Below are 56,153 nucleotides of genomic sequence, written 5' to 3' on the forward strand. Positions count from 1 at the left end.
CGCGCTTGCGCAGCCGGCCAATATCGGGCGGGCCAAACGCATCGAGGACGCGCGCGGGCGCTATGTGGAATACGCCAAAACCACCTTGCCCAAGGGCAAATTGTTTTCCGGGATGAAGGTGGTGGTCGATTGCGCAAATGGCGCGGCCTACAGCGTTGCGCCGCAAGTGTTGTGGGAATTGGGCGCAGAGGTGGTCGAGATCGGGGTGCACCCCGACGGCAAGAATATCAACCTTGACTGCGGCTCCACCCATCCGCGTGTCTGTGCCGCCAAGGTGCTGGAAACCGGCGCCGATCTGGGGATCACGCTGGATGGCGATGCCGACCGGTTGATCCTGATCGACGAGCGCGGCCAGATCGCTGATGGCGACCAGATCATGGCGCTTTTTGCGGACCGCTGGGCGCAGGAACAACGCCTGCTGGACGGTGTTCTGGTTGCTACCGTGATGAGCAATCTGGGGCTGGAGCGCTTTCTGGAAGGGCGCGGCCTGCGGCTGGAGCGCACTTCTGTCGGCGACCGCTACGTCGTGGAACGGATGCGTCAGGGCGGCTGGAACCTTGGCGGCGAGCAGTCGGGCCATATTGTCATGACCGATTACGCCACCACCGGCGACGGGCTGATCGCGGCGCTGCAATTCATGGCGTTTCTGGCCGAAAGCGGCAAGCCCGCGTCCTTGTTGACCCGCAGCTTCGAGCCTGTGCCCCAATTGCTGCGCAACCTGCGTTACGGCCCCGGTGTGGACCTGTTGGCAGAGGCCAAGGTCGTGGCCGCCATAGATGCCGGGCGCGACCGTCTGGCCGGGCAGGGGCGTTTGCTGATCCGCAAGTCGGGAACCGAACCCTTGGTCCGTGTCATGGCCGAATGCGAGGATGAAGGTCTGATGGTGCAGGTCGTGGGCGACATTATTACAGAGATGGAATCTGTCGCCTAAAGGCTGATCCGCGCCACCCGCAGGTTTTGCAAATACCCGTCGACCACATCCCGCAAATGCGCGGCAACAGGCCGCGCGCGCGGGTAATGCGGCGCGGCGCGGTCGTCCAGAACAGGGGCCCATCCGGTGGTCGTGTCGAAAAATCGCGCGACCCCGTCCAGCCCGAATTCCAGCGCGAACCCTTCGACCACCACGTCCAGATAGCTCAGCTTGATCGGGGCGTCATGGCTGGCGGGGTGTCCGTCTTGCGGGGCGATGGCGTATATCTGCGCGGGCCGCACCGGCCCTTGCGCAAAGGCCCCCGCGCCAAGCGCATGGCGCTGGTAGCCGGTTTCGCGGATATCCAGCGCCGCCCAATCATTGCCCGGCACCCGTGCCACCAGCCCGTCGATCTGCGCGCCCGCATCAGGCACCACGCTCAAAAACGGTCGCCCCAACCCCCGCGCCATGCGCCATTCGCGACGCCAGCCGCGAATCGTGACCTTGTCCGCATCGGGGTAGCTATGGGTATGGCGGTTGACCAACGACCCGTAACCAAAGAAAAAAGCATCTTCCATGCCGCATATGTGTGCCAAGTGTCGGCCCAAGGCAAGGGGCTGCGAAAAAGCTTGCAAACCCGACATGCAATCCGCTACCAAACCCATGCAGACACGGGAGACGTTGGACCCGCGCCAAGGCCGAAGGAGCAACCGCCCCGGTAAACTCTCAGGCAAAAGGACCGGTCTGCAAGAACACTCTGGAGAGTGGTGCCTCGCGCACCCGCCGACGGGATAACGATCTCAGGCGCAAGGACAGAGGGGGTGGGCGCGCGTGTCGCGCAAACCTAGAAAGGGGCCGGAATGCCTGAGAATTTGCGCCTGACGCCATTGTACGACCTGCATGTCGCGCTTGGCGCCAAGATGGTTCCCTTCGCGGGCTATTCCATGCCTGTGCAATACCCGATGGGCGTGATGGGCGAGCATACCCACACGCGCAGCCATGCCGGCTTGTTCGATGTCAGCCATATGGGGCAGGTCATCTTGCGCGGGCCGAGTGGCGCGCTTGCCTTGGAACGGCTGGTGCCGGTCGATGTGGCAGGGCTGGCTGAGGGGCGGCAACGCTACGCCATGTTCACCAATGACAAGGGCGGCATTCTGGACGACCTGATGGTCGCCAATCGCGGCGATCACCTGTTTCTGGTGGTCAATGCTGCGTGCAAGGCCGCCGATCTGGCGCATCTGCGCGCCCATCTGCCAGAGCTGGAGGTGCGCGAGATCACCGACCGCGCGCTTCTGGCGCTGCAAGGGCCGGGGGCAGAGGCTGTGCTGAATGCCTTGGTGCCCGGTGTCGCCGCGATGCGCTTCATGGATGTGGCGACGTTCGACTGGCAGGGCCACGCGCTCTGGATCTCTCGGTCAGGCTACACGGGCGAGGACGGGTATGAGATTTCTGTGCCCGACACGCAGGCCGAGCCCTTGGCCCGCGCACTTTTGGACCAGCCCGATGTCGCCCCGATCGGTCTAGGCGCGCGCGACAGTTTGCGGCTGGAAGCGGGCCTGTGCCTGTATGGGCATGACATAGACGAACACACCTCGCCGGTCATGGCGGGCCTGTCCTGGGCCATCCAGAAAGCCCGTCGTGCGGGTGGTGCACGCGAAGGCGGTTTTCCCGGTGCCGACCGTGTCTTGCAGGAACTGGCAGACGGGCCCTTGGCCCGCCGCGTTGGCCTGCGCCCAGAGGGCCGCGCACCCATGCGCGAGGGCACCGTGCTATGGGATGCGGCCGAAGGGGGACGAAATATCGGCGCAGTCACCTCTGGCGGGTTCGGTCCCAGCATTGGCGCGCCCATCGCCATGGGGTATGTTCCGGCTACCAGTGCCGAACCCGGCACCCGCCTTTGGGGCGAGGTGCGGGGCAAGCGTTTGCCGGTCATGATCTGTGACCTTCCGTTTCGAACATCCACCTACAAGCGCTGAGGAGCGTTTCCCATGAAATACACCGAAGAACATGAATGGCTGCGCGTCGAGGGCGATAGCGTGGTCGTGGGCATTACCGAACACGCCGCCGAACAACTGGGCGATGTGGTGTTCGTGGAACTGCCAGAGGTCGAGGCCGTGGTCGCCAAAGGCGACGAGGTCTGCGTGATCGAATCGGTCAAGGCGGCCAGCGACATCCTTGCCCCCGTCGATGGCGAGATCACAGAAGTAAACGACGCCCTCACCGACAATCCCGGTCTGGTCAACGAAGACCCGCAGGGCGATGCGTGGTTCTTCAAGATGAAGCTTGATGATCTGGCTGTGCTCGACGATCTGATGACCGAGGATGAATACAAGGAATTCCTTGGCTAGTTTTCCCAACCCAGAGGCCATACCCGCATGACCTATACCCCCACCGACTATGACCCTTACGACTTTGCCAACCGCCGCCATATCGGGCCAACCCCCGAAGAGATGGCGGCGATGTTGCAGGCGGTGGGGTGTGATACTCTGGAGCAGTTGATCGACCAGACCATCCCTGATGATCTGCGTCAGCCAGACCCTCTGACATGGCCCGCCCTGTCAGAGGGCGAATTGCTGGACCGGATGCGCGCGGTGGGGGCCAAGAACACGGTTATGACCAGCCTGATCGGGCAGGGCTATTACGGCACCGTCACGCCGCCCGCGATCCTGCGCAATATTTTTGAAAACCCTGCTTGGTATACTGCCTACACGCCCTACCAGCCAGAGATTGCGCAAGGGCGGCTGGAAGCGCTGTTGAACTTCCAGACCATGGTGTCGGACCTGACGGGGTTGCCGGTTGCGAATGCGTCGCTCCTGGACGAATCCACAGCCTGCGCCGAAGCGATGGTGATGGCGCAGCGCGTTGCGAAATCAAAGGCAATGGCGTTTTTCGTCGATGAAAATTGCCACCCGCAGAATATTGCCGTGGTACAGACCCGCGCCGCGCCGCTGGGCATAGACGTGATCGTCGGCGCGCCAGAGGATTGCCCGGCCGACAGCGTCTTTGCCGCCCTGTTCCAGTATCCCGGAACCCATGGCGACCTGCGCGATTTCCGCCCGCAGATCGAAACCTTGCACGCAAACAAGGCGCTGGCCATTCTGGCGACTGACCTGTTGGCGCTGACCATGATCGTTGAACCCGGCGAACTTGGCGCAGATATCGCCGTGGGCAGCGCGCAGCGGTTCGGCGTGCCAATGGGCTATGGCGGGCCGCATGCGGCGTTCATCTCCTGTCGCGACGCCTATAAACGCTCCATGCCGGGGCGGATTGTGGGCGTCAGTGTCGATGCGCGCGGCAATCAAGCCTACAGGCTGTCGCTGCAAACCCGCGAACAGCATATCCGGCGCGAGAAAGCGACCTCGAACGTCTGCACGGCGCAGGCGCTTCTGGCGGTCATGGCGTCGATGTATGCGGTGTTCCACGGCCCCCAAGGGTTGCGCGCGATTGCAGAGCGGGTGCATGGGCTGACGGAGCGTCTTTACCGCGCGCTGCGCGCGGCGGGTGCGCAGGTCGTGGTCAAGGATTTCTTCGACACGATCACGGTAGAGGTTGGCGTGGGGCAGGCGGGCATTCTGGCCGCTGCGCGCGCAGAGGGACTGAACCTGCGCAAAGTTGGCAGCACCCATGTCGGAATCTCTCTGGATGAAACCAGCGACGAGCGGGTGGTCATGCGGGTGCTGCGCGCCTTTGGCATTGATGGCGTGCCGCCGCATCGCGGGGCGCTTGGCTTTGCCGATACATTCCTGCGCCAGTCAGATTACCTGACGCACCCGATCTTCCACATGAACCGCGCCGAAACCGAGATGATGCGTTATATGCGCCGTCTGGCCGACCGCGATCTGGCGCTGGACCGCGCTATGATCCCGCTGGGGTCTTGCACGATGAAGCTGAACGCGGCGGCGGAAATGATCCCGCTGTCATGGCCTGAATTTTCCAGCCTGCACCCGTTCTGCCCGCCCGATCAGGCGCAGGGCTATGCCGAAGCGATTTTCGACCTGAAGGCGAAATTGTGCGAGATTACCGGCTATGACGATATGTCGATGCAGCCCAATTCCGGCGCGCAGGGCGAATATGCGGGCCTGCTGACCATTCAAGCATATCACCGCGCGCGCGGGCAGGGCGACCGCGACATCTGCCTTATCCCGATGTCGGCACATGGCACCAACCCCGCCAGCGCGCAGATGTGCGGCATGCAGGTGGTCGTTGTGAAATCTGCCCCGAATGGCGATGTCGATCTGGATGATTTCCGCGAGAAGGCCGCCAAGGCAGGCGACCGTCTGGCGGCTTGCATGATCACCTACCCGTCCACGCATGGCGTGTTCGAGGAAACCGTGCGCGAGGTGTGCAAGATCACGCATGACTACGGCGGGCAGGTCTATATTGACGGGGCGAACCTGAACGCAATGGTGGGGCTTGTGAAACCGGGCGAGGTTGGTGGCGATGTCAGCCACCTGAACCTGCACAAGACCTTCGCCATCCCGCATGGCGGCGGCGGTCCCGGCATGGGGCCGATCGGGGTGAAAGCGCATCTGGCGCCCTTCCTGCCCGGCCATCCGCAAACCGGTGGGGCAGAGGGGCCGGTTTCGGGCGCGCCCTACGGGTCTGCATCCATCTTGCTGATTTCATGGGCTTACTGCCTGATGATGGGCGGGCCGGGGCTGACACAAGCCACCCGTGTCGCCATCCTCAACGCCAATTACATCGCCGCGCGCCTGCGTGGGGCCTATGATATCCTGTTCATGGGCAACAAGGGCCGGATCGCGCATGAGTGCATTCTGGACACGCGGCCTTTTGCCGATGTGGGCGTGACGGTCGATGACATTGCCAAGCGGCTGATCGACAACGGCTTTCATGCGCCGACGATGAGCTGGCCTGTTTCGGGCACGCTAATGGTGGAACCGACGGAATCGGAAACCAAGGCAGAGATCGACCGTTTCATTACAGCGCTTCTGGCGATCCGCGATGAAATCCGTGCGATCGAGGCGGGCGAGACTACTTCCGATGCCAGCCCGCTGCGCCATGCGCCCCACACGGTCGAGGATCTGATCGCCGATTGGGACCGGGCCTATACCCGCGAACAGGGCTGCTTCCCGCCCGCCAGCTTCCGGGGCGACAAATACTGGCCGCCCGTGGGCCGCGTGGACAACGTGTTCGGTGACCGCAACCTTGTCTGCACCTGCCCACCCGTGGAAAGCTACGCGCAAGCGGCGGAATAGCGTCCCGATCCCGCCCGGCAGATGCCCCATTCTTGCCGGAATGTCATGCGACCCATCGTGCCAAGTGAAATTGGTTCGGTGGTTAACATGTTCTTTCTTTATCGCGGTGAACGGTTCGGCGTTGGCATCATTCTTGCTGTCAGCGCGACCTTGGCGGTGCTTGTGGCCCAAGGGCAAACGCAAATCGTCTGGGACGCGTTCATCAATCAGTTCGTGTTCTACGGCATCATCATGGTGTCGGGGCTGCTACTCCGTTGCCGGGGCTGGTTGCCGCGCACATCTCTGACGCTGGTCGCGGTCGGGTTCTTCCCGATATTCTCATCCGTGACGGCCCTGACCGGCCACATGATGTTCCCGTTGCAACGCCCATTGGTTGATGAGACGCTTTTCGCGATTGACCATGCGCTTGGCTATGACTGGGTTGCCGCCGTCACTTGGCTTGCTGACTATCCGCAGCTTTCGACAATCATGAAATACGTCTATCTCAGTGCGCTGCCGCAATTGCTGATCCTGCTGATCGTGTTGGGTGTGCAGGGCCGCGTGATTGCGCTGCACCGGATGGTCGTGACGGGCATGGTTGCGGGCTGCCTGATAACACTGTTCTGGTCGATCTGGCCGTCCTTCGGCCCCTCTGCCTATCTGGACGTGCCCGACGAAGTGATCGCCCGCGCGGGCCTTCTGGTCACGCCAGACTACGGTGCGCAATTGATGGACCTTGCCCGCAACGGGATGGAGCGGATCGAGAAGCACCAGTTGCTGGGCACGATGGCCTTTCCGTCCTTCCATATCCTGATGGCAACGCTGGCGCTTTTCTTTGCTCGCGGCACATGGTTGTTCTGGCCCTACGTGATGGCCAATTCGCTGATGATACCCGCGACGCTGACCCACGGCGGACACCATCTGATCGACATGCCAGGCGGGGTGCTGCTGTTCGTATGCTCCTATGCCATATCGCGCCAGATGCTGCCGCAAACCGCACAGGCCGGCTGCGCCACGACCCCGGATTACCCAACGACTGCGACTGCTTAGGTCAGCCTGCACGACCGGACATCGATACTAGAGCACGCTTGCGCTTTATCGGCTTTGGCGGCACTACTGCTGTGGTGTAACGATTGTGTTATCGATTCTAGGAGTATTCGAAATGGGGCTTTGGTCCTTTGCAAAATCCGCAGGTAAAAAACTCTTTGGCGCAAGCGCCGCAGAGGCCGCGACACCCGATCCCGACACGCTGAAAGCCGAACTCGCCGATCTTGGGCTGGATGCCACGGGTGTCGAGATCAAGGTCGAGGGTGAAAAGGTCGTGGTCGAGGGCAATGCCGTCAGTGCCGAGATGAAAGAGAAGATCATCCTGGCCGTTGGCAATGTCGAAGGCGTGGCAGAGGTCGAATCTGCGACCGAAGAAGAGGGTCCCGATCCCGTTTTTCACACCGTGGTCCGTGGCGATACATTGTCAGCCATCGCGAAAACGACCCTTGGCAGCGCCAACCGTTACCCCGAGATATTCGAGGCGAACCGCCCCATGCTGACCCACCCGGATAAAATCTATCCCGGTCAGGTTTTGCGGATACCGCAATAAAATCAAAGGCCCGGCGCGCGACGTCGGGCCTTATTCCATGCTGTAGGGCAGGATATGGCGGTGGTCATGATCCACCCGCAGCCGCCGCTCCAGCGGGGGCACGCTGCGTTGGTGGCAATCCTCGCGCTCGCAAATGCGACACGAAATGCCGATCGGATCAAAGCCGCCCGCGCGGTCCATCCCGTCGGCATAGACCAGCCCATCGGCGTGGTCGATTTCGCAGCCCAAGCCCAAAGCATAGCGCCGCACTGGCGCATGGAACGAGCCGCCGCCCTTGGCAATGGCAATCGACAGGCAGAAATACTGCACGCCGTCAGGGGTTTCGGCCAGTTGGCGCAAAAACCGGCCCGGCGTTTCAAAGGCGCGGTGGACGTTCCATAGGGGGCAGGCCCCGCCGAAACGTGCGAATTGCAGCCGCGTGGCCGAGTGACGTTTGGTGATGGTGCCGGCTTGGTCCACCCGGACGAAGAAAAATGGCACGCCCTTGGCCCCCGGTCGTTGCAGAGTGGACAACCTGTGCGCCACCTGCTCCAGCGATGCGCCGAACTGGTCGGCCAGCGTTTCCAGATCGTGGCGGCAGGTTTGCGCGGCGGACAGAAACCGCCGGTAAGGCAGCAGCGCCGCGCCCGCAAAGTAATTGGCCAGCCCGATCTTGGCGATGGCGCGGGACTCGTCCGACTGGAAGCGCGCAAGGTCCAGCGTGGCCTCTAGCAGGTCACTTTGGTTCACAAGCGCGACCTGATGCAACAGTTGAAACGCTTGGGTGGCGTGGCTGGCCTTGGCCGAGATTTCCAGAATGCCGCTGGCCGCATCGAAGCGGCGCAGCGGCGCGCCACGGGATATTTTAACGGTGATCTTGTGGCGAGCCAGCGTGGTGGTCGCGTGTTCCAGTATGTCGGGCGCGGCCCCGGCTTGGGCCGCGAAATGTTCGGCGGCGCGGTCGACGGCATCTATGTAATTGTCGCAATAATGGAAGAAGTCGCGGACCTCTTCCCAAGGGCTAAGACGCAGGGTGCTGTCTTCGCGCCCCAATGCTTCGTCCAGCGCGCCAAGCTGTTCCTGCGCCTGACGGTAGGCGCGGTGCAGGTCCAGAAACGCGCGCGCAAAGCTGGATGCGTTCGCACCGACCAGCCGCAAATCGGGCAAGGGCGGCGTGGCATTGGCGAATAGCGGGTCGGCCAGCGCCTCGCGCAGGTCCGACACAAGCCGCTCGCTGTCGCCTGCCGACAGCTCTGTCACATCCAGCCCGAATTCGCGCGCCAATGCCAGAACGACAGAGGTCGAAAGCGGGCGATTGTTGTTTTCCATTTGGTTCAGATAGGGCAGGGACACGCCCAGCTTGGCGGCAAAATCTTTTTGCGTCAGCCCGATCTGGGTGCGAATCTCGCGCAGCTTGGCACCCGCGTAAAGTTTCTGTTGCGCCATTGGGCACCCTTTGCAAATCTAGGCAAGATGTTTGCAAAGGTGGCTTGGCCGCGTCAAGCACCAACCGCGCGGGCGCGGGCCATGACATACAGAATGCTGGCCATCGCCAGTGCGGTGGTGATGAACAGCATCACGATCAACGGCTCTGCCCCGCTGCCCGGTGTCAGCAACGCGCCCGCCAAGGCCGACAGCGCAGCACCAGCGCCGATCATGATCGCGCCGCCGATCCCGCTGGCGGACCCTGCCAGATGCGGTCGGACCGACATCATACCGGATGTGGCCGAGGGCAGGATCATCCCGTTGCCCAGACCCACAAAGATAAAACAGCCGAAAAACACGAACGGGCTGTGCAGACCGCTGAAATACAGCAAGCTGAGAAGCGCCATGCCGCCGAAATTGATGACTGCGCCGATCAGGATCATCCGGTCGATCCCGATCCGCGCGGCATAGCGGCCAGAGGCGAAGTTCCCCGCAGCATATCCCAACGCCGGTGCCCCGAAGAACAGCCCCAACGTGGCGGGCGACATGCCATAGACCTGCGCCCCGACAAACGGCGCGCCGCCCAGATAGGCGAAAAACGCGCCAGAGGCCAAGGACGATGTCGCGCAATACCCCCAGAACCGGCGCGAGCGCATCAGTTCCGGCATTTCTGCGAATTGCGCGCGAAAGCTGCCGCCAGACCCTTGGCGGGTTTCGCCCATGTCGCGCCAGCTTAGCGCCAGCACAGCCACGCCCGCCACCAGCATCAGCGCAAAGCTGCCGCGCCAGCCGAATGCCTCGTCCAGCAACCCGCCAAGGGCGGGGGCCAGCATTGGCACCACCGCCATGCCCATCGTGACATACCCGATGCGAGAGGCGGCATCCCCTTCGCCCAGCACATCGCGAATGGCGGTGCGTGACAGCACTATTCCGGTCACGACTGCGGCCTGCGCCATGCGAAACAGCAGAAATACCAACACATTTTGCGCCAGAAGCGTGCCAAGCGTGGCCAGAACAAATATCCAAAGCGCCGCCAGCATAACGGGGCGCCGCCCGTAGCGGTCGGACAAGGCGCCGATAAACACCTGCAAAACCGCGTTCACCGCCAGATAGAGCGAGACAGACAGCTGCACCACGGCATAATCTGTCTGGAAATAGGCGGCCATGCTGGGCAGCGATGGCAAGAACACGTTCATCGCCAGCGCCGCAACAGCAGATTGGGCGACCAGCGTGGCCACATGGGGCGGGGTGGTTTTGTCCAGAAATCTAGACTGCGCGCTTGGCATGGATCACCTGCGTTGGTGTTGAACAAGTTCAGTAAGCGCGAATTGCCCGAAGTTCAAGCGCGCGATGGTTGCGCTGACATTTGCAAATTAGCGCCGCAATTTGCAGACGGATTTGCAAATTATCAAAACTGTCCTTTTCAACCCTGTTTTGCGCAAGTATGTTGCGCCAAACCGATCTGCCGCCAAGGAGGGGGAGCGCATGAAGGACATCCTGCAACAGTTAGAGGCGCAGCGCCAAGAGGCCCGCTTGGGCGGTGGCGAAAAGCGCATCGCGGCGCAGCATTCCAAGGGCAAGCTGACCGCGCGCGAGCGGATCGAGCTGTTGCTGGACGAGGGTAGTTTCGAAGAATTCGACATGTTTGTCGCGCATCGCTGTGTGGATTTCGGCATGCAAGACAGCCGCCCCATGGGTGACGGGGTCGTGACCGGCTGGGGCACGATCAACGGGCGTGTGGTCTATGTGTTCAGTCAGGATTTTACCGTCATGGGCGGGTCGGTGTCGGAAACCCATGCCGCCAAGATTTGCAAGGTCATGGATATGGCCATCCAGAATGGCGCGCCGGTGATCGGGTTGAACGACTCTGGCGGCGCGCGCATTCAGGAAGGCGTGGCCAGCCTTGCGGCCTATGGCGACGTGTTCCAGCGCAACATCACCGCATCGGGCGTGGTGCCGCAGATCAGCGTTATCATGGGGCCCTGCGCGGGCGGCGCGGTGTATTCGCCTGCCATGACCGATTTCATCTTCATGGTCAAAGACAGCTCCTACATGTTCGTGACCGGCCCCGACGTGGTCAAGACCGTGACGAACGAACATGTCACCGCCGAGGAACTGGGCGGCGCGCTGACGCATACGCGCAAATCCTCGGTGGCCGATGCCGCGTTTGAAAATGACGTCGAGGCGCTGATCGAAGTGCGCCGCTTGGTCGACCTGCTGCCGCTGAACAACCGCGAAAAGCCGCCCGTGCGACCTTTCTTCGATGACCCCGCACGGCTGGAACCAAGCCTTGACACGTTGATCCCCGACAACCCCAACACGCCCTACGATATGAAGGAGTTGATCCTGAAACTGGCGGATGAGGGGGATTTCTACGAATTGCAGGAGGAATTCGCCAAGAACATCATTACCGGATTCATCCGTCTGGAAGGGCGGACCGTGGGTGTGGTGGCGAACCAGCCGATGGTTCTGGCGGGCTGTCTGGACATCGACAGCTCTCGCAAGGGCGCGCGTTTTGTGCGGTTCTGCGACGCGTTCGAAATCCCGATCCTGACACTGGTCGATGTGCCGGGCTTCTTGCCGGGCACGGGGCAGGAATACGCGGGCGTCATCAAGCACGGTGCCAAGCTGCTATATGCCTACGGCGAGGCGACGGTGCCCAAGGTGACTGTGATCACCCGCAAAGCTTATGGCGGCGCTTATGTGGTCATGGCGTCCAAGCATCTGCGGTCGGATTTCAACTACGCCTGGCCCACCGCAGAAATTGCCGTTATGGGCGCAAAAGGCGCGGTCGAGATCCTTTATCGGTCCGAGCTAGGCGATGCCGACAAGACCGCCGCGCATATTGCCGAGTATGAAGAACGCTTCGCAAACCCTTTTGTGGCTGCAGAAAAAGGCTTCATCGACGAGGTGATCATGCCGCAATCCACGCGCAAGCGGGTGGCACGCGCCTTTGCATCCTTGCGCAACAAATCCGACAAGATGCCGTGGAAAAAACACGACAACATCCCGCTGTAGCGCCGGTTCGGAGGAGAATGTGATGCTGTTGCCCTTGGCCTGTCTTGCCTTTGTCTCTGGTGGTGCGCCCGAGCAATGGCTGCGCCTGCCCTCTGGGGCAAGCGCCATCCCGCTGGACCTTATCGTGGAGGAGGGGGTCCAGCGGGTGCGGATGATTGGTCAGGGGCTGGCGCAGGATGTGGCGGGCTACCAGAGCGATCCGCAAACGCTGTTCGGGGATATGAAAGACATCTGCACACGCCATATCGCCACGACACCCGCGCCCGATGGCAGCAGCGTGATCGTCACGCTTATGGATCGCGAAGTGCCGTTCGGGCTGTCCGATCCAGAGGCCATTCAGTATTTCGAAGCCTTCACAATTCGGGCTGGCGCATGCGAGTTGGACGATGCCGAGTTCCTGCACTGATATGACCTTGACCCCAAGCATTGATGCAGTTGCGCCACAAACGCCCGTGAGCGTTGAATTTTCGTGGCCAGCGAATCGGTTTCACGGTATGGTGGCAGCGTGTGACCCGGTCTTTGGGAACGCACAGCAACACGCGTGGCCGCGCCATAACAAGAAACCGCGCCATGCAATCATGAGCAGGAGAAATTCATGTCGAAACTCGTTTTTGCCGCCGGCATGGTGGCAGTTGTATCCTTGGGCGCTTGCGCAAAGCACTCCGGCCACACCGAAACCGTCTATGCCGAGCCGATCCCGGCCCCGGTCTATGTCGAGCCGGTCGCGACCAAGAAGTACTGATCTACCGTCAGCCAAGACTTATCCGAAGCGGGCCGTAGTTTCCGCTTCGGGTGTTCTATCCGCCCCGCGCCTGCCTGCATCTTTTGCAAGCGGGCTAGTAGGCGTTGAAAAATCACGGTGGCCAAACGCCGTGCCATCGTCTACCGTTCCTGAGAGGGGCCGCTGCCGCGCCCTCGAACACATTGCACCGGGGGGGATTATCCCGGTCGATATTCAGGATAGGAGATGCGCATGTCTAAAATTGCAATCTTGGCCGTCTTTGGCACCACGCTCGTCTTGGGCGCGTGTTCGAAGCACTATGCTGCACCAGAGCCTGTTCCGGCTCCGGTCATGGCGGAACCCGTTTCGCCCAAGAAATACTGAGTTTCAAACTCTCGCACCACCGGCGCAGTTAGTGCCGGTGGTTTGCCTGTCCTCCGCTCATAGAAAGGGGACAGCATGCTGAAGCATCGTGGCTTTCCGGGCCGACTTCCCAGCACAGATTTCCAGTTCACCATCCGCCGTGCGAACCCCAAAGGGGTGACGCCGCTGACCAAACGTCAGCGCTATGCCGACCGTCGTACGCCCGACAAGCGTGCTGATGAGGGGTTTCTGGGGGCGCTGATCGCGCATTTCGGCGACCAACCTTTCGAGCGTGGCAATCTGGACGCAGGCCGCCTGTCATGGCTGTTCGGCCGCGAGGTCGTGCCCGCCGAAGACCCGTTCGACCCGGCCAGCTATGACGCGCTGCTGCGCGTCGATATGCGCGCGGCCAAAGCCAGTTTCCCGCAGCTTTTCGACGGCTCGTCCGAATTCGCCTTCGACACATGGGAGGAGTGATCCGCATGTGCCGCCCCCAGTTTCAACCCACGGAGTCCGCATGTTCAAAAAGATCCTGATCGCCAACCGGGGCGAGATCGCCTGCCGCGTCATCAAGACCGCCCGCAAGATGGGGATCACGACGGTTGCGGTCTATTCCGACGCGGACCGCCACGCGCTACATGTGCAAATGGCCGACGAGGCGATCCATATCGGCCCCGCGCCCGCCAATCAGTCCTATATCGTGATCGAGCGTGTTATGGACGCCATCCGCCAATCCGGGGCCGAAGCGGTGCATCCGGGCTACGGGTTCTTGTCCGAGAACATGAAATTTGCGGAAGCGCTGGCCGCTGAGGGCGTTGCTTTCATCGGCCCGCCCGCGAACGCGATCGAGGCGATGGGCGATAAGATCACCTCCAAGAAACTGGCGCAGGAAGCAGGCGTCAGCACCGTGCCCGGCTATATGGGCCTGATCGCAGATGCGGAAGAGGCGGTGAAAATCTCGAACGAGGTCGGCTATCCCGTCATGATCAAGGCCAGCGCCGGCGGCGGTGGAAAAGGCATGCGGATTGCCTGGAACGACGAGGAAGCGCGCGAGGGCTTCCAGTCGTCAAAGAACGAAGCCGCCTCCAGCTTCGGCGATGATCGTATCTTTATCGAGAAATTCGTCACCCAACCGCGCCATATCGAAATTCAGGTTCTTGCCGACAGCCACGGCAACACGGTCTACCTGCATGAGCGCGAATGCTCGATTCAGCGCCGCAACCAGAAGGTGATTGAAGAAGCGCCGTCGCCGTTCCTTGACGCGGACACGCGCCGCGCAATGGGCGAGCAAGCCTGCGCGCTGGCGTCTGCTGTGGGCTATACCAGCGCGGGCACGGTGGAATTCATCGTTGATGGTGACCGCAATTTCTATTTCCTCGAGATGAACACGCGCCTTCAGGTGGAACACCCCGTGACCGAACTGATCACCGGGGTCGATCTGGTCGAACAGATGATCCGTGTGGCCGCAGGCGAAAAGCTGCCCTTCGTGCAATCCGACCTGAAAATCAACGGCTGGGCCATCGAGTCGCGGCTTTATGCCGAAGACCCGTATCGCAACTTCCTGCCCTCGATCGGCCGTCTGACCCGCTACCGTCCGCCGGCCGAGGTGGTCGAACCCACCCGCGCGGTGCGCAATGATACCGGCGTCTATGAGGGCGGCGAGATCAGCATGTATTACGACCCGATGATCGCCAAGCTGTGCACATGGGCGCCCACGCGCGAGGCCGCCGTGCAGGAAATGCGCCTCGCGCTCGATGAGTTCGAGGTCGAGGGCATTGGCCACAACCTGCCGTTCCTGTCGGCGGTGATGGATCATCCGCGCTTTGCGTCGGGCAATATCACAACGGCGTTCATTGCCGAAGAATACCCCGACGGGTTCGAGGGCGCGACGCTGCCCGACGATCTGCTGGCCCGCACCGCCGCCTGCGCCTGCGCCATGAACCGCATGGCCGAAATCCGCCGCGCGCGCGTCTCTGGCCGGATGGACAACCATGAGCGCGTCGTCGGCACCGACTGGGTGGTCAGCCTCGGCGGCAAGACCTGTCAGACCATTATTCAGGCCGACCGCGAGGGGGCGACCGTCACACTCGATGGCAGCGATTACCGCGTGACGTCGGATTGGCGTCCAGGCCAACCGCTCGCCCGGCTTATGGTTAACGGAACGCCTTTGGTGATGAAAGTGGCCCGCCAACCCGGCGGCTACCGTCTGCGCTTGCGCGGGGCCGACTTGAAGGTACGTGTTTTCTCGCCACGTCAGGCGGAACTGGCCGCGCTGATGCCCGAAAAGCAGCCGCCGGATACGTCCAAGCTGCTCTTGTGTCCGATGCCGGGGATGGTCATGTCCATCGCGGTGGAAGAGGGGCAAGAGGTCTATGAGGGCCAGCCGCTGGCCACCATCGAAGCCATGAAAATGGAAAACATTCTGCGCGCCGAACGCAAAGGCGTGGTCGCAAAGATCAATGTCGCTGCAGGCGCATCGCTCGCGGTGGATGAGATCATCATGGAGTTCGAGGGATGAAACGCAGCCCGCTGCGCCTGTTTCTGACCTATCTGCTGTGCTTCGCGCTGGCGATGGTGCTGGCCTATATCATCCTGACCCGCGTGGCAGAGGGTTTGGGCGACGGGCATTACGTGCTTTTGCTATTGCCGCCCTTGGGGGGGATGGCCGTGTTCCACGGCCTGTTTCCGCTGCTCAGCCGCATTCGTCTGGGTCTGGAATTTCTGACCATTGGCGGCGGCTTGGTCTTCGGCCTTGGCGCGCTTGTCGCGGCGGCAAGCTGGTTTGCGCTCATCACGCCCAGCGCGGCGCTGGTGATCTGGCTGGTGGGCGTCTTCGGTCCGGGCTGGTGGCTGATCTCGCAACTGGCGGACAAGAACGGCTACTATTCGTGACAGCTTCATCTTGCCATAAATACTCGCGGGGGAATGCGGGCCGCGCAGGCCCGCATGGGGGCGGCAGCCCCCTAGACGCAAAGGCGTGGCGCAGCCTCCGCTTGGTCAGCCACGCTTACCGTCCGGCGGGATTGCGGTCCAGTATCTCTTGGCGGCGTAGCGGGAACTTGTCGATCACCGCCATCAATTCGCGCCCTGACCGGACAGCAGGACGGCGTGCCTTGACCTCGCCATCCTTGTCGATGATCGCGGTCATGAACCCGTTTGGGCGCAAGACCTGTCGCAATGGGCTTTCGTCTTCGGGGTTGGCGTCAAAGATCACCACCACATCGCGGATCAAGAATTCTTCGGCCCGCGCGCGCAGTTCTTCCAACTGGCGGCCGAATTGCGGGTTATCGGCGGTATCTGCCATCACCACCACCAGTCGGTGGTTCCAGACATATTCGCGCACGTCAATTGCGCGCGCGTCCAGAAACAGTAGTTCCTCTTCATCCACGGGGGCCTGCACGGTGGGTTCCGGCGTATCCGCCGGAATGCTTTGGGCCGCCCCTGCGGATGCTGCGAAAACAGCCGCGAAAACAAAGGTAAAGATCGGTTTCATTACGCCTCCTGCTCTGACTGCATATAGGCGGTTTTGCGTTGAAAACACCATTGCGCGCGCGGTTTTTACTTCTCTGCGCGACAGTTCCCACAGAAAGGACCAGCCATGAGCGACGCGAAAGACGCTTGGGCAGCGCTTGCCACCAAAGAGTTACGGGGTCGCCCGCTCGACAGCCTGACATGGAACACGCTGGAAGGGATTCCCGTCCAGCCGCTCTACACAGCCGAAGATATTGAGGGGCTGCCGCATTTGGGCGGTATTCCGGGGGATTCGCCCTACACGCGCGGGGTCAAGGCGACGATGTATGCGGGCCGTCCGTGGACTATCCGCCAATATGCGGGGTTTTCTACCGCCGAAGAATCGAACGCCTTTTACCGCCGCAATCTGGCCGCCGGTCAGCAAGGCGTGTCGGTCGCCTTCGATCTGGCCACGCATCGTGGCTATGACAGCGACCATGCCCGCGTGATGGGCGATGTCGGCAAGGCGGGTGTGGCCATCGATTCGGTTGAGGACATGAAAATCCTGTTCGACGGCATCCCGCTCGACAAGGTCAGCGTGTCTATGACCATGAATGGCGCAGTCATCCCGATTCTGGCGAATTTCATCGTCACGGGTGAAGAACAGGGCGTGGACCGCGCGGCCCTGTCGGGCACCATTCAGAATGACATCCTAAAAGAGTTCATGGTCCGCAACACCTATATCTACCCGCCAGAGCCGTCGATGCGGCTGATCGCGGATATCATCGAATACACCAGCGCACATATGCCACGCTTCAATTCGATCTCTATTTCCGGCTACCACATGCAGGAAGCGGGCGCGAACCTTGTTCAGGAATTGGCGTTTACGCTGGCGGACGGGCGCGAATATGTCCGCACTGCCATCGCGCGCGGCATGGATGTGGATGCGTTCGCGGGGCGTTTGTCCTTCTTCTTCGCCATAGGCACGAATTTCTTCATGGAAATCGCAAAGCTGCGCGCCGCACGCTTGCTTTGGTCGCGCGTTATGGAAGAGTTCAACCCCAAGAACCCCAAATCCAGCATGTTGCGCACGCATTGCCAGACCTCGGGCGTGTCCTTGCAAGAGCAAGACCCGTATAACAACGTCATCCGCACCGCCTATGAGGCGATGTCGGCGGTCTTGGGCGGCACGCAATCGCTGCACACCAACGCGTTGGATGAAGCGATCGCCCTGCCCACCGATTTCAGCGCCCGCATCGCGCGCAATACGCAGCTTGTGCTGCAAGAGGAAACCGGCGTCACCAAGGTCGTCGATCCGCTGGCAGGCAGCTACTACGTTGAAAAGCTGACGCATGATCTGGCCGAGGCCGCTTGGAAGCTGATGGACGAGGTCGAAGAGCTGGGCGGCATGACCAAGGCGGTCGCCTCGGGTATGCCCAAGCTGCGGATTGAAGAAACCGCCGCCAAGCGACAAGCCGATATCGACCGGGGCGACGAGGTGATCGTCGGCGTCAACAAGTACCGCAAGGATAAAGAAGACCCAATCGACATTCGCGATATCGACAATGCCGCCGTGCGCGACAGCCAGATCGCGCGTTTGGAGCGTATTCGCGCAACCCGCGATACCGCCGGCTGCGATGCGGCGCTGGCGGAAGTCACCCGCCGCGCCACCGAGGGCGGCAACCTGTTGGATGCGGCGGTCGATGCCGCGCGCGCCCGTGCCTCTGTGGGGGAAATCAGCATGGCAATGGAAAAAGTGTTCGGGCGCCACCGCGCAGAGGTCAAGACTCTCGCTGGCGTATACGGTGCCGCCTATGAGGGCGACGATGGCTTTGCCGCCATTCAGGCCGATGTGGAGCGGTTTGCTGAAGCAGAGGGGCGCCGCCCGCGGATGCTGGTGGTCAAGATGGGTCAGGACGGGCATGACCGCGGGGCCAAGGTGATCGCCACGGCCTTTGCCGATATCGGGTTTGACGTGGATGTCGGTCCGCTATTCCAGACGCCTGCCGAGGCGGCGCAGGACGCAGTCGACAATGACGTGCATATCATCGGCATCTCGTCGCAGGCTGCGGGGCACAAGACCTTGGCACCCGAACTGGTCAAGGAACTGAAAGCGGCAGGCGCGGATGATATCTTGGTCATTTGCGGCGGGGTTATTCCGCAGCAGGATTACAAATTCCTGTTCGACGCGGGTGTGAAGGCCATTTTCGGACCGGGTACAAATATCCCCGAAGCTGCTAAAAAGATTCTGGACCTAGTGCGGCAGGCGCGGGGGCTTGGCTAAAGCGACCGATAACGGCAGGCCAGTCGCGGCCTGCCGCTATCAAGGGTTTATGCGGTGCGCGGGCTGCCTTGGCCCATTTTCGCATCCACCGACCATGCGCCAGCACCGATGGTGCCCAGCGCAAGATAACCGCCTGCAAGGGCAAGGTTCTTGAACACTTGGGTCATCTGCATCTGGTCTGCCGGGTCGAAATGATACAGCAGCCCCGACGCCACGCAGAATGCGCCAAGCGCGTAGGCCACGATCCGGGTCTGAAAGCCCACGATCAGGGCCAGACCGCCGATGATCTCGAACAGAACGACCGGCCAAGCCAGGAAGGCCGGCACACCGCCGGACGCCATGTAACCGGCAAAGCCCGCCACATCGCCCAGTTTGCCGATCCCGGCCATTACAAACAAAAGCCCAAGCAGAACGCGGGCCACAAGCAGTTGGGTGTTGGTCATGTCATTTCCTTTCGCGGTGTTTCACATGGTGCAGATAGGGCAGGGGCCGGGGGCAGGGCCATTCGCTATCCCTGCGCATGCGCTGTGCATCCGTGCAGGGTTGGCGCGTCCGGGTCTTGACGGCGCGCGGGCCTTGGCGCACATCGGCGCGCTTGGGTTTGCTGCGAGGACACCATGACCACCATTCGCCCCGCCACGGCCGCTGATGCTGCTGCGATCTGCGCCATCTGGAACCCGATTATCCGCGACACGGTAATCACCTTTAACCCGGCGGAGCGCGACACGGCAGAGATTGCGCAAATGATCGCCACACGGCAGGCCGGTCCGGGCGCGTTTGTCGTGGCCGAAGATGCAGGCAACTTGCTTGGGTTTGCCAGCTATGCACAGTTTCGCGGCGGTCTGGGCTATGCGCGCTGTATGGAGCATACGATCAACCTGTCGCCCGCCGCGCGTGGGCGCGGCCTGGGCGCAAAGCTGATGGCCGTGATCGAAGATCACGCCCGCGCGGCGGGTCATCACATCATGGTGGCGGCAATCACCGGGTCGAATGACGGGTCTGTCCGGTTTCATAGGGCGCATGGCTATGTGCATGTCGGCACCATGCCGCAGGTCGGCTGGAAATTCGGCCGCTATCATGACCTTGTGTTGATGCAGAAAACCCTGTGACGCGCCTGCGCAATTCGCGTAATCTGGGGACCATGTCACTCTGGTCGCAAATCACAGAGATACTCAACGCGCTGCGCAAGGGCGAATCGCTCTCGGCGGTGTTCGAGCGGCTGCGCAGCCCGCCGGAACGCTCTGTGGCCTTTACCATCGCGGTGATCGCGCTGGGGGCAAAACTGGCCAAGGCCGACGGGCAGGTCACACGCGGCGAGGTGGCTGCGTTTCGGCGGGTGTTTACCATCCCGCCCGAGGAAGAGGCCAATGCCGCCCGTGTCTTCAATCTGGCGCGGCAGGATGTGGCTGGCTTTGACCAATACGCGCGCAAGATCGCAGCCATGTTCACCGCTGGCGATGCGGTGCTGGTCGATCTGCTCGAAGGGTTGTTCGAAGTGGCCTATGCCGATGGCCAGTTTCATCCCGCCGAAGAGGCGTTTCTGACCGAGGTCGCGCGCATTTTCGGGCTGGATGATCGGTGCTTCAACTGCCTTCGTGCGCGCGTTGTGGGCGATGTTGCGCCCGACCCGTATGCGGTGCTGGCGGTTGCGTCCGATGCCCCCATGGCAGAGGTCAAGGCCGCCTACCGCGCCGCTGTGCGCGACAGCCACCCCGACCGGATGATCGCCAGAGGGGTGCCGCAAGAAGCCGTGCGGCTTGCGGAAAACCGGATGCGCGACATAAATCGTGCCTGGGAAGATATCCAGGCGGCGCGCGCGGCTTGAGCGGGCGCGGTATCGCGTGGTATCGTCGTCGCACCATGAAAATGCTTGCGCCGCTTGTTCTTGCCCTATGCCTTGCCATGCCCGCCCACGGGCAGGATGACGCCCCGGCAGAAGACGGGTTGTTTACCCTGATGGAACGGTTGCTGCGCGGGTTCATCACCGAAGCAGAGCCGCAACTGCGCGGTCTGGAGCGCGGCTTGACGGAACTGGAACCCGAGTTGAACAGGTTTCTGGACCGGATGCGCGATATGACCCGCTACCACCCGCCAGAAGTGTTGCCGAATGGCGATATTCTGATCCGCCGCCGTCAGTCCGAAGATGAGGGTGTGCCGGACGCGTCGCCCGAGGCAGAGCCGCAGCCCTCGCCGGATGGCGAACCCGATTTCGTCCCGGAACAGGCCCCCGAACCGTTCGAGCTATAGCCTGCACTGCGCGACACCCGCACCTTCGGGGTGGCCCGCATCTGGTTGGCCAGCGACAGAAAACGCTGCTCGGCGACCTCTGTATACAGCCCCGACATCTGGCGCGACAGAACCAGTTCGATCTCTGCCTTTTTCGGGAAATACCGCAATGTGCCCGTCCGCGACAGGTGGTCCATCGTGAACATCGCGCCAAAGCGCAATGCGCGTCCGATGGTCTTGGCCTCTTCAAGTTCAGCCTCTGTCAAAAGCGATGCAACCTCGCGGATGCGCGGGCGCAGCCCGTTGGTTTTGTAGCGATACATCAGGGCAATGCCCAGAAACACGCGGCCCGCATGGTCCAGACTGCCCAGATTGGCGCGCGTCGCCGTGTCGAAACAGGCATCGGCGCGGTAATCGGGATGGGCGCGCCAGTTTACGTCATGCAACAGGCAGGCCGCCCGAATCAGCCGCCGCCGCGCAGGCGGACGCGACCGGAAGAGCGGCCGCAAAAACGCGTAAAGCTGTGCGCCGAAACCGGGAATGCGGGCGCTCGACTTCTCCATGAAGCTGCACGCTTCAATCAGCGGATCGCGCGCGCGCAGGGCAGGGGGCATCTGTTCATACAAGATACCCTCGCGAATGCCGTAGCTGGAGACGAATATCTTTTTCGGCCCGAAGACCTGCACCAATTGCCGCAGCACCTGGCTTGCCAGCGGCACAAGGCTCATCCGGTCATTGGAAATGCCGGTGCGCCCGCGCAGCTCGGCGGTCGAGTTCTCGTCGATCCAGTCCAACGTCTTGCGGATAGATTTGGCTGACATCTCGTATTCGTGCAGCACTTTCAGCGGGTAGCCGCGGCGTTCCATGTCCAGCCGGGCAATCGCGCGCCACGAGCCGCCCACCAGATACAGCGCATCATGGTGGTTTCCGACCTCTGCGCGCAGGTCTTTCAGCACACCGTCGATGTGCTTGCGCAGGCCCTTCTTGCCGCCTTTGACCTGTTGCAGCCGGAACGGACCAAGCGCCGATGTCACCGTGTGGCTGACCTCGCCGTCGCCGATCACGGCCAGTTCCATGGATGACCCGCCAATGTCACAGACCAGACCTTTGGCGTCGGGCCAGCCGGTCAGCACACCTTGCGCAGAGAGTCGCGCTTCTTCGGCCCCGTCGATAACACGCATCCGCAGGCCGGTATCCGCTTCGATCTGGGCGCGAAATTCGGGGCCGTCTTCGGCCTCTCGCATGGCGGCGGTCGCGACCATGGTCAGGTTCGACATCCGCATCCCTTGCGCCAGCAGGGCAAACCGCTTGATGGTCGCGCGCGCGCGTTCGCGTCCATCGGGGCTTAGGCGACCGCTTTCGACAAAGCCGCGCCCAAGGCCGCACAGCACCTTTTCATTGAAGAAATAGGCCGGGCTGCGCGCCGCGCCATCGAACACCACCAACCGGACAGAGTTCGATCCCACGTCGATCACGCCGACCTGTTTCAGGGCACGGGCGCTGGAATCTTGGAAAAGAGGTTCATCGAACAGGCCAGCGCTGTGGCGCGGGCGCTCTGTCTGCGGGGGCGAATTGCCATCCATGCGGGGCATGTCCTGTCTGACAGTCGTGTTACCGCGTTGTAGCGGTTTGCGGCGGGTCGGGTCAATCACCGATCCGCCCCCTACCGCGCGCGGCCCGCTTGCGGCATAACGGGCGCGATCCGATTCGACAGTTGCGAGGCCCCCATGCACGATATCCGCGCCATCCGCGAGACCCCCGAGGCGTTCGATGCAGCCCTTGCCCGCCGCGGGCTGGCCCCCATGTCCGCAGACGTGCTGGACATTGACGCCGCACGCCGTGCTGCCATTGCGCAATCGGAAACCGAAAAAGCCGCGCAGAATGCGGCATCCAAGCAGGTGGGCGCGGCCAAGGCCAAGGGCGACGAGGCCGAATTCGAGCGGCTGCGCGCGTTGGTGGCACAGACCAAAACCGAATTGGCGCGGCTGGACGAGGTGGCACGGGCGAAAGACGCGGAACTGGCCGCGCTTCTGGCGACCATCCCCAACCTGCCGCTGGCCGATGTGCCGCAGGGCGCGGACGAATCGGACAATGTCGAATTGCGCCGCTGGGGCACACCGCGCGAATTCGACTTCGCGCCCAAAGAACATTTCGAGATTGCAGGCATCACCCGCGACATGGATTTCGCACTGGCCGCGAAACTGTCGGGCTCGCGCTTTGTGGTGCTGCGCGGGGCCGTGGCGCGTCTGCACCGCGCTTTAGCGCAATTCATGACCGATCTGCATGTCGACCAGCACGGTCTGACAGAGGTGAACAGCCCGGTTCTGGTACGGGACGAAGCAATGTTTGGCACAGGACAGTTGCCCAAATTCGCCGAGGACAGCTACCAGACCACCAATGGTTGGTGGCTGATCCCGACATCCGAAGTGACGCTGACCAATTTCGCCGCCGGTGAAATGCTGGACGGGGCTGCGCTGCCCTTGCGCTTTTGCTCGCACACGCTGTGCTTTCGGTCCGAAGCCGGCAGCGCGGGGCGCGACACCACGGGGATGCTGCGCCAGCACCAGTTCGAGAAGGTCGAGATGGTGTCGATCACCGCGCCCGAAGACAGCTTGGCAGAGCATGACCGCATGACCCGCTGTGCCGAAAGTGTGCTAGAGGCGCTGGAACTGCCCTACCGAACGATTGTGCTGTGCACGGGCGATATGGGGTTTGGCGCGCAAAAGACGCATGACATCGAAGTGTGGTTGCCGGGGCAGGACGCGTATCGCGAAATCTCCAGCGTCTCGACCTGTGGTGATTTTCAGGCGCGGCGTATGAACGGGCGGTTCCGGCGCGAGGGGGGCAAGCCCGAATTCGTCCACACGCTGAACGGGTCCGGCGTGGCCGTGGGCCGCTGCCTGATTGCGGTGCTGGAAAACGGGCAAACGGCGGATGGGGGCGTGGCGCTTCCGGCAGCGCTGCACCCTTATCTGGGCGGCAAAACCCGCATCACGCCAGAGGGCGCGCTGGCCTGAGCACCGTGACAGCGCCGCCACTTTGCGCGCTAACATGGTAAATCACCTGTTTACTGCCCGAAACTCGCCACATTCGCATGGCGAGATGCTCCGTAGTGTGTATCATTGCAGGAGCTTTCCCCATGCGACCCGACCCGGAACAATTCAAGATCCGTAGCCCCCGTGACCCACGTCGTCCCGGACCGGTCCCGGCGCTGAGCGCCGACAGCCGCCCCGGCCATCCGCGAAATGCCGCCGATGTGCCCGCGCGTTTTACTGATTGGGCGTTGATCTGACTTGGCGGCTGTTGCGCGACTGGCTAAGCTTGCGCGATGACAGAGCCAATTTCCAGCATCCGCAACCTTGGCCCCGCGATGGAGGCCGCTTTTGCCCGCGCGGGTGTCCACAGCGCCGAAGCCTTGCGAAGCTTGGGCACTGACGCGGCCTATGCAAAGCTGCTCGCCAGCGGCGCGCGCCCGCATTTCATTGCCTATTACGCCCTGGAAATGGCCTTGCAAGGGCGGCCCTGGAACGACTGCAAAGGGGCCGAGAAAGATGCGCTGCGCGTTCGCTTTGCGGCGTTGAAAGCAGGGCGATCCGGCAATCCAGACGGTCTGGAAGCAGTGCTGAACCGGATCGGGGTGATCCCGTCTACGCGGGTGCAGCCATGACGGCGCGCTTTGCGATACTGGTCGTCGCGTTTCTGGCGGCTTGCGGCGGCGGTTCGCCAGAGGCCACTCGCGCCCAGAACGCTGCACTATACCCCGGTGAAACCCCGCAAATGCGCGCGCTGATCAAGACCTATGCCGCGCGCCACGGCATTCCCGAAGCCCTGCTGCACAAAGTTATCCAGCGCGAAAGCGATTACCGCGCAGAGGCGCGGAATGGTCCCTATTGGGGCCTGATGCAGATCCTGCCGCAAACCGCGCGACAAATGGGACATGACGGGCCGCCCGAAGAACTGCTGCGCGCCGAAGTGAACCTTGAATACGCGGGCCGGAATCTGAAAGGTGCCTATCTGGTGGCAGATGGCGATTTGGACCGCGCCGTGATGTGGTACGCGCGCGGCTACTACTACGAGGCGCGCGACCGGTGCCTGTTGGTCGAAACGGGATTGCGCGACCGGGAAGTGCGGCGCGCCTGCCGCGACGGGTAAGGGGGGCGCTCGCGCCCCCCTCGCCAGCAAAGCTGGCTCACCCCCCTGAGGATATTTCCGCAAGGATGAATGGGTTAGAAGGACCAGACTTTCGCCGAGCTGTCGAGCATGGCGGCGCCCATCGCCGGTGGGGTCGCGACGCCGACACCGTCGATCAGCACTGATTGATCAGCCCCGAGGCCGGGCAGGTAAATTGCGCAGACCTCTACCGTGACGCCGCGCGACATGAGCATTTGCATCAGCCCTTGGGGCGAGGCATCGCGCGGCGGTTGGGGGGCGGTGGCGGTGTCAGGTGCATCTGTCAGCGCAATGTCACCTCCGGCACCGCAGAGCAAGATTCGGGCTTCGGTGCCCTGTTCGACGGCTTGTGCCGTCAACACCATCGACATGAGTTGCGTCTGGGCGTTGTCACTGGTGACGATGGTCACTAGCTTTTCGGCATTCTGCGCGAAGGCGGCGCCCACGGTCACAAGGCTTAGGGCGGTGGCCATGATGAGGGTACGGGGTGCGGACATGGGTCAATTCCTTTCCATAAGTCAAACCGGTAAACCCGGTTTGACTTTGGTGTGCACTTCCCATTCAATAATTCAAACATGACGATATGACGCAGGCCGCATCTTAATCCTGATACCACCAGAGATCGGGCTGAAAGCCGATCCAGTCGCCATAGGCGGGCAGGGTGTCGGGGTAGCGCAGTTCGGCCGCATGCGCGATCCGCGCGCGGTCGGTGAACCAGAACGGCACAACATGGCGCCCGGCGGTCAGCACGCGGTCGAGCGCGCGGGTCGCGGCGCGGAAATCGGACTGGTCGGTTGAGATCAAAAGCCTTTCGATCAACGCGTCGATGGCGGAGCTTTGCACGCCCATCCAGTTGCGCGACCCCGGCGTTTCTGCGGCGTCCGAGCCCCAATAGAGCCGTTGTTCGGCACCGGGGCTGAGCGACAGGCCGCGTGTATAATGCGTAACATCGAAATCGAACGCGTTGGTGCGTTCGGTGTATTGTGCCGAATCGATCTCGGCGACCGTGACTTGCATCCCGAGCCGCGAGAGGGACTCGCTGTAAATATCTGCGATCGCTTGTATATTTGCCGTACCCTGGCGCAGGAGTATGGTGAACTCGAAAGCCGTTCCTTCGTCATCGCGCAGCACGCCCGCGTCATTCACCTGCCAACCGGCATCGGCCAGAAGTGCCGTGGCCGCGCGCATGTTGCGACGGTTGGCGACCGAGCCGTCAGACGCGGGAAGGGTGTAGCCATCCAGCGTGCCCGGCAAAAGCTGGTCGGCGAAAGGTGCAAGGAACTCTGCCACGCGCCCTGTGGCTGCACCGGGCTGCATGCCAAGCGTGGAGTTCGAGAAATACGAGGTGATGCGCGGGTCTTGCCCGTCATTTATGACCTGCGAGATATATTCGAAATTGAACGCATGGATCATCGCTTCGCGCACACGCCAGTCGGCGAAGAGCGGGTTGCGCATGTTCATGACGAACCCATTGATGCCCGAGGGACGCTCATGCGGGATTTCGGATTTCACGACCTCACCCGACCGGACCGCCGGGAAGTCGTAGCGGGTGTTCCAGTCATTGGCGCTGGGTTCGCGCATCGTGTTCAAAAGCCCTGCGGTGAACGCCTCGAACATCGCGGTGGAATCGCCGAAGAATTCCATGCGGATTTCGTCCAGATTGGCCTGCCCGCGCATGAAGGGCAGGTCGCGGCCCCAATAGTCCGGGTTGCGTTTGAGCAGGACCGAGCGCCCCGTCTCAAACCGGTCGATGACGTATGGCGCGCTGGAGATCGGGATGACGGAAGTGCCCGATTCGGCGAAATCCACGCCGTCCCATTGGGCCTTTTTCAAGACCGGGCGCAGGCCAAGGATGAGCGGCAGTTCGCGGTCGGGTTCTGTAAAGGTGAACCGAACGGTACGCTCGCCCACCGCTTCGGCCTGTGACACGCGGTTCCATGTGCCGTGATAGCGCGGATGGCCTTCGGTGCCCAACGTCTCGAACGACCAGAGCACATCTTCGACGGTGACGGGGCTGCCGTCAGAGAATCGAGCCTCTGGCCGCAGGGTGAATTCGACCCATGCGCGGTCTGCGTCCACCTCTATTGATTCGGCCAGAAGACCGTAAAGCGTGAAGGGTTCGTCCCATGACCGACCCATCAACCCCTCATAGGCCAGAAACCGCAACTGCCATGGCGTGTTGCCTTTCAGGATATGCGGGTTGAGCGAATCGAAGCTGCCGACCTCGCCCTGTACAATGCGCCCGCCCTTGGGGGCGTCGGGGTTGGCATGGGGCAGATGCGCAAAATCTGGGGGAAGCGCGGGGCTGCCATACATAGCTATGCCATGCGCAGGCTCTGCAAGTGCCGCGCGCGGCACTATTGTGCAGATCGCGCCGAAGGACAGCGCGGCAATAATAAGGCCAAAGGGGGTTTGCATGGCGGTCACTCCAAGGTCATATCGGTACAGTGTTTCGGGGGACGCTACAGCGCGTTTCATGCCTTTTCAAACTTTTAGCTTGGAACCTTCGTGTAGAAGCGTTATATATTGGGCACTGCTCGATAGGTTTCTTGCCTGTATGAAACCTGCCTCAATAACTTGCGCCCGCCTTGTGCGGGCGCTTTTTTTGTCCCGCAGCATTTGCCATTCGCGTCAGGTCATCGCTGTTTTTCGACGCTGCATTCCGACCCACCGCTGGCATCCGTGGTCAGAGCGGGTATGCTGCATGGCAGCGAAACAGGATCAGACACCCGGAGGGAACATGCAGCTTGCAGGAAAACGCGCCATCGTGACAGGGTCGAATTCGGGCATCGGGCTGGGGATTGCATGGGAGCTGGCGCGCGCAGGCGCCGAGGTCGTGCTGAACTCTTACACCGACGATGCCGATGACCATGCGCTTGCCGAAAAGATCGCACAAGAGACCGGCGCGCGTGTGCGCTATATTCATGCGGATATGTCGAAGGTCGATCAATGCCGCGGCTTGATTGAGCAAGCGGAGGGCTGTGATATTCTGGTGAACAACGCCGGGATCCAGCATGTCGCCAAACTGGAAGATTTCCCTGCCGATACATGGGACGCGATCATCGCGATCAACATGTCGTCGGCGTTCCACACATCTGCGGCGGCACTGCCGGGCATGTATGCCAAGGGCTGGGGACGGATCGTCAACATCGCTTCGGCCCACGGATTGACGGCCAGCCCCTATAAATCCGCCTATGTCACGGCCAAGCACGGGGTTGTGGGCCTGACCAAAACCACGGCTTTGGAAGCGGCGGGAAAGGGCGTGACCTGTAACGCCATCTGCCCCGGTTATGTGCTGACCCCGATCGTGGAAAAGCAAATTCCCGACCAGATGAAAACTCATGGCATGGACCGCGAGACGGTGATCAAAGAGGTGATGCTGGCGCGCCAGCCCTCTGGTGAATTCGCGACCGTCGAGCAGGTGGGCGGGACAGCGGTGTTCCTATGCTCTGACGCTGCGGCGCAGATCACCGGGACGACTATATCTGTGGATGGCGGCTGGACGGCACTTTGACGCGGCACAGGTGGCCGGAGAAGGTGACGTGAGTATTTTCGGCAAGATGAAACAGGCAGGGCTGCAATGAAACGGATCAATCTGGCCCTGCAGGGCGGCGGCGCGCATGGCGCGTTCACATGGGGTGTGCTGGACCGGCTGCTGCAAGAGGATGATATCGAGATCGCAGCCATTTCTGGCACCTCTGCGGGCGCTTTGAACGCAGCGGCACTGAAAGCGGGGATCGTCACGGGCGGTCATGCGGGCGGGCGCGCGGCGCTCGATAGGCTTTGGCACAAGGTGGGTGCGGTGCATGATCTGCGCCTGACCGGCTGGATCGCGCAGGCACTGCCACCGGTGGGCGTGTTGAACACATGGGCCGAGCGCTTCATGCCGTTTTCTGCCGCCGATGCCGCGTCACTTGTGGCCAGCCCCTATGCTTTGGGCCCGCTCTACCGCAACCCGTTGCAAGAGATCGTCGAGGGGCTGGCGTTCGACCAGGTCTGTGCGGGGGCTGGTCCCGCGCTTTACATTGCCGCAACCAATGTGCGCAGCGGCAAGATCAAGGTCTTTTCCGGCGAGGCCATCGCGCCCGAGGTGATTCTGGCCAGTGCGGCGCTGCCGACGCTGTTTCAGGCGGTCGAGATTGACGATCCGGAGACCGGCGCGCGTGATGCCTATTGGGATGGCGGCTATACGGGAAACCCGGCGCTGTTTCCGCTTTTCGCGCCAGATCTGCCCGATGATATCCTGGTCGTCAGCATCAACCCACTGCACCGCGAGGAGGTGCCGACCACGCCGCAGGAAATACAGAACCGCATCAACGAAATCAGCTTCAATTCATCGCTGCTGCGCGAATTGCGCGCGGTGAGGTTCGTGAAGCGGCTTATTGCGGAGAGCCGGGTAGAGCGTGGTGCGATGAAGGATGTGCTGCTGCACATGATCGCCGATGATGCGTTGATGACCAGCCTGTCCGTCACCACCAAGCTGACGCCGACTCCTTACCTGCTTCACACCCTCAAAAAGGCCGGGCGCGCCGCTTGCGACGGGTTTCTGGCCCGCCACAAGGGGGATCTGAACAGCCGCGATTCGCTCGATTTGGATGCAATGTTCGAGTGAAGGCAACAATCTAGGGTTGTTGTTTCTATTTTGGTAAATCGGGGGTTGAATGCCTCTCGGCTGCACGCTCTTATGCTCAAGGGTGGTCGCATAGGCATAGGCTTATGAAAGATATATTTATTCTGTCGGGGCAGCGCACGCCCATCGGAAGCTTTGGTGGCGGGTTGGCGGGGCTTTCGGCCCTGCAACTGGGCACGCGGGTAGCGCGGGCCGCGATAGAGCGCGCCAATGTCGCGCCCGCGCAGATCGAGCATAGCGCCTTTGGTATGGTCAGCCTGACAGAGCCCAACGATCTTTACCTTTCGCGCTATGTTGCGATCGGGGCGGGCACGCCAGAGACCGTCAGCGGTGTGAATGTGAACATGCTGTGCGGCTCTGGTTTGCAAGCGGTTGTGCAGGGCATGCGCGAGCTGGCCATGGGCGCGGCAGAGGTCGCGCTGGTCGGCGGCGTGGAAACCATAAGCCGCACGACGCATCTGTTGCAGGCCGCGCGGTTCGGCAAGCGTATGGGCGACACGCCAGTCGTGGACCTGCTGGATGCCGCGCTGACCTGTCCGTTCGGTGGCGTGAAACTGGGGGTCACGGCGGAAACATTGGCGCGCGAGTTCCAGATCACACGCGACATGCAAGATGCCTGCGCCTTCGAAAGCCATACGCGCGCAAATGCAGCCTTGGCCGAGGGGCGGTTGAACGCGCAGATCGTGCCGGTCGCGTTGCCATGTGGCCGCATGCTCGCCGAGGATGAGGGACCGCGCGCGACCTCGCTCAAACTGTTGGGGCGTTTGCCGGCGGCCTTCGCGCCGGGCGGCACCGTCACAGCCGGCAATTCCGGCGGGTTGGGCGATGCCGCCGCCGCCTTGGTGCTGGCCTGCGAGGTACCAGACGGTGCCAAACCGCTCGCGCGCATCACCGGTGCTGCGCAAAGCGGGGTGGACCCGGCGCGCATGGGCTATGGTCCGGTGCTGGCGGTGCGCAAACTGTTGGCGCAAACCGGCCTGCGGATCGACGATTTCGACCTGATCGAATCGAACGAGGCTTTCGCCGCCCAAGCCCTTGTTGTCGCGCGGGAACTGGGGTTCGACCATGCGCGCGCCAACCCCGATGGCGGGGCAATTGCGCATGGTCATCCTGTGGGCGCCACTGGCGCGATCTTGACGGTCAAGGCGGCGCACGGGCTGGCGCGGCTTGGACGGGGCCGCGCGCTGGTATCCATGTGCGTGGGCGGCGGGCAGGGGATTGCGCTGGCCCTTGAAGCGGCCTGAGATTGCGGGCTTAGTGGGCGTGAACCCGCCACCCCTTGAGAGGCCGCAATGACCCTGACCCTTGACCACGCCCGCACCATCATCGCCGCCACACGCGCCAAGGGGCGCGAGATGGAGCTTAAACCGCTATCCGTGGTGGTGCTGGATGCCGGCGGGCATGTGATGGCCTTCGAGCGCGAAGACCGCGCCGCGCCGGGCCGCTTTGCGATTGCGCATGGCAAGGCCTATGGTGCCGTCATGCTGGGCATGGCGGGACGCGCGCAGATGGCCCGCGCAGAGGCGCAGGGCTATTTCATGGCGGCCGTGAACGGTGTCTACGGCGGGCAGGTTGTGCCGGTTCCGGGTGGTGTGCTGGTACATGACGGCGATCAGGTCATCGGTGCTGTCGGTGTCACGGGCGACACGTCGGACCACGACGCTGAAGCAGCCCTTGCGGGCATTGCCGCCGCCGGGTTTGTGGGCGAGGAATAGGCAGGAAAAAGGGGCCGCAAGCGGGCCCCTTTTCAGCTAGGCATCACGAGTTTTGCGCGACCTTTACTGGCGCGCAACCGCCGCCGCCTCTAGCAGTGCGTCGGCTGGCACAAAACCGCGGATCATCTGCTCGCCCATTACGAATGTCGGGGTGCCGGAAATCTGCAATCGCTGCGCCAGAGCGCGGTTGTCGGCGATCACGGCATTGACGGTCTCGCTGTCCATATGCGCGACGATGGCATCCAGCGCCAGATCATGCTCTTCGGATACGTCTTCCAGATATTCCGGTGTGATCGACCCGTCATAGCCCATCAGCTCGACATGCACGCTGTCATACGCCTCTGGCCCTTCCAGATCGAGCACGGAAATCGCGAACCGCGCGGCCATTTCAGATTCCGGCCCCAGAATGGGCAGTTCCTTGACGATTACGCGGATATTGTCGTCCTGTTCCAGCAGCGCCTCGACCTCTGGCATGGCGCGCTTGCAAAAACCGCATTTGTAGTCGAGGAATTCGACCAGCGTGACATCGCCATCTGGGTTGCCGCCGACCCATGACATCGGGTCGTTGAACAACGCATCGGCATTGGCCTGCACCAGCGCCACGTCCATATCACCCTGCGCCGCGGCATTGCGGCGTTCGAACTCCGCCACCGCTTCAAAAATCACCTCCGGGTTTTGCATCAGGTAGCTGCGGACCTGTGCGCCGAATTCGGGATCGACCGCCGCTTGCCCGTCTGCGGGCACGGCGCCAAGGGGCAGCGCGCTGTCGGGGTTGGCTTGCGCGGTCTCTGTGGTCTCTGTCTGTTCCGCGGCCTCCGGCGCAGAGGCGGCATCCCCGCCGCCGCTGGTCAGCACTATCAGACCCAGCGCCGACGCTGCAAGGCAGGTGCCGATAAGGCCTGAATCGCTTAAAGGTAGGGTCATTCTGTGCTCCTGTCTCGAATTCTCGGCGCGTGCTACGCGGGTTTGGCGTAGTTAAACCGCGCGACGCCTGTGGAATCAACCCTATGGCGCGCGACTTTTCGGCCCGATTGCATCTACTTGCACAAATTCCCGTGTTTGCGCGGCGCGCGCACTTGGCGTTGGGCACACGCTACCCCTAGAATGGCGCAAATCAAAAAATCGGGCAAATATTGGCGCGTTGGCATTACATAGTCTGGATCTGGGTCTGCATGCTTCTGGCGGCCCCCATGGCCGTGGCGCAGGGCAGTGTTCAGGCGCGGCTATTGACCGAAGACAGCAGCCTTTCGGCCACCCGCGACAGCGTTACCCTGCGTTTGGCGCTCAGCCAGCCCGTGCCATACCGTGTGCGGTTGTTGCCCGCGCCCCCGCGCGTCGTGCTCGAACTTAACACGCTGGACTGGCAGGGCATGGACTGGCCAGAGGTTGCGGGGCTGCGCGGTCTGCGCATGGGCCATCGCGGCGATGGATGGGCGCGACTGGTGCTTGATCTGGCTTATCCGATGCTACCAGAGACGGTGGCACAAACGGTGCAGCCCGAAGACGGGCGGGCCGTTGTCGAACTGGCACTAGAGCGCGCGGAGCTGGAGGCGTTCGAGGCGCGCGCCGACGATGAAAGCAGCTTCGCGGCGGCGTATTCGGACCATCTGCTGCACCCCGACGCCCCCGTGCGACCATCGCGCGACGATCCGCAAGTCTTGCGCGTCATGCTCGATCCCGGCCATGGCGGAGTTGATCCCGGCGCGGTGCGCGAGGGCGTGACCGAGGCGGATACCGTGCTTGCATTCGCCTTGGCCTTGCAAGAAGAACTGCTGCGCCGCAGCGGTTTCAAAGTCAGCATGACCCGCACGGATGACAGCTTCATCTCGCTTGACGGGCGGTTGCGCGCGGCGCGAGAGGCCCGCGCGGACCTGTTCCTGTCGCTGCATGCCGATGCGCTGCCCGAGGGGCTTGCGACAGGCGCAGTGGTCTACACCCTGTCCGAAGACGCGAGCGATGAAACCGCCGGTCTTTTGGCCGCCCGTCATGACCGCGACGATCTGTTGGTCGGCGTGGATCTGACACGCAACACCGATGACATCGCCTCCGTGCTGATGTCGGTGGCATGGCAGGACACGAAACTGCGCAACGCCGCGCTGGCAGAGGCGCTGGTGGACGGGATCGGCGCCGCCGGGTTGCGTCTGCATTCGCGGCCGGTTCAGTCCGGCGCGTTTTCGGTGCTGCGCGCGCCGGATATGCCCTCCGCCTTGCTGGAGCTTGGGTTCATGTCCAGCCCGCGCGACCTAGCGCGCCTGCGCGATCCGCAATGGCGCGCGCTGATGGCGCGGGCGGTGGCAGATGCGCTGGACCTGTGGCGCGTGCGTGACACGGAACGCCGCGCGCTGTTGCAACGCTAAAGGTCGCACCGCTTTGTCTCGCGCGCCAGAAAGGCCTTGGCGGACGTGTCGGGCGTGATGTCGAAAGGGGTGTCGGTCACGTCAAGCGCGGTCATCCGGTCCAAGCGGAAACTGCGGAAATCGCGCCGCATCTCGCACCATCCCGACAGCATGAATCCTGCCGGAAAGCTCCAGAACAGCAGCGGGCGCACGCGCCGCTGAGTCTGTGCGCCGACACCGTCGCGGTAGTCGAAGCGCACGACCCGGCGCTCGCGGATTGCATGGCGCAACACTTGCCCCTCTGGCCCCGACTGGGCGTTCATGCTCAGGAACGGCGCATCCGCCAGCGGGCGGGACGGGCTGTCGGGCAGCGCGGCTTCCAGCTTGGCGCGTACCTCTGCCGCCGCATGCGCCAGCCCCGGATCGCCCGCGTTGGTCACAAAGGCCAACCACAGCGCCAGCGCATCCAGCTGGTCATGGGTGAAGGTCATGGGCGGCAGGTCAAAGCCGGGGCGCAGCATATAGCCGACCCCCGCCTCTCCCTCTATCGGCAGGCCAGAGGCTTGCAGATGCGCGATGTCACGATAAATCGTGCGCTCGCTGACCTCTAGCACCGCGGCCAGATCCTGCGCGCGAGCGATGGGACGGCGGCGCAATTCCTGCACCAGCCGGAAAAGCCGTTCCGCACGCCGCATCCCAGTTCCCCCATCGCTCTGCGCCGGTTTACGCCACGACAGGCGCGCTGTCATGCGCGATATTCATGCAAAAGGCGTTCAGTTTGTTGCCGTCCGGGTCACGAAAATAGCCGGCATAGAACGTGCCGTCATTGCGTGGCCCCGGCATGCCCGCGCACGCGCCGCCATGGTCAAGCGCAATTTGGTATATCCGGTGGACCTGCGCGGGGTCTTGGGCCGCAAGCGCAATCATCATCCCGTTGCCGACGCTTGCGGGCTGGCCATTTTCGGGGTGCATGATGCCGATGCCGGGCGCGCCATCCGGCCCGACCCAAGCCAGAAACTGCGCTTCGTCACTGCCCATAAGCAGCTTTGCGCCCAACTCTGCGGCGAGGGCGCGGTAAAAGCGGGCGGCGCGGGGGAAATCGGTCACCCCGATTGTGGCATAGGCTATCATCTGTCGCTCTCCATGAATGTTGATGCTCGAACGCTACCACCCCCCTCCTGACACCATCCTGTCAGCAGTCTTGGGCGGCCCGAGCGCGCAGATGTGAGCCATCGGCTTTTGACCTTGTCCGCAGGCGCAGGTATAAGCGGCGCAACAGGCTACAGGGTGGTATCGGTGCTGCGCGCGATTTTTTCATTTTTCGGCGGAATCTTCAGCTTCGTGATTACGGGGATGCTGGCGGCTGCCCTGCTGATCGCGGGCATATTCTGGTACTATGCCCAAGATCTGCCCAGCCACGAACAACTTGCCAATTACGCACCGCCCTCCATCAGCCGCATCTATTCGGGTGAGGGGCGACTGATCGACGAATTCGCCCAGGAACGCCGCCTGTTCACGCCGATTGAAGATATTCCCGAACGGGTCAAAGCCGCATTTATTTCTGCCGAGGACCGGAATTTCTATGTCCATGGCGGGTTTGACCTGCGCGCGATCGGGGCCGCGGCCTATCAGGCGATTGAATCGCGCGGGCAGAATGTGCGCGGCGCGTCCACAATCACGCAGCAGGTGATGAAGAACTTCCTTCTATCGGGCGACCGCACCGGAGAGCGCAAGATCAAGGAACTTATCCTTGCCAGCCGTGTTGAGGGCACACTGTCCAAAGACGACATTCTGGAACTGTATCTGAACGAGATTTTCCTTGGCCAGAACAGCTATGGCGTAACCGCCGCCGCACAGACCTATTTCAACAAGACGCTGGATGATCTGACCGTGGAAGAGGCTGCCTTTCTGGCCGCCCTGCCGCAAGCGCCATCAAATTATCATCCGGTGCGCAATTACGACCGTGTGGTCGCGCGCCGCGATTACGTGCTGGGAGAGATGCTGCGCAACGGCTATATTGACCGGGCCACGCATGATCGCGCCAAGGAACTGCCGCTGGAAACGGTGCAGTCGGGTGATTTTGCAAGCCCGCGCGAAAACATGCCCCCGCGCGACTATTTCACCGACGAGGTGCGGCGCCAGTTGTCGGGCACCTTTGGCGAGGACGAGTTTTTCGGCGGCGGGCTTAGCATTCGTGCGACCGTCGATCCCGACATGCAGCGCGAAGCGGCCCATGCGCTGCAACGCGCGTTGGAACAGTATGACCGTGGCCTTGGCGAATTGCGCACCACGGGCGAGCGGATTGCGCCCGAGCAGCTTGGAAGTGAAGAGGACTGGCGCGCAGCACTGGCAGATCTGACGCTGGCCCGCGACATCACGCTGGGCAACCGCTGGCACCCCGCGGTGGTGCTGGAGGTCACACCCGACCGCGCGCGTCTGGGGATAGAGGATATGCCCTCCGACCAGAACGCGCCCCATGTTGTGGACCGCCCCGATATCGACTGGGCGCGCGGGTCGCTGTCAGACAACCTGAGCGTGGGCGATGTGGTCTATGTCCGGGCGATCACATCCGATAGCGACGGCAGCTTTCTGCGCTGGTCCCTGCGCCAGATCCCTGAAATTCAGGGCGGGTTCATGGCCATGGACGTCAATAACGGCCGTGTCCTTGCCATGCAGGGCGGGTTTTCCTACGAAGCATCGGTATTCAACCGCGCGACACAGGCGCAGCGCCAGCCGGGGTCTGCCTTCAAGCCATTTGTCTATGCAGCCGCTCTTGATAGCGGGTTTACCCCCGCCACCATCGTGATTGACGCCCCGATAGAGATTGCGACGCCGCAAGGCGTCTGGCGGCCCACGAATGCCAGCAACCAGTTTTATGGCCCGACGCCCGTGCGCACCGGCATTGAGCGTTCGCGCAACCTGATGACGGTTCGCCTTGCACAAGAGATCGGGATGGACGTGGTCGGCGGCTACGCCGAGCGGTTCGGCGTTTATGACCGGGCAGAGCAATATCTGGCCAATGCGCTTGGCAGTCAGGAAACCACGCTGTTTCGGATGGTCGCGGCCTATGCGATGTTCGCCAATGGCGGCGAACGTGTGGAACCCACGCTGGTCGACCGGGTGCAGGACCGCTACGGGCGCACCATTTACCGCCACGATCAGCGCAATTGTGTGGATTGTGACGAACGCGGCTTGGCCGAGGGGCGCAAGCCGTGGATCACCTCCAGCCGCGCGCGGGTGATGGACGAGGTAACGGCCTACCAGCTGACCTCTATGATGCAGGGGGTGGTGCAGCGCGGCACGGCGGCGCGCACGGTCAATCTGTCAGTGCCCACAGCCGGCAAGACCGGCACCACGAACGATGCGCGCGATGTCTGGTTCGTCGGCTACACCTCGAACATCGTTGCGGGCTGTTACCTGGGGTATGACCAGCCCAAGCCGCTGGGGCGCGGGGCAGGGGGCGGCACCATGTGTGGCCCCGTGTTCAACGAATTCATGCAGAAGGCGGTGCAGAAATACGGCGGTGGACGGTTCCGTGTGCCAGAAAACGGCTATTTCCTGAAAATCGACCGCACCACCGGCGCCCGCCTGCCCGATGATGCCAGCGGGCCGAATGTTGTCGCCGAATTCTTCCGCGAGGGTGAAGAGCCTATCTTCGGTCTGGCCGCGATCATTGATGGCGGTTTTGCCATGGGCGGCGATCTGCCAATGTTCGCACCGGGTGAAGAATACGAGGCGCTGGAGCGCGAGGATGCCGGGCGCGGGACACCGCCGCCTGCCAGCTTTGGCACCGTCACCACGGGCGGGCTGTATTGACGGGGCACCCTTGCCCTGTCTGCCGTGCCAAGTTATGCACCGCCACCCGCACCCTCAGTTTGAGAATGGACCGTCGCAATGCGCTCTGAAACGCTTGGCCTGATCGAGCAGATCCGCAAATCCCTGACCCTTTTGGGCCAGCGGATGGATATTGAAACGGCCGCGCACCGGCTGGAAGAGTTCGACGCCATGACCGAAGACCCCGAGTTGTGGAACGACCCCACACGCGCGCAGGCGCTGATGCGCGATCGGCGCATGTTGTCAGACGCGATCGAAACGCACCGCGCCATCTCTCAAGAGCTTGAAGACCAGATCGGCCTGATCGAACTGGGCGAGGCAGAAGGCGACAGCGATGTCGTGGAAGAGGCCGAAGAGGAGTTGCGCAAACTGGCCAAATCCGCCGGAGAGAAAGAACTCGAGGCGCTTTTGAACGGCGAGGCCGACTCGAACGATACCTTCTTGGAAATCAACGCGGGCGCGGGCGGCACGGAAAGCTGCGACTGGGCGTCCATGCTGGCGCGCATGTATGTGCGTTGGGCCGAGAAAAAGGGCTACACGGTCGAATTGATGTCCGAAAGCGCGGGCGATGAAGCGGGTATCCGGTCCGTCGCCTACAAGATCAGCGGACACAGCGCTTACGGGTGGCTGAAATCGGAATCCGGCGTGCACCGTCTTGTACGGATTTCGCCTTATGACAGCTCCGCGCGGCGGCACACGTCCTTTAGTTCTGTCTGGGTCTATCCCGTCGTGGACGAGAACATCGAGATCGAAATCAACCCGTCGGATATCCGCATCGACACGTATCGGTCGTCGGGTGCGGGTGGCCAGCACGTCAACACCACCGACTCTGCGGTGCGGATTACCCATATTCCAACCGGCATTGTGACCACGTCCAGCCAGAAATCACAGCACCAGAACCGCGACATTGCCATGAATGCGCTGAAATCGCGGTTGTATGAGATGGAATTGCGAAAGCGCACCGAGGCCATTGAAGCGGCGCATGACGCCAAGGGCGATGCTGGCTGGGGCAACCAGATCCGGTCCTATGTGCTGCACCCCTACCAGATGGTCAAAGACCTGCGCACCAGCCATGAGACATCGGACACCCAAGGGGTGCTGGATGGCGCGCTAGACGGGTTCATGGGCGCGACGCTGGCCATGGACGTATCCGGAAAATCGCGCGCAGAGGCGAACGCGACCGATTGACGGACAGTTTGCCGCAGGTATCATGGCATTCTTATCTTAGGGAGAGTGCGATGACGTCGACAGAGTTTTCCAACACATCCCCCGGCCTGCGCGTGGCAACACTGGGCACAGCGGACCTACGCGCCGCACTGATGGCGGGCTGGACCGATTTCAAGCGCGCGCCGGCCTTTGGCCTGTTCTTTGCGCTGGTGTATGTCGCAGGCGGACTTGCGCTGTGGTTCGGCCTTGGTGCCATGGGGCAGCCGGTGTGGTTTGTCCCCATCGCGGTGGGCTTTCCATTGCTGGCGCCCTTCGCCGCAATCGGGCTGTATGAGGTCAGCCGCCGGTTGGAGCGTGACGAACCGCTGTCATGGGCCCCGGTGCTGGGTGCCCTGCGCGGGCGCGGCGACGGGCAACTGGCGCTGATGGCGGTGGGCGTGCTTATTGTTTTTGGTTTCTGGATCATTCTGGCACGCGGTATTTTTGCGATTTTCATGTCCCGCAGCGGCATCGGTTTCGACAGCATCGGCCTGATGTTCAGCGTCGAGGGCATTTTCATGCTGCTTGTCGGCAGCGCGGTCGGCGCGGCGGTGGCGCTTGGACTATTTGCGATTACCGTCATTTCATTGCCCATGTTGCTGGACCGAGAGGTGGATTTCGTGACGGCCATGATCGCGTCTGTCGAGACCGTGCGCCAGAACCCGCGCACGATGCTGATCTGGGCGGGTATGATTGCGGGACTGCTTTTCGCGGCGATGATCCCGGCGTTTCTAGGCCTGTTCATCGTCTTGCCGGTGCTGGGCCATGCGACATGGCACCTGTATCGGCGCGCCCTGGGCTAAAGCCAGGCGCGGCAGGTCAGTAGCCCTGCCGCGTATTTTTCTTGCGCGGCATAGTGGTGCAAGCCTACTCTATCCGCCTAGGAGGAACGTTCATGTCTGACAATACCAGCGCATCGGCGCCGCTGCCGCCGTCCGAAATCCCCGACCCGCGCACCATTTCCGTTGGGGATCTTGCGGGCATTTTGCGCGCGGGGCTTGCCGATTTTCGGCGCGCGCCGCTGTTCGGGCTGGCGTTTTCTGCTGTCTATGTGCTGGGCGGGTTGGTTCTCTACACGGTTTTCATCGCCTCTGGACAAAGCTGGTGGTTCATTCCGGTCGCCGTGGGTTTTCCACTATTTGCCCCGTTCGCGGCAACCGGCCTGTACGAGGTCAGCCGCAGGTTGGAACAGGGTGAGGCGCTGGACTGGCCCGCAATTCTGGGCTGTGTGTTGGCGCAGAAGGACCGGCAAGTGCCGTCGATGGCGATGGTCATCATGCTGGCCTTCATGTTCTGGGTTTTTGTCGCGCACACCACGTTTGCGCTGTTCTTCGGCTTGCAGCCGATCACCAGTTCAACCGCCGACATGCTGCTAAGCCCCACGGGTCTAAGCATGCTGGCGGTGGGCAGTGTCGTTGGCGGCGGGATGGCCGCGCTGATGTTTGCCTTGACGGTCATCAGCCTGCCGTTGTTGCTGGACCGCGAAGTCGATTTCATCACGGCAATGATCACCTCTGTGCGGGTTGTCACGGCAAATTTCATTCCGATGGCGGTTTGGGCCTTTGTGATCGCGGGCCTGCTATTCGTGGCAATGCTTCCGGCATTTCTGGGCCTGTTCCTGATATTGCCGATTCTGGGCCATGCAACGTGGCATTTGTATCGGCGCGTTTTGCCCTAGCAGGCGGTGCCGCGTCTGGCGCGGCAGCGTTTAGGCGCACGACACAATCGCTGCAATTTGGAAAGATTATAGCGGTCTGGTAGACAATAATTCACATCTACGCGGGATCGCGGGCAAACGGCCTTATTTTCGCCGTTTTTTCTTGGCAGCGTCATCGTTGGATATGTTAACGAATACGCTGGATGTGTTATGTTCCCATTCTGTGGAACGAGAACCCGCAGTGTGTGGTTTGACTGGTGAATTAACGCGTGGCGTCGTTTTCAGATCGCGCGTAGGTCTATGAGGTGGGATAATGCCTGAAGTAGTTACAAATGACCTGATCGTTTTATCGGGCGCAGGTGTGGACGCCGGAAGCAACGGTGCAACCTATACCTATGACAGCGATCCTGCGGCCAACGAGCTGGTAGATGTGCTGGACGGTGTGACATTCACCACGCCGGTTGGGTCCGATGGAGAGACTATCCCGACTGGCTCTACCGTAACGATTGGCGGCACTGAATATACCCTGACAGAAGCCTACAGCTTTTGGGGCGAGTTTACGAAAATCGACCCGGGCACCGGGGACCCGTTCACAGATTCCGGCCAGACCGTTGCATTCACACTGACGGATGGGTCGGGCAACGAAATCAACATCATCTCGCCCAGTGACGACTTCAAAGGTGACCCCTCACTATGGTCGCCAGGGCAGATTACGGAAATCACCGTCGCCTCTGACCCGTTTGATTCCGGCGCGATCAATGAAGATGACGACGGCACCAAGCTTGGTGATGATGCGCCTTTCGAGACCGCCTGTTTCGTGGCGGGGTCGCTGGTCGATACCGATCAGGGCCAAAAGCCGGTTGAAAGCATCGCCGTGGGCGATCTGGTTCTGACCCGCGATAACGGATACCAGCGTGTGTTGTGGACCGGGCACCATGCCCAGACCAACGCATCGCTTGTGGCACGCCCCGATCTTGCCGCCGTGATCGTGCGCGCGGGCGCGCTTGGCGGCGGGTTGCCGCTGCGCGACATGCGTGTCTCGCCGTGGCACCGTCTACTGATCTGCGGCCAACGCGCTGAGATGATGTTCGGCGAATATGAAGTGTTGGTGCCGGCTATCCACATGGTCGGCCAGTCCGGCATTGCGCGTGACACTGCGCCGCAAACCTATGTCCACCTCATGTTCGAGGAACACCAGATCATTCGGGCCGATGGCGCGTGGAGCGAAAGCTTCCAGCCGGGGGCGAAAACGCTGGCTGGGCTTGGTGGTCCGCAACGCGACGAATTGCTGGCGCTGTTTCCAGAGCTTGCCGACAAGGCCGGTCAAGACGACTATGTCGCGGCGCGGCTGTCGTTGAAAGATCACGAAGCGCGCGCCTTGCTGGCGGCCTGACGCATATCAACGACCAGACCTGCACAAAGCCCCGCCGCTCAGGTGGGGCTTTTGCCATTGGGCGCGTGTCAAAAACCTGTGCGTGCCCCGTGTCAGGCCCGGCTGGGGGCTGGACACTCGGAAGATGGCAAGGCACTCTGTCGCGAAACAGGGCCTAATCGGAGAAGGATTCCGCCATGCCTGCACAAAAAAATAGAGGCGCCTTGATGACCCTGTTCGCGGTTGTCGGTTGTCTTTGGTTCGGTCTGCACGCGGTCGAATACGTTGCGGCGCGCTATGACCCGCTTGCTGCGATGCTGCCCTTGCCTGCGGGCTATGGGCTTGGCGCGCTGCTGGACGCAGTGCCAGCTTGGGCCTCTGGCGCGATTGGGGCAAGCGTTTGGCTGGGCCTTTTGGGGTCAGTTTTGTTACTGCTGCGCGACCGCGCGGCGGTTCTGGTGCTGGCCGTTGCCTTTTTGGCGGCACTTGTGTCTATGGGATGGGGCCTGATGGCCATGACCGACGGGCTTAGCACACTTGGCGGCGTCGATGTTATGCGCTTCACGGCAGCACTGGCTGCAGTCGCTTTGGGCTGTTGGCTGTATGCCCGCGTCGCAAAGCGGTCCGGCGCACTCTAGCCCAAGCCTATGTCCTGTCATCGCGGTTGCGCCGGGGCCTCTGGTCCCGGCGCATGTCCTTTCACAACTGGAGCTTACGATGTCCATCCGGTCCAATCTTGCTGACGCTGTCGGCAACACGCCCCTTATCCGGCTTAACCATGTCAGCGCGGCTACCGGCTGCACCATTCTTGGCAAGGCCGAGTTCCTGAACCCCGGCCAGTCGGTCAAGGACCGGGCCGCGCTTTATATCATCCGCGATGCGGTTGCGCGCGGGGCGTTGCAACCGGGGGGCACGATTGTCGAGGGCACGGCAGGTAATACCGGCATCGGCCTTGCGCTTGTGGGCGCGTCGATGGGGTTTCGCACGGTCATCGTCATCCCAGAGACGCAGAGTCAGGAAAAGAAGGACATGCTGCGTCTGGCAGGCGCGCAATTGGTCGAAGTGCCCGCCGTTCCCTACAAAAACCCGAATAATTATGTGAAATATTCCGGGCGCTTGGCGACCGAACTTGCGAAAACCGAAGCCAAGGGCGCGATCTGGGCCAACCAGTTCGACAATACCGCCAACCGACAGGCACATATAGAGACCACAGGTCCGGAAATCTGGCAGCAGACGGATGGCAAGGTCGACGGCTTTATCTGTGCGGTCGGTTCTGGTGGCACCGTCGCGGGTGTCGGCGCCGCGCTGCAACCCAAAGGCGTGCGCGTCGGCTTGGCAGACCCGGCCGGTGCGGGGTTATACAAGCTGTATACTGGGCAGGACAACCCCGGAGACTCGATCACCGAAGGCATCGGGCAGGGGCGCATTACGGCCAATCTGGAAGGGTTCACGCCCGATTTCTGCGCGCGGATCCCGGATGATGAAGCGCTGCCTTATGTCTTTGATCTGCTGGCGCAAGAGGGGCTTTGCCTTGGCGGCTCCTCTGGTGTGAATATCGCAGGCGCGGTGCGGATGGCCGAAGACATGGGGCCGGGCCATACCATTGTGACCATCCTGTGCGATTACGGAACGCGCTACCAATCCAAGCTGTATAATCCCGAATTTCTGCGCGGCAAAAAATTGCCTGTGCCGTCTTGGCTGGAGCGCGACGCGCCCGCCATTCCCGAAGTCTTCACAACGGATACCGTCTGATACATGCGTTTATTGACCACGATCCTGACCGTCTTTTTGCTTGCGCTGTTGCCCTTGGCTGGTGCGGCGCAAACCACGCCGTCCACCACGACGCCCTCGGAGACGGCACCCGCCGCCGCACAGCCGGGTGCGGGCACACCCAGCGGGACAGCGATACCCGATTACGCGGCATGGAACGCACGCGCCGACGCGATCGAAGCCGAACTGGAGCAGCCGGATATCACGGTCGAGCGGCTGGATGCGCTGCGGTCCGAGATCGTGGCCTTCCGCACGCAATTTCAGGATGCGCGCAATGTGAACGGTCCGCGCATTGACAGTATCCGTGCGCAGTTGGACGCTTTGGGCGCCCCACCGGAAGACCCGTCAACCGAAGCGCCAGAAGTGGCCGAGCGCCGCGCAACCTTGTCGGCAGAGCTTGCCACATTGCAAGCGCCGCGCGTCAACGCGCAAGAAGCCTTCAGCCGTGCCGATGCGCTTGTGCGCCGGATTGATACGATCCTGCGTGCGCGGCAGGCAAGCACCCTTATGGCGGTAGAGCCATACCCGTGGAACCCTGCCAACTGGTTGGTCGCCGTCTCCTCGCTGGTCGATGCGTCCACCCTGGTGGTGCAAGAGTTCAACAACACGCTTGGCAGCCAATTGCGGCTGCGCCAGCTTCGCGAAAACCTGCCGGTGATCATCGGTTTGCTGGCATTCGGCGGGTTCGTGCTGCTGCGCGGGCGAGCGTGGATTGAAGGATTCGTTCTGGGGCTGCGGAGCGGCCGGTTCGGAAACCGTGCCCTGAACAACTCGCCCAAGGGGCAGCGCTTGCTTGGGTTGATCCTGTCGGTCAGTCAGGTCATCGTGCCTAGCTTGGCGGTGATCGCGCTGTATATCGCGGCCAATACCAGTGCAATGCTGGGGGAGCGCGGCAGCGAACTTGCGGTTGCGATTGCTACGGCGGGGATCGTTTACTTCATTGCGCGCTGGATTGGGCTGTGGCTGTTTCCCTCCGCCGGGAACCTGTATTCACCCCTGCTGTTGACCGAAGGGCAACGCACGCAAGGGCGCGTTCTGGTCAACTTGCTTGGTTTCTTCGTCGGTCTGCACGGGATCATGCTGGCCGCCATTGGCGATGACCGCGCGATCCCGGCGGCCGCGTCGGTGGTGGCCTTTCCGGTCATTGTGCTGACGGCAATTGCCCTGTTCCGCTTGGGCCAGCTTTTCATCCAGCATGCCAAGGCCAATGCGGCGTCAGAGCAGGATACCGCCTTCAAGGATCGCGCGATTGGGCTGGTGGGGCGTGCGGCGCTTATGATCGCACTGGCCGCGCCCGTGCTCGCCGCACTTGGCTACCGCAATGCGGCAGAGGCGCTGATCTATCCGACCCTGCATTCCTTGGTATTGTTTGCCGTGCTGCTGCTGTTGCTGCGGATGCTCGAAGATATCTACGATCTGGCGACAAAGCGGCCCGATGATGCCCCCGAACCCCTGCTGCCTGCGTTGCTGGGGTTTGTGCTGGCCATCGCGTCCTTGCCGCTCTTCGCCCTGATCTGGGGGGTGCGCGGCACAGAGCTGAGCGAGTTCTTCTCGCTTCTGCTGGAAGGGTTCCAGATTGGCGAAACCCGCATCGCCCCCAGCGCGCTTCTGGTGCTGATCCTGGTGTTCGCGATCGGGTATTATGTGACACGGCTGTTGCAAGGGGCGCTCGGCTCTGCGGTGCTGCCAAAGACCAAGATCGACAAGGGCGGGCAGAAGGCGATCATTTCCGGCACCGGCTATGTCGGGATTTTCATCGCGGCGCTGATTGCGATTTCCACCGCCGGGATTGACCTGTCTGGCCTTGCCATCGTCGCGGGTGCGCTGTCCGTCGGGATCGGTTTTGGCCTTCAGACCATTGTATCGAACTTCATCTCTGGCCTGATCCTGCTGATAGAGCGTCCCATCGCCGAGGGTGACTGGATCGAGGTGGGTGCGAATATGGGTGTGGTCAAATCCATTTCGGTGCGCTCCACCACCATCGAGACCTTCGACCGGACAGATGTGATTGTGCCGAATACCGACCTGATCGCCGGATCGGTCACGAACTGGACGCGCCAGAACATGACCGGACGGGTGATCATTCCGGTTGGCGTGGCCTATGGCAGCGACACGCGCCGCGTTCAGCAGATTTTGCAAGAAATCGGCGATGCGCAGCCTCTGGCGCTGCTAGATCCCCCGCCCACAGTGCTGTTCATGGATTTCGGGGCCGATGCGCTGATGTTTGAGCTGCGGATGATCGTGAGCGATGTCAATTTCGGGATGCCCGTGCGGACCGAAATCCGCCATCAGATTGCAGAGCGGTTTGCCGAAGAAGGGATCGAGATACCGTTCGCGCAGCGCGATATCTGGCTGCGCAATCCCGAAGTTCTGCGCCCGGACCACACGCCCGAGCCGAAACCCGTGCGCCGCGACGATGCGCAACATCTCGGGCAAATGCGCCGCGACGAAATCGTGTCCGATTCGTCGGACGGCAGCGGGGACGGGGGGGCTGACGGGCGGTAGCCGGTTATCGCAGCCATGGGTTGCGACGCCGCCCCGCCGGCGGCACATCGGTTTTGGCAATGCGGTAGCGAGCCTCTGGATGGGGCGGGTGGCCATGGGTTTTTGCCCAGAGTGCCCGACCCCCGCGATGCAGCCACAGCGGCAGAGCGAACGCAACACCTGCAATAAACCCGCCTATATGCGCCCAATAGGCTACGCCATCTTCGGATGCGCTGGGGCCAAGCCCGGAAAATACCTGCATCCCGAACCACCCGCCCAGCACCAGCCATGCCGGGATCGGGATGATGCGAAAATACACCAGTAGGAACAGGAACATATCGATGCGCGCGCGCGGGTAGAACAGCAGGTATCCTCCCAGCACGCCCGCGATGGCACCCGATGCGCCGACCATGGGCACAAACGACTCGGGCTCTGATATGTATTGCGCCAGCGCCGCCGCAATGCCGCAGGCCAGATAGAAGATCAGAAACCGGGCATGGCCCCATTCCTCTTCCATATTGTCGCCGTAGACCCACAGAAACAGCATGTTGAACGCCAGATGTAGGATGCCGCCATGCAAGAACTGGTGGGTCAGCAGCGTGTCATACCCTTGGCCCGCGCTGATTGCAGCCGGAACCATGCCCCATTGCATGAAGAAGCGCATAAGCGCCGTATCATTGCCGAACAGGCCATAATAGCTGATGAACACGAGAATATTCACGGCAAGCAGCCCGTAGGTCACATAGGGACGCTTGTCGCTTGGGTTGTGGTCGCGGACCGGGATTAACATGGATGTACTCCCGGCTTTATTTGGGTCCGGCCCGCAAGCGACATGCGCGGGCGGGCCGGATCAAGGATCAATCGGCGGTCAACAAGGGCGGCTTGTTGCCGCTAATGCGCTTTGCATCCGGTCCTTCCATGTCCAGCACCAGTTTGCCGTCGCGGATACGGACGTGGACCAGACCGCCTTTTGCGAGTTTGCCGAACAGCAATTCCTCTGCCAGCGGCTTCTTGATGTGTTCCTGGATCACGCGGCCCAGCGGGCGCGCGCCCATCTTGTCATCATAGCCTTGTTCGCCCAGCCAATGCGCGGCCTCTTCCGACAGGTCTATGCTGACATTGCGGTCCAGAAGCTGCGCTTCCAGTTGCAGCACGAACTTCTCGACCACCTGCATGATAATGCTGCGGCCAAGTGGGGCAAAGCTGATGACCGCATCCAGACGGTTGCGGAACTCCGGTGTGAAGGTGCGTTCGATCGCGGCGGTGTCCTCGCCCTCGCGGCGGTCACGGCCGAAGCCGATTGCCGCCTTCGCCTGTTCGGTCGCGCCGGCATTCGACGTCATAATCAGGATCACGTTGCGGAAATTGACCGTGCGACCATTGTGGTCGGTCAGTTGCCCGTGGTCCATGACCTGAAGCAGGATGTTGTAGACATCCGGATGCGCTTTTTCGATCTCATCCAGCAGCAGCACGCAATGTGGGTGCTGGTCGACGCCGTCGGTCAGCAGACCGCCCTGATCAAAACCGACATAGCCCGGAGGCGCCCCGATAAGCCGCGAAACGGCGTGTTTCTCCATGTATTCCGACATGTCGAAACGCAGCAGTTCCACCCCGAGAATATCAGAGAGTTGCTTGGCGACCTCGGTTTTACCCACACCGGTCGGCCCCGCGAACAGGTAGTTGCCGATGGGTTTTTCCGGCTCTCGCAGCCCGGCGCGCGACAGTTTGATGGCCGACGACAGCGCATCGATGGCCGGATCCTGCCCGAACACGACCCGCTTGAGCGAACGCTCCAGATCGCGCAGCACCTCGGCATCGTCCTTTGAGACGCTTTTCGGCGGGATGCGGGCGATCTTGGCGACAACAGCCTCGATTTCCTTTGGGGAAATCGTTTTGCGACGCTTCGAGTCGGCCAGCAGATGCTGGGCTGCGCCCGCTTCGTCGATGACGTCAATCGCCTTGTCCGGCAGTTTGCGGTCATTGATATAGCGCGCGGCCAGTTCCACGGCGGTCTTGATCGCGTCATTCGTGTAGCGAATGTCGTGATGCTGTTCGAAATAGGGTTTCAACCCCATCAGGATCTTGACGCTATCCTCTACCGTCGGTTCGTTCACGTCGATTTTCTGGAACCGCCGTGACAGGGCGCGGTCCTTCTCGAAATGCTGGCGGAATTCCTTGTAGGTGGTGGAGCCCATGCAGCGCAGCTTGCCGCCCTGCAGCGCAGGTTTCAGCAGGTTCGAGGCGTCCATCGCGCCGCCAGAGGTTGCGCCCGCGCCGATGACGGTATGAATTTCATCAATGAACAGAACCGCGTCAGGGTGGTCTTCGAGTTCCTGAACCACCGCTTTCAACCGCTCTTCGAAATCGCCGCGATAGCGGGTGCCCGCCAGCAGCGCGCCCATGTCGAGCGAGAAGATGGTCGAACCGGATAGCACATCGGGGGTTTCCCCCTCGACGATCTTTTTGGCCAGTCCTTCGGCAATCGCGGTTTTGCCCACGCCCGGATCACCCACCAGCAGCGGGTTGTTCTTGCGGCGGCGGCAGAGCACCTGAATGCAGCGTTCCACTTCGGAACCGCGACCGATCAGCGGGTCCACGTCGCCCTCGCGGGCTTTTGCGTTCAGATCCACGCAGTATTTGCCGAGCGCGGTTTCCTTGGCTTTGTCGTCGCCCTTGGTTTGCTCTGCGGTTTCATCCTCGGCACCGGTCACGGGCCGTTCTTCGCTGAACTGGGCGTTCTTGGCGACGCCATGCGCGATGAAGTTGACCGCGTCATAGCGCGTCATGTCCTGCTCTTGCAGGAAATACGCCGCGTTGGATTCGCGCTCAGCAAAGATGGCGACCAGCACATTCGCGCCGGTCACTTCATTGCGGCCAGAGCTTTGCACATGGATTGCCGCGCGCTGAATGACGCGCTGGAACGCCGCCGTCGGCACCGCTTCGGACCCTTCGATGTCGGTGACAAGCGAGGAAAGCTCTTCCTCGATGAATTCCAACAACGTGCCGCGCAGTGTGTCCAGATCGACATTGCAAGCCTGCATGACGCGGTTCGCGTCGGGTTCGTCGATCAGCGACAGCAATAGGTGTTCCAGCGTCGCGAATTCGTGCCGGCGTGCGTTGGCCAAGGCCAAGGCACCGTGGATGGATTGCTCCAGAGTATTTGAGAATGATGGCACGTCAGACGCTCCTGTTTCCTGGATGGCGGCGGGAATACCCCGCGCTGCCATGTTCGCCTCATAGTGTTAAACTTCGGTTTTATTCACCATCCTTCAAGTGTTTTTTGGTCAATCGTTCAACACAGGCAAATGTAACATGAAAAGTGACTAGAAACGGTCCTTTCGGGCGCGCAGTTCCGCGAAGGTTTCGGCATCGGTCGCACGATCCATCCCAAGGCTGGATTTCATCGAGGGATCGCTGGCGCGCAGGAACGGGTTGGTGGCTTTCTCTTCTGCCATGGTGGCAATGGCCATCGGCGCGCTCTGGGCGCGCAACTTGTCCAGCCCCGCCACGCGTGCGGCCAGTGCCGGGTTATCGCGGTCCACGCTTTCGGCAAAGGCGGCATTGGCGGCCAGATAGTCATGGCCCGAACAGATCCGGGTGTCGTCGGGCAGGGCGGCCAGCTTGCACAAGCTGGTCCACATCTGGTCGGGCGTCCCCTCGAACAGGCGACCGCAGCCAAGCGCCATCAAGCTGTCGGCGGTGAAAGCAAGCTGGCTGTCGGGAAAATGAAACGCGATATGGCCGACCGTGTGGCCCGACACGTCCAGCACAGTGCCATGTTCGGACCCGAAAGATATGCTGTCGCCCTCTGCCAAAGCGTGGTCCAGCGGGGGCAAGCGGTGCGCATCGGCACGCGCGCCCCAGACGGCAGCGCCGGTCGCGGCGCGCAGTTCGGCTACGCCATCGACATGGTCGTAGTGGTGATGCGTCAGAAAAATATCGGACAAGGCCCAGCCCTTGGCCGTCATCGCGTCTATGACCGGGGCGGCCTCTGGCACATCGACCACGCCGGTGGCCCCGGTTGCGGGATTGTGGATAAGATAGGCGTAATTATCGCTAAGACAGCGCACGGCGAGCAGCGTCAGGGGCATGGCGTTTTCCAATGCATCGGGTATGGTCTTGGACAGGCTATCCCGACTGGACCGGGCCGTGCAATGAGGACGACATGCACCATGACGTGATCGTGCTGCGCGATTTCTATTACACCACGTCGCTGGGGCGGGCGGCGCAAAAAGCACTTCGCGACCATTGCCGCGCCTGCTGGCCCGATATGTCGGGCAAGGATGTGGCGGGATTCGGATTCGCGGTGCCGCTGCTGCGCCCCTGGCTGGATCAGGCCCGCCGCGTCATCGCCCTGATGCCCGCGCAACAAGGCGTCATGCACTGGCCCGCCGAAGCCGAAAACCACTCGGTGCTTGCCGAAGAAACGAACTGGCCGTTGGCCACCGACAGCGTGGACCGTCTGGTCATGCTGCACGGTCTGGAAACAAGTGACCGCCCCGCCGCCCTGCTGGAAGAAGCCGCGCGGGTGCTGCGCATTGGCGGAGAGGCGTTGTTCATCCTGCCCAACCGCTCGGGGCTTTGGGCGCGGATGGACGGCACGCCGTTTGCTTTGGGGCGGCCCTATTTGACAGGCCAGATCGGGATGCTGTTGCGCGACCATGGTTTCCAGATATGCGACAATGGCGGGGCATTGTTTTTCCCGCCGCGTGACAACCGCCGTTGGCTGCGGTGGGCGATGTGGCTGGAAGGCGTGGGGCGGCGCATGGTGCGGCTGCGTGCGGGCGGTGTGCTGGTGGTTCACGCCCGCCGGGTAGAGGACACCCCAAGCAATGGGTTGGCGATCAAAAGCCGCCGACCCTTGCGTATTCTGGATGGTGTGGCGCAACCGGCGGGCACGCGTCCGGCCTGGCGCGACGGTCGTGATGGACGGTAGACAGGCAGCACGAGAATCGTCCGGGCCGGGCGCCGGTCGCGGTTCGATTTGCGCCCGATCCGCGATGATACCGCAATCGCGTGGCAGATTGTCGCAGCACCAGTGCAGTTTTCCCATCGCTTTACCCCCAACATGTGGCCTTGGCGGTTGCAGCATGACAAGGGCTCTGCTAAACCCGCGCCGATTTCACATGCCGCGACAGCGTTGACACCTGGCATCAGGCCAAGGCGCAGGAAGCGGTGCAACCAGATGGAAGGGTGGACGTGTCCGAACCAGCTTCGATCTCCTCCGGCATTGCGCAACGCTATGCTACAGCCATTTTCGAGCTGTCGAAGGAATCCAAGGCGCTGAATGCGCTGGAAAAAGATGTTGACGCGTTGAAAGACGCGCTGGCAGACAGCGCCGAGTTGCGCGACCTGATCTCTTCGCCCGTTTACAGCCGTGACGATGTGACCCGTTCTGTCGGGGCACTTGCGGCAAAGATGGGGCTATCACAAGCCGTGGCCGGTGGCCTTGGACTGATGGCCGCCAAACGCCGCATTTTTGCGCTGCCGCAGGTTCTGGACGCATTGCGCGCCATGATCGCGGACGACAAGGGCGAGGTTACGGCCTCTGTCGCGTCGGCAAAGGCGCTGAGCAAGGCACAGCAAACCGAGCTTACCAAAGTGCTCAAAGCACGCGTGGGCAAGGAAATAAAACTAGAAACATCCGTCGATGAAACGCTAATCGGCGGTCTTGTCATCAAGGTGGGCTCGCAAATGATCGACACATCGATCCGCGCGCAGCTCGCGGCCCTCAAGAACAGCATGAAAGAGGTCGGATAAATGGGTATCCAAGCTGCTGAGATTTCTGCAATCCTGAAAGAGCAGATCAAGAACTTCGGTCAGGATGTCGAAGTCGCCGAAGTGGGCCGTGTGCTCTCTGTGGGCGACGGTATTGCCCGTGTGCACGGGCTGGACAATGTTCAGGCCGGCGAGATGGTCGAATTCCCCGGCGGTGTCCGGGGCATGGCGCTCAACCTTGAAGCTGACAACGTGGGTATCGTTATTTTCGGCGATGACCGTGGCATCAAGGAAGGCGACACCGTCAAGCGCACCAAGTCCATCGTGGACGTTCCGGTCGGTGACGAATTGCTGGGCCGCGTTGTTGACGGTCTGGGCAACCCGATTGACGGCAAAGGCGACCTGAAGGCGAAAAAGCGTTCGGTGGCCGATGTCAAAGCGCCGGGCATTATCCCGCGTAAATCGGTGCACGAACCCATGGCGACCGGCCTGAAATCCGTGGACGCCATGATCCCGGTTGGCCGTGGCCAGCGCGAGTTGATCATTGGCGACCGCCAGACGGGTAAAACCGCCGTGGCGCTCGACACGATCCTGAACCAGAAAAGCTACAACGAAGCGGCTGGCGACGACGAAAGCAAGAAGCTGTATTGCGTCTATGTCGCAATCGGTCAGAAGCGTTCGACCGTTGCTCAGTTGGTGAAGAAATTGGAAGAAACCGGCGCGATCGACTATTCGATCGTGGTGGCCGCAACCGCGTCCGACCCGGCCCCGATGCAGTTTCTGGCACCCTATGCCGCAACCGCGATGGCAGAGCATTTCCGCGACAATGGTCGCCACGCGCTGATCATCTATGATGACCTGTCCAAGCAGGCCGTCGCATATCGCCAGATGTCTTTGCTGCTGCGCCGCCCGCCGGGCCGCGAAGCTTATCCGGGCGACGTGTTCTACCTGCACTCCCGCCTGCTGGAGCGGTCCTCGAAGCTGAACGAGGATCACGGGGCAGGGTCTCTGACCGCGCTGCCGATCATCGAAACGCAGGGCGGCGACGTGTCGGCCTTTATTCCGACCAACGTGATCTCGATCACCGATGGCCAGATCTTCCTGGAAACCGAACTGTTCTATCAGGGCATCCGCCCGGCTGTGAACACCGGTCTTTCGGTGTCGCGCGTGGGCTCTTCGGCCCAGACCAACGCGATGAAATCCGTCGCTGGTCCGGTCAAGCTGGAACTCGCGCAGTATCGCGAGATGGCGGCCTTCGCGCAGTTCGGCTCTGACCTTGATGCGTCGACCCAGAAGCTGCTGAACCGTGGCGCACGCCTGACCGAGCTGATGAAGCAAGGCCAGTATTCGCCGATGACCAACGCCGAAATCGTCTGCGTCATCTTTGCGGGCACCCAAGGCTATCTGGACAAGATCGCGGTCAAGGATGTCGGTCGCTTTGAAGCTGGCCTGCTGGCGCATCTGCGCGGCAAGCACAAAGAGCTTCTGGAAGACATGACCGTCAATGACCGCAAGGTTAAGGGCGAGTTGGAAGACAAGATCCGCGCAGCACTCGACGAATTCGCGAAAGACTTCGCCTGAGGGCGGTGAGAGGACAAGCGTATGCCCAACCTCAAGGACCTGAAAAACAGGATCGCCAGCGTCAAGTCGACGCGGAAGATCACCAAAGCCATGCAGATGGTCGCGGCGGCGAAGCTTCGCCGCGCCCAAGACGCCGCAGTCGCCGCGCGGCCCTATGCCGACAAGATGGCCGATGTCGTCAACAGCCTTGCGGCGTCGGTCGAAGGGTCGGACACCGCGCCGAAATTGCTGGCCGGCACCGGCAGCGAGCAAACCCATCTGCTGGTCGTGATGACCGCAGAGCGGGGGCTGTGCGGTGGCTTCAACTCGTCCATCGTCAAGCTGGCGCGTATTCATGCGGGCAAGCTGCTGGCCGAGGGCAAGACCGTCAAGATCCTGACGGTTGGCAAGAAAGGCCGCGAACAGCTCAAGCGCGATCTGGGGGATCATCTGGTCGCCCATGTCGATCTGAGCGAGGTCAAGCGCGTCGGCTATGAAAACGCAGCGGAGGTGGCGAACAAGGTGTTCGACATGTTCGATGCGGGCGAATTCGACGTGGCGACGATCTTCTTCAACCGGTTCGAATCCGTCATCAGCCAGATCCCGACGGCCACGCAGGTCATTCCTGCCGTGGTGCCGGAAGATGCCGATGCCGATACCCTTTACGACTACGAACCGTCGGAAGAGGCGATCTTGGCCGACCTGCTGCCCCGCGCAGTAACCACGCAGATCTTCACCGCGCTTCTGGAAAACGGCGCCTCGGAACAGGGTGCGCGCATGTCCGCCATGGACAACGCAACCCGCAACGCAGGCGACATGATCGACCGTTTGACAACCGAGTATAACCGCTCGCGTCAGGCTGCGATCACCAAAGAGCTTATCGAGATCATTTCGGGCGCCGAGGCGCTCTGACGAACCCGGAGAATTAGACAATGGCTTCAAACGGCAAAATAGTGCAGGTGATCGGCGCTGTCGTCGACGTGCAGTTCGACGGCGAATTGCCCCCCATCCTGAACGCGCTGGAAACCGACAATAACGGCAAGCGGCTGGTGCTGGAAGTGGCGCAGCACTTGGGCGAAAGCACCGTGCGCACCATCGCCATGGACGCAACCGAAGGTCTGGTGCGCGGTCAGGCCGTGACCGACTCCGGCGAACCGATCATGGTTCCCGTGGGCGACGCCACGCTGGGCCGCATTCTGAACGTGGTCGGCGAACCCGTGGACGAAGGCGCACCGCTGGCCAAATCCGAACGCCGCGCCATCCACCAGCCTGCCCCCGGCTTTGCCGCGCAATCGACAGAGTCGGAAATCCTTGTGACCGGCATCAAGGTCATCGACCTGCTGGCACCCTATTCCAAGGGCGGCAAGATCGGCCTGTTCGGCGGTGCCGGTGTGGGCAAGACGGTTTTGATAATGGAACTGATCAACAACATCGCTAAGGTGCACTCTGGCTACTCCGTGTTCGCTGGTGTTGGCGAGCGGACGCGTGAGGGCAACGACCTGTATCACGAGATGATGGAATCGGGCGTTATCAACCTCGACAACCTGTCGGAATCGAAAGTGGCGCTGGTCTACGGCCAGATGAACGAGCCTCCCGGCGCGCGTGCCCGTGTCGCTCTGACCGGCCTGACGCTGGCAGAGCAGTTCCGCGACCAGTCCGGCACCGACGTGCTGTTCTTCGTCGACAACATCTTCCGCTTCACGCAGGCCGGGTCCGAGGTGTCCGCACTTCTGGGTCGTATCCCGTCCGCTGTGGGCTACCAGCCGACTCTTGCCACCGATATGGGCCAGTTGCAGGAGCGCATCACCTCGACCAAGGCTGGGTCCATCACCTCGGTGCAGGCGATTTACGTGCCTGCGGATGACTTGACCGACCCCGCTCCGGCAACCTCGTTCGCTCACTTGGATGCAACCACCGTGTTGAGCCGTGCGATTTCGGAATTGGGCATCTACCCGGCTGTGGACCCGCTCGATTCCAACTCGCGTATCCTTGACCCGCAGATCGTGGGCGACGAGCACTACCAAGTGGCCCGCGATGTGCAGGGTATCTTGCAGCGCTACAAGTCGCTTCAGGACATCATCGCCATCCTTGGCATGGACGAACTGTCGGAAGAGGACAAACTGACGGTGGCCCGCGCGCGGAAAATCCAGCGCTTCCTGTCGCAGCCCTTCGACGTGGCAAAAGTGTTCACCGGTTCCGACGGCATTCAGGTTCCGCTGGAAAAAACGATCGACAGCTTCAAGCGTGTGGTCGCCGGTGAGTTCGACCACCTGCCGGAAGGCGCATTCTACATGGTCGGCGATATCGACGATGTGGTCGCCAAGGCAGAGAAAATGGCCGCTGCGGCCTAAGGTCTATGCGGGTCTGTTGGGGCGGTTTCGCCGCCCCGCACCTGCCAAATGGAGGGCCGTATGGCTGATATGTTGCAATTCGATCTGGTCAGCCCCGAGCGGAAGCTGGCATCGGGTCAGGCACGGGCGGTGCAAATCCCCGGTGCCGATGGCGATCTGACCGCCATGCCCGATCACGCGCC

General features: G+C 61.9%; 54 protein-coding genes and 2 riboswitches (2 of these 56 running past the window's edge). Of the genes, 40 read left to right on the forward strand and 14 right to left on the reverse strand.

What is annotated here, in order from left to right:
• Positions 1-931, forward strand: partial view of a phosphoglucosamine mutase gene (gene glmM, locus ROE7235_RS03055; protein ID WP_121093196.1) — the 3' portion only. It extends 413 nt beyond the left edge of the window; only the last 931 of its 1,344 coding nucleotides appear in the window; its start codon lies beyond the left edge, outside the window; its stop codon occupies positions 929-931.
• Here the strand turns inward: glmM and ROE7235_RS03060 are convergent.
• On the reverse strand, positions 928-1,488 hold the full coding sequence (locus ROE7235_RS03060) for a gamma-glutamylcyclotransferase family protein (protein ID WP_121093197.1): 561 nt from the start codon (positions 1,486-1,488) through the stop codon (positions 928-930). The genes glmM and ROE7235_RS03060 overlap by 4 nt on opposite strands.
• Before the next feature lie 83 nt (positions 1,489-1,571).
• Positions 1,572-1,662: riboswitch (glycine riboswitch) on the forward strand.
• A gap of 1 nt (position 1,663) precedes the next feature.
• A riboswitch (glycine riboswitch) is annotated at positions 1,664-1,730 on the forward strand.
• Positions 1,731-1,770: 40 nt separating this feature from the next.
• Between ROE7235_RS03060 and gcvT the strand changes: the two genes are divergently transcribed.
• The 5 genes from gcvT (at position 1,771) to lysM (ending at position 7,702) form a co-directional block, all read left to right on the forward strand.
• A complete protein-coding gene (gcvT, locus tag ROE7235_RS03065) occupies positions 1,771-2,886 on the forward strand; it encodes a glycine cleavage system aminomethyltransferase GcvT (RefSeq protein WP_121093198.1) in 1,116 nt (371 codons plus the stop codon).
• Positions 2,887-2,898: 12 nt separating this feature from the next.
• Positions 2,899-3,258, forward strand: coding sequence for a glycine cleavage system protein GcvH (gene gcvH, locus ROE7235_RS03070; RefSeq protein WP_121093199.1), 360 nt, complete (start codon positions 2,899-2,901; stop codon positions 3,256-3,258).
• Positions 3,259-3,285: 27 nt separating this feature from the next.
• On the forward strand, positions 3,286-6,126 hold the full coding sequence (gene gcvP / locus ROE7235_RS03075) for an aminomethyl-transferring glycine dehydrogenase (protein ID WP_121093200.1): 2,841 nt from the start codon (positions 3,286-3,288) through the stop codon (positions 6,124-6,126).
• An 87-nt stretch (positions 6,127-6,213) separates the two neighbouring features.
• On the forward strand, positions 6,214-7,155 hold the full coding sequence (locus ROE7235_RS03080; protein WP_183073296.1) for a phosphatase PAP2 family protein: 942 nt from the start codon (positions 6,214-6,216) through the stop codon (positions 7,153-7,155).
• A gap of 112 nt (positions 7,156-7,267) precedes the next feature.
• The gene (gene lysM, locus ROE7235_RS03085; RefSeq protein ID WP_121093202.1) at positions 7,268-7,702 is read left to right on the forward strand and encodes a peptidoglycan-binding protein LysM; all 435 of its coding nucleotides are present in this window, start codon (positions 7,268-7,270) and stop codon (positions 7,700-7,702) included.
• A 30-nt stretch (positions 7,703-7,732) separates the two neighbouring features.
• Here lysM and ROE7235_RS03090 read toward each other — a convergent pair whose 3' ends face one another.
• On the reverse strand, positions 7,733-9,127 hold the full coding sequence (locus tag ROE7235_RS03090; protein ID WP_121093203.1) for a helix-turn-helix domain-containing protein: 1,395 nt from the start codon (positions 9,125-9,127) through the stop codon (positions 7,733-7,735).
• A gap of 53 nt (positions 9,128-9,180) precedes the next feature.
• Positions 9,181-10,392 (reverse strand): multidrug effflux MFS transporter, encoded by a 1,212-nt coding sequence (locus tag ROE7235_RS03095; protein WP_121093204.1) that lies wholly within the window; start codon positions 10,390-10,392, stop codon positions 9,181-9,183.
• 199 nt (positions 10,393-10,591) lie between these two features.
• On the opposite strand from ROE7235_RS03095, the gene ROE7235_RS03100 reads away from it, so the two are divergent.
• The 7 genes from ROE7235_RS03100 to ROE7235_RS03120 all read left to right on the forward strand — a co-directional run bounded on the left by ROE7235_RS03100 (position 10,592) and on the right by ROE7235_RS03120 (position 16,100).
• Entirely contained in the window at positions 10,592-12,124 is a 1,533-nt protein-coding gene (locus ROE7235_RS03100) for an acyl-CoA carboxylase subunit beta (protein WP_121093270.1), read from the forward strand.
• A gap of 22 nt (positions 12,125-12,146) precedes the next feature.
• The gene (locus tag ROE7235_RS03105) at positions 12,147-12,530 is read left to right on the forward strand and encodes a DUF6497 family protein (protein WP_121093205.1); all 384 of its coding nucleotides are present in this window, start codon (positions 12,147-12,149) and stop codon (positions 12,528-12,530) included.
• A 189-nt stretch (positions 12,531-12,719) separates the two neighbouring features.
• Complete coding sequence (locus ROE7235_RS20075; RefSeq protein ID WP_183073298.1) at positions 12,720-12,866, forward strand: hypothetical protein; 147 nt, start codon at positions 12,720-12,722, stop codon at positions 12,864-12,866.
• Positions 12,867-13,097: 231 nt separating this feature from the next.
• Complete coding sequence (locus ROE7235_RS20780; RefSeq protein WP_281272823.1) at positions 13,098-13,229, forward strand: hypothetical protein; 132 nt, start codon at positions 13,098-13,100, stop codon at positions 13,227-13,229.
• 75 nt (positions 13,230-13,304) lie between these two features.
• The gene (locus tag ROE7235_RS03110) at positions 13,305-13,685 is read left to right on the forward strand and encodes a hypothetical protein (RefSeq protein WP_121093206.1); all 381 of its coding nucleotides are present in this window, start codon (positions 13,305-13,307) and stop codon (positions 13,683-13,685) included.
• A gap of 40 nt (positions 13,686-13,725) precedes the next feature.
• On the forward strand, positions 13,726-15,726 hold the full coding sequence (locus ROE7235_RS03115; protein ID WP_121093207.1) for an acetyl-CoA carboxylase biotin carboxylase subunit: 2,001 nt from the start codon (positions 13,726-13,728) through the stop codon (positions 15,724-15,726).
• Positions 15,723-16,100, forward strand: a complete 378-nt coding sequence (locus tag ROE7235_RS03120) for a hypothetical protein (protein WP_121093208.1) — start codon at positions 15,723-15,725, stop codon at positions 16,098-16,100. The genes ROE7235_RS03115 and ROE7235_RS03120 overlap by 4 nt, the downstream gene beginning before the upstream one ends.
• A gap of 115 nt (positions 16,101-16,215) precedes the next feature.
• On the opposite strand, the gene ROE7235_RS03125 is transcribed toward ROE7235_RS03120, so the two are convergent.
• Positions 16,216-16,701: a DUF4174 domain-containing protein gene (locus ROE7235_RS03125; RefSeq protein ID WP_183073300.1), complete on the reverse strand. Its 486-nt coding sequence runs from the start codon at positions 16,699-16,701 to the stop codon at positions 16,216-16,218.
• Positions 16,702-16,806: 105 nt separating this feature from the next.
• Here ROE7235_RS03125 and scpA point away from each other — a divergent pair, with 105 nt between their 5' ends.
• Positions 16,807-18,942 (forward strand): methylmalonyl-CoA mutase, encoded by a 2,136-nt coding sequence (gene scpA / locus ROE7235_RS03130; protein WP_121093210.1) that lies wholly within the window; start codon positions 16,807-16,809, stop codon positions 18,940-18,942.
• 47 nt (positions 18,943-18,989) lie between these two features.
• On the opposite strand, the gene ROE7235_RS03135 is transcribed toward scpA, so the two are convergent.
• Complete coding sequence (locus ROE7235_RS03135) at positions 18,990-19,385, reverse strand: DoxX family protein (protein ID WP_121093211.1); 396 nt, start codon at positions 19,383-19,385, stop codon at positions 18,990-18,992.
• Positions 19,386-19,559: 174 nt separating this feature from the next.
• On the opposite strand from ROE7235_RS03135, the gene ROE7235_RS03140 reads away from it, so the two are divergent.
• The 3 genes from ROE7235_RS03140 to ROE7235_RS03150 are packed head-to-tail and all read left to right on the forward strand — an operon-like array spanning position 19,560 to position 21,189.
• Positions 19,560-20,051, forward strand: coding sequence for a GNAT family N-acetyltransferase (locus ROE7235_RS03140; RefSeq protein WP_121093212.1), 492 nt, complete (start codon positions 19,560-19,562; stop codon positions 20,049-20,051).
• 32 nt (positions 20,052-20,083) lie between these two features.
• On the forward strand, positions 20,084-20,767 hold the full coding sequence (locus ROE7235_RS03145) for a molecular chaperone DjiA (protein WP_121093271.1): 684 nt from the start codon (positions 20,084-20,086) through the stop codon (positions 20,765-20,767).
• Positions 20,764-21,189 carry an AAA+ family ATPase gene (locus ROE7235_RS03150; RefSeq protein ID WP_147434160.1) on the forward strand — a complete coding sequence of 142 codons (426 nt, stop codon included), beginning with the start codon at positions 20,764-20,766 and terminating at the stop codon, positions 21,187-21,189. Before ROE7235_RS03145 ends, ROE7235_RS03150 begins: the two co-directional genes overlap by 4 nt.
• Here ROE7235_RS03150 and ROE7235_RS03155 read toward each other — a convergent pair.
• Positions 21,075-22,751 (reverse strand): Ppx/GppA family phosphatase, encoded by a 1,677-nt coding sequence (locus tag ROE7235_RS03155; RefSeq protein ID WP_121093272.1) that lies wholly within the window; start codon positions 22,749-22,751, stop codon positions 21,075-21,077. The two genes, ROE7235_RS03150 and ROE7235_RS03155, sit on opposite strands and share 115 nt — an antisense overlap.
• Before the next feature lie 144 nt (positions 22,752-22,895).
• Between ROE7235_RS03155 and serS the strand changes: the two genes are divergently transcribed.
• From serS to ROE7235_RS03170, 4 genes are all read left to right on the forward strand, one after another.
• Positions 22,896-24,185: a serine--tRNA ligase gene (serS, locus tag ROE7235_RS03160; RefSeq protein WP_121093214.1), complete on the forward strand. Its 1,290-nt coding sequence runs from the start codon at positions 22,896-22,898 to the stop codon at positions 24,183-24,185.
• Positions 24,186-24,307: 122 nt separating this feature from the next.
• Entirely contained in the window at positions 24,308-24,460 is a 153-nt protein-coding gene (locus ROE7235_RS20080; protein WP_183073302.1) for a hypothetical protein, read from the forward strand.
• Between the two features lie 36 nt (positions 24,461-24,496).
• Entirely contained in the window at positions 24,497-24,835 is a 339-nt protein-coding gene (locus ROE7235_RS03165; protein ID WP_121093215.1) for a TfoX/Sxy family protein, read from the forward strand.
• Positions 24,832-25,320 (forward strand): transglycosylase SLT domain-containing protein, encoded by a 489-nt coding sequence (locus ROE7235_RS03170; RefSeq protein ID WP_121093216.1) that lies wholly within the window; start codon positions 24,832-24,834, stop codon positions 25,318-25,320. The genes ROE7235_RS03165 and ROE7235_RS03170 overlap by 4 nt, the downstream gene beginning before the upstream one ends.
• Before the next feature lie 74 nt (positions 25,321-25,394).
• Here ROE7235_RS03170 and ROE7235_RS03175 read toward each other — a convergent pair whose 3' ends face one another.
• Positions 25,395-25,835 (reverse strand): DsrE family protein, encoded by a 441-nt coding sequence (locus tag ROE7235_RS03175; RefSeq protein WP_121093217.1) that lies wholly within the window; start codon positions 25,833-25,835, stop codon positions 25,395-25,397.
• A 103-nt stretch (positions 25,836-25,938) separates the two neighbouring features.
• Entirely contained in the window at positions 25,939-27,816 is a 1,878-nt protein-coding gene (locus ROE7235_RS03180; RefSeq protein ID WP_370743420.1) for an extracellular solute-binding protein, read from the reverse strand.
• Between the two features lie 262 nt (positions 27,817-28,078).
• Between ROE7235_RS03180 and ROE7235_RS03185 the strand changes: the two genes are divergently transcribed.
• From ROE7235_RS03185 to ROE7235_RS03200, 4 genes are all read left to right on the forward strand, one after another.
• Positions 28,079-28,852, forward strand: coding sequence for a 3-hydroxybutyrate dehydrogenase (locus ROE7235_RS03185; RefSeq protein WP_121093219.1), 774 nt, complete (start codon positions 28,079-28,081; stop codon positions 28,850-28,852).
• A gap of 66 nt (positions 28,853-28,918) precedes the next feature.
• Positions 28,919-29,950: a patatin-like phospholipase family protein gene (locus ROE7235_RS03190; protein WP_121093220.1), complete on the forward strand. Its 1,032-nt coding sequence runs from the start codon at positions 28,919-28,921 to the stop codon at positions 29,948-29,950.
• A gap of 104 nt (positions 29,951-30,054) precedes the next feature.
• Entirely contained in the window at positions 30,055-31,212 is a 1,158-nt protein-coding gene (locus ROE7235_RS03195; protein ID WP_121093221.1) for an acetyl-CoA C-acyltransferase, read from the forward strand.
• A gap of 48 nt (positions 31,213-31,260) precedes the next feature.
• Complete coding sequence (locus ROE7235_RS03200; RefSeq protein WP_121093222.1) at positions 31,261-31,683, forward strand: GlcG/HbpS family heme-binding protein; 423 nt, start codon at positions 31,261-31,263, stop codon at positions 31,681-31,683.
• A 63-nt stretch (positions 31,684-31,746) separates the two neighbouring features.
• Here ROE7235_RS03200 and ROE7235_RS03205 read toward each other — a convergent pair whose 3' ends face one another.
• Positions 31,747-32,607 (reverse strand): DsbA family protein, encoded by an 861-nt coding sequence (locus tag ROE7235_RS03205; protein ID WP_121093223.1) that lies wholly within the window; start codon positions 32,605-32,607, stop codon positions 31,747-31,749.
• Positions 32,608-32,855: 248 nt separating this feature from the next.
• Here ROE7235_RS03205 and ROE7235_RS03210 point away from each other — a divergent pair, with 248 nt between their 5' ends.
• Positions 32,856-34,040 carry an N-acetylmuramoyl-L-alanine amidase gene (locus ROE7235_RS03210; RefSeq protein WP_121093224.1) on the forward strand — a complete coding sequence of 395 codons (1,185 nt, stop codon included), beginning with the start codon at positions 32,856-32,858 and terminating at the stop codon, positions 34,038-34,040.
• On the opposite strand, the gene ROE7235_RS03215 is transcribed toward ROE7235_RS03210, so the two are convergent.
• Entirely contained in the window at positions 34,037-34,714 is a 678-nt protein-coding gene (locus ROE7235_RS03215; RefSeq protein ID WP_121093273.1) for a helix-turn-helix transcriptional regulator, read from the reverse strand. The genes ROE7235_RS03210 and ROE7235_RS03215 overlap by 4 nt on opposite strands.
• Before the next feature lie 28 nt (positions 34,715-34,742).
• Entirely contained in the window at positions 34,743-35,150 is a 408-nt protein-coding gene (locus ROE7235_RS03220) for a VOC family protein (RefSeq protein WP_121093225.1), read from the reverse strand.
• A 165-nt stretch (positions 35,151-35,315) separates the two neighbouring features.
• On the opposite strand from ROE7235_RS03220, the gene ROE7235_RS03225 reads away from it, so the two are divergent.
• From ROE7235_RS03225 to ROE7235_RS03260, 8 genes are all read left to right on the forward strand, one after another.
• Positions 35,316-37,835, forward strand: coding sequence for a penicillin-binding protein 1A (locus ROE7235_RS03225; RefSeq protein WP_121093274.1), 2,520 nt, complete (start codon positions 35,316-35,318; stop codon positions 37,833-37,835).
• 78 nt (positions 37,836-37,913) lie between these two features.
• Positions 37,914-39,041: a peptide chain release factor 2 gene (prfB, locus tag ROE7235_RS03230; RefSeq protein WP_121093226.1), complete on the forward strand. Its 1,128-nt coding sequence runs from the start codon at positions 37,914-37,916 to the stop codon at positions 39,039-39,041.
• A 50-nt stretch (positions 39,042-39,091) separates the two neighbouring features.
• Complete coding sequence (locus tag ROE7235_RS03235) at positions 39,092-39,862, forward strand: DUF2189 domain-containing protein (RefSeq protein WP_121093227.1); 771 nt, start codon at positions 39,092-39,094, stop codon at positions 39,860-39,862.
• A gap of 92 nt (positions 39,863-39,954) precedes the next feature.
• Positions 39,955-40,737: a DUF2189 domain-containing protein gene (locus ROE7235_RS03240; protein ID WP_121093228.1), complete on the forward strand. Its 783-nt coding sequence runs from the start codon at positions 39,955-39,957 to the stop codon at positions 40,735-40,737.
• Between the two features lie 292 nt (positions 40,738-41,029).
• Positions 41,030-42,109, forward strand: a complete 1,080-nt coding sequence (locus ROE7235_RS03245) for a Hint domain-containing protein (protein WP_121093229.1) — start codon at positions 41,030-41,032, stop codon at positions 42,107-42,109.
• A gap of 206 nt (positions 42,110-42,315) precedes the next feature.
• Positions 42,316-42,726 (forward strand): hypothetical protein, encoded by a 411-nt coding sequence (locus ROE7235_RS03250; protein ID WP_121093230.1) that lies wholly within the window; start codon positions 42,316-42,318, stop codon positions 42,724-42,726.
• 79 nt (positions 42,727-42,805) lie between these two features.
• On the forward strand, positions 42,806-43,840 hold the full coding sequence (locus ROE7235_RS03255; RefSeq protein ID WP_121093231.1) for a cysteine synthase A: 1,035 nt from the start codon (positions 42,806-42,808) through the stop codon (positions 43,838-43,840).
• A gap of 3 nt (positions 43,841-43,843) precedes the next feature.
• The gene (locus ROE7235_RS03260) at positions 43,844-46,363 is read left to right on the forward strand and encodes a DUF3772 domain-containing protein (protein WP_121093232.1); all 2,520 of its coding nucleotides are present in this window, start codon (positions 43,844-43,846) and stop codon (positions 46,361-46,363) included.
• A 4-nt stretch (positions 46,364-46,367) separates the two neighbouring features.
• Here ROE7235_RS03260 and ROE7235_RS03265 read toward each other — a convergent pair whose 3' ends face one another.
• The 3 genes from ROE7235_RS03265 to gloB form a co-directional block, all read right to left on the reverse strand.
• Complete coding sequence (locus ROE7235_RS03265; protein WP_121093233.1) at positions 46,368-47,132, reverse strand: rhomboid family intramembrane serine protease; 765 nt, start codon at positions 47,130-47,132, stop codon at positions 46,368-46,370.
• Positions 47,133-47,199: 67 nt separating this feature from the next.
• The gene (gene clpA, locus ROE7235_RS03270; protein ID WP_121093275.1) at positions 47,200-49,518 is read right to left on the reverse strand and encodes an ATP-dependent Clp protease ATP-binding subunit ClpA; all 2,319 of its coding nucleotides are present in this window, start codon (positions 49,516-49,518) and stop codon (positions 47,200-47,202) included.
• Between the two features lie 147 nt (positions 49,519-49,665).
• Positions 49,666-50,433: a hydroxyacylglutathione hydrolase gene (gloB, locus tag ROE7235_RS03275; RefSeq protein WP_121093276.1), complete on the reverse strand. Its 768-nt coding sequence runs from the start codon at positions 50,431-50,433 to the stop codon at positions 49,666-49,668.
• Between the two features lie 74 nt (positions 50,434-50,507).
• Between gloB and ROE7235_RS03280 the strand changes: the two genes are divergently transcribed.
• From ROE7235_RS03280 to ROE7235_RS03305, 6 genes are all read left to right on the forward strand, one after another.
• Entirely contained in the window at positions 50,508-51,278 is a 771-nt protein-coding gene (locus ROE7235_RS03280) for a class I SAM-dependent methyltransferase (RefSeq protein ID WP_121093277.1), read from the forward strand.
• A 257-nt stretch (positions 51,279-51,535) separates the two neighbouring features.
• Complete coding sequence (locus tag ROE7235_RS03285) at positions 51,536-52,102, forward strand: F0F1 ATP synthase subunit delta (protein ID WP_121093234.1); 567 nt, start codon at positions 51,536-51,538, stop codon at positions 52,100-52,102.
• Entirely contained in the window at positions 52,103-53,641 is a 1,539-nt protein-coding gene (gene atpA, locus ROE7235_RS03290) for a F0F1 ATP synthase subunit alpha (protein ID WP_121093235.1), read from the forward strand.
• Positions 53,642-53,662: 21 nt separating this feature from the next.
• On the forward strand, positions 53,663-54,532 hold the full coding sequence (locus ROE7235_RS03295) for a F0F1 ATP synthase subunit gamma (protein ID WP_121093236.1): 870 nt from the start codon (positions 53,663-53,665) through the stop codon (positions 54,530-54,532).
• Positions 54,533-54,552: 20 nt separating this feature from the next.
• Positions 54,553-55,971, forward strand: coding sequence for a F0F1 ATP synthase subunit beta (gene atpD / locus ROE7235_RS03300; protein WP_121093237.1), 1,419 nt, complete (start codon positions 54,553-54,555; stop codon positions 55,969-55,971).
• Between the two features lie 60 nt (positions 55,972-56,031).
• Positions 56,032-56,153: the 5' portion of a F0F1 ATP synthase subunit epsilon gene (locus tag ROE7235_RS03305; protein WP_121093278.1), read on the forward strand. 274 nt of this gene lie beyond the right edge of the window; only the first 122 of its 396 coding nucleotides appear in the window; the start codon lies at positions 56,032-56,034; its stop codon lies beyond the right edge, outside the window.

This window comes from Roseinatronobacter ekhonensis, from assembly GCF_900499075.1.
GTDB classification, from domain to species: Bacteria; Pseudomonadota; Alphaproteobacteria; order Rhodobacterales; family Rhodobacteraceae; genus Roseinatronobacter; species Roseinatronobacter ekhonensis.

What these genes read in the sequence shown, in the direction of transcription:
- ROE7235_RS03060 (WP_121093197.1), bottom strand. Translation starts at nt 1,488, where the DNA reads ATGGAAGATGCTTTTTTCTTTGGTTACGGGTCGTTGGTCAACCGCCAT.
- gcvT (WP_121093198.1), top strand. Translation starts at nt 1,771, where the DNA reads ATGCCTGAGAATTTGCGCCTGACGCCATTGTACGACCTGCATGTCGCG.
- gcvH (WP_121093199.1), top strand. Translation starts at nt 2,899, where the DNA reads ATGAAATACACCGAAGAACATGAATGGCTGCGCGTCGAGGGCGATAGC.
- gcvP (WP_121093200.1), top strand. Translation starts at nt 3,286, where the DNA reads ATGACCTATACCCCCACCGACTATGACCCTTACGACTTTGCCAACCGC.
- ROE7235_RS03080 (WP_183073296.1), top strand. Translation starts at nt 6,214, where the DNA reads ATGTTCTTTCTTTATCGCGGTGAACGGTTCGGCGTTGGCATCATTCTT.
- lysM (WP_121093202.1), top strand. Translation starts at nt 7,268, where the DNA reads ATGGGGCTTTGGTCCTTTGCAAAATCCGCAGGTAAAAAACTCTTTGGC.
- ROE7235_RS03090 (WP_121093203.1), bottom strand. Translation starts at nt 9,127, where the DNA reads ATGGCGCAACAGAAACTTTACGCGGGTGCCAAGCTGCGCGAGATTCGC.
- ROE7235_RS03095 (WP_121093204.1), bottom strand. Translation starts at nt 10,392, where the DNA reads ATGCCAAGCGCGCAGTCTAGATTTCTGGACAAAACCACCCCGCCCCAT.
- ROE7235_RS03100 (WP_121093270.1), top strand. Translation starts at nt 10,592, where the DNA reads ATGAAGGACATCCTGCAACAGTTAGAGGCGCAGCGCCAAGAGGCCCGC.
- ROE7235_RS03105 (WP_121093205.1), top strand. Translation starts at nt 12,147, where the DNA reads ATGCTGTTGCCCTTGGCCTGTCTTGCCTTTGTCTCTGGTGGTGCGCCC.
- ROE7235_RS20075 (WP_183073298.1), top strand. Translation starts at nt 12,720, where the DNA reads ATGTCGAAACTCGTTTTTGCCGCCGGCATGGTGGCAGTTGTATCCTTG.
- ROE7235_RS20780 (WP_281272823.1), top strand. Translation starts at nt 13,098, where the DNA reads ATGTCTAAAATTGCAATCTTGGCCGTCTTTGGCACCACGCTCGTCTTG.
- ROE7235_RS03110 (WP_121093206.1), top strand. Translation starts at nt 13,305, where the DNA reads ATGCTGAAGCATCGTGGCTTTCCGGGCCGACTTCCCAGCACAGATTTC.
- ROE7235_RS03115 (WP_121093207.1), top strand. Translation starts at nt 13,726, where the DNA reads ATGTTCAAAAAGATCCTGATCGCCAACCGGGGCGAGATCGCCTGCCGC.
- ROE7235_RS03120 (WP_121093208.1), top strand. Translation starts at nt 15,723, where the DNA reads ATGAAACGCAGCCCGCTGCGCCTGTTTCTGACCTATCTGCTGTGCTTC.
- ROE7235_RS03125 (WP_183073300.1), bottom strand. Translation starts at nt 16,701, where the DNA reads ATGAAACCGATCTTTACCTTTGTTTTCGCGGCTGTTTTCGCAGCATCC.
- scpA (WP_121093210.1), top strand. Translation starts at nt 16,807, where the DNA reads ATGAGCGACGCGAAAGACGCTTGGGCAGCGCTTGCCACCAAAGAGTTA.
- ROE7235_RS03135 (WP_121093211.1), bottom strand. Translation starts at nt 19,385, where the DNA reads ATGACCAACACCCAACTGCTTGTGGCCCGCGTTCTGCTTGGGCTTTTG.
- ROE7235_RS03140 (WP_121093212.1), top strand. Translation starts at nt 19,560, where the DNA reads ATGACCACCATTCGCCCCGCCACGGCCGCTGATGCTGCTGCGATCTGC.
- ROE7235_RS03145 (WP_121093271.1), top strand. Translation starts at nt 20,084, where the DNA reads ATGTCACTCTGGTCGCAAATCACAGAGATACTCAACGCGCTGCGCAAG.
- ROE7235_RS03155 (WP_121093272.1), bottom strand. Translation starts at nt 22,751, where the DNA reads ATGGATGGCAATTCGCCCCCGCAGACAGAGCGCCCGCGCCACAGCGCT.
- serS (WP_121093214.1), top strand. Translation starts at nt 22,896, where the DNA reads ATGCACGATATCCGCGCCATCCGCGAGACCCCCGAGGCGTTCGATGCA.
- ROE7235_RS20080 (WP_183073302.1), top strand. Translation starts at nt 24,308, where the DNA reads ATGCGACCCGACCCGGAACAATTCAAGATCCGTAGCCCCCGTGACCCA.
- ROE7235_RS03165 (WP_121093215.1), top strand. Translation starts at nt 24,497, where the DNA reads ATGACAGAGCCAATTTCCAGCATCCGCAACCTTGGCCCCGCGATGGAG.
- ROE7235_RS03170 (WP_121093216.1), top strand. Translation starts at nt 24,832, where the DNA reads ATGACGGCGCGCTTTGCGATACTGGTCGTCGCGTTTCTGGCGGCTTGC.
- ROE7235_RS03175 (WP_121093217.1), bottom strand. Translation starts at nt 25,835, where the DNA reads ATGTCCGCACCCCGTACCCTCATCATGGCCACCGCCCTAAGCCTTGTG.
- ROE7235_RS03180 (WP_370743420.1), bottom strand. Translation starts at nt 27,816, where the DNA reads ATGAAACGCGCTGTAGCGTCCCCCGAAACACTGTACCGATATGACCTT.
- ROE7235_RS03185 (WP_121093219.1), top strand. Translation starts at nt 28,079, where the DNA reads ATGCAGCTTGCAGGAAAACGCGCCATCGTGACAGGGTCGAATTCGGGC.
- ROE7235_RS03190 (WP_121093220.1), top strand. Translation starts at nt 28,919, where the DNA reads ATGAAACGGATCAATCTGGCCCTGCAGGGCGGCGGCGCGCATGGCGCG.
- ROE7235_RS03195 (WP_121093221.1), top strand. Translation starts at nt 30,055, where the DNA reads ATGAAAGATATATTTATTCTGTCGGGGCAGCGCACGCCCATCGGAAGC.
- ROE7235_RS03200 (WP_121093222.1), top strand. Translation starts at nt 31,261, where the DNA reads ATGACCCTGACCCTTGACCACGCCCGCACCATCATCGCCGCCACACGC.
- ROE7235_RS03205 (WP_121093223.1), bottom strand. Translation starts at nt 32,607, where the DNA reads ATGACCCTACCTTTAAGCGATTCAGGCCTTATCGGCACCTGCCTTGCA.
- ROE7235_RS03210 (WP_121093224.1), top strand. Translation starts at nt 32,856, where the DNA reads ATGCTTCTGGCGGCCCCCATGGCCGTGGCGCAGGGCAGTGTTCAGGCG.
- ROE7235_RS03215 (WP_121093273.1), bottom strand. Translation starts at nt 34,714, where the DNA reads ATGCGGCGTGCGGAACGGCTTTTCCGGCTGGTGCAGGAATTGCGCCGC.
- ROE7235_RS03220 (WP_121093225.1), bottom strand. Translation starts at nt 35,150, where the DNA reads ATGATAGCCTATGCCACAATCGGGGTGACCGATTTCCCCCGCGCCGCC.
- prfB (WP_121093226.1), top strand. Translation starts at nt 37,914, where the DNA reads ATGCGCTCTGAAACGCTTGGCCTGATCGAGCAGATCCGCAAATCCCTG.
- ROE7235_RS03235 (WP_121093227.1), top strand. Translation starts at nt 39,092, where the DNA reads ATGACGTCGACAGAGTTTTCCAACACATCCCCCGGCCTGCGCGTGGCA.
- ROE7235_RS03240 (WP_121093228.1), top strand. Translation starts at nt 39,955, where the DNA reads ATGTCTGACAATACCAGCGCATCGGCGCCGCTGCCGCCGTCCGAAATC.
- ROE7235_RS03245 (WP_121093229.1), top strand. Translation starts at nt 41,030, where the DNA reads ATGCCTGAAGTAGTTACAAATGACCTGATCGTTTTATCGGGCGCAGGT.
- ROE7235_RS03250 (WP_121093230.1), top strand. Translation starts at nt 42,316, where the DNA reads ATGACCCTGTTCGCGGTTGTCGGTTGTCTTTGGTTCGGTCTGCACGCG.
- ROE7235_RS03255 (WP_121093231.1), top strand. Translation starts at nt 42,806, where the DNA reads ATGTCCATCCGGTCCAATCTTGCTGACGCTGTCGGCAACACGCCCCTT.
- ROE7235_RS03260 (WP_121093232.1), top strand. Translation starts at nt 43,844, where the DNA reads ATGCGTTTATTGACCACGATCCTGACCGTCTTTTTGCTTGCGCTGTTG.
- ROE7235_RS03265 (WP_121093233.1), bottom strand. Translation starts at nt 47,132, where the DNA reads ATGTTAATCCCGGTCCGCGACCACAACCCAAGCGACAAGCGTCCCTAT.
- gloB (WP_121093276.1), bottom strand. Translation starts at nt 50,433, where the DNA reads ATGCCCCTGACGCTGCTCGCCGTGCGCTGTCTTAGCGATAATTACGCC.
- ROE7235_RS03280 (WP_121093277.1), top strand. Translation starts at nt 50,508, where the DNA reads ATGCACCATGACGTGATCGTGCTGCGCGATTTCTATTACACCACGTCG.
- atpA (WP_121093235.1), top strand. Translation starts at nt 52,103, where the DNA reads ATGGGTATCCAAGCTGCTGAGATTTCTGCAATCCTGAAAGAGCAGATC.
- ROE7235_RS03295 (WP_121093236.1), top strand. Translation starts at nt 53,663, where the DNA reads ATGCCCAACCTCAAGGACCTGAAAAACAGGATCGCCAGCGTCAAGTCG.
- atpD (WP_121093237.1), top strand. Translation starts at nt 54,553, where the DNA reads ATGGCTTCAAACGGCAAAATAGTGCAGGTGATCGGCGCTGTCGTCGAC.